This window comes from uncultured Algoriphagus sp., from assembly GCF_963974835.1.
In the GTDB taxonomy this organism is placed as follows: domain Bacteria; phylum Bacteroidota; class Bacteroidia; order Cytophagales; family Cyclobacteriaceae; genus Algoriphagus.
Map to the genome: position 1 here is coordinate 1 of NZ_CAXBET010000004.1, position 57,671 is coordinate 57,671.

The window sequence follows — 57,671 nt, forward strand, 5'->3', positions numbered from 1 at the left end:
TATGACTTATCAGGAAGCAATAGAATACAGGGAAAAGAACCTTCATCTTATTGGAGAATATTATAAAGGGTCTCCTATTAAGGGTATTTTTATCTATCCGAAGGATGAGGCACTTTTGCCTTCATTCATGGAAACCTTATATCTAAGGAATGTTGAGCCGATCATTACAGCTGCTTTGTTTCCCACAAAAAAGTATGGGTTAAAAATATATTTAGATATGAATGATGCATCTGTATTGATGCATTTAGATATATCTATGCTTCCAGAAGAGATGAATTTTTTTCTTCCTGAAGATTATTGATTTGCTAAATTTCAAAGGACGTTTGGATTTGAAGTTAAGGACGTTTTGTTTTGGCGATTATACTTGAAAAAGGAAATAATTGAAGAAAAATAAAAAACAGAGATAAGCCTGCAATGGGCATTAAGAATATGGTAAACAATACTTTAAGAAAGCACACATTGCGGACAAGTACAAGGTTAATAAATTCCATACTCCAATAATAGAAACCTTTAACTTTGATTGAATTATACTATGGCAATACTAAGAAAACTTGACATCAGACCTGAATCTGTTGAATCAATCTACAGCTATTACAGAAAAAAAATGCTTCTTGTAAATAGAAAGTACCAGAGAAAACTCGTGTGGGGAATCGAAGAAAAGGAGAAATTTATTGATAGTATATTTAATGGTCTTCCAATTCCATTAATTTTAGTTGCCATAACTAAATACAAAGACACCACGGTTTACGAAATTATTGATGGTATGCAAAGGTTGAACGCTATTGTATCTTTCATCCAAAACGAAATTCACCTAGCAAATAAATATTTTAATCTTGACACTCTAGCCCTTACAAAAGCACTTAAGGATACTGGTAAAATAGAACAGAAAGAACCAAAACTAACAATTGAGGAATGTCTTGAGATAACATCATATCAACTACCATTTTCAATTTCTTCATATGACAAGGAAGCCGATATTGAAGAAATATTTCGAAGAATTAATTCGTATGGTAAGACCTTATCTAGCCATGAATTAAGGCAAGCTGGATCGACAGGAACATTCACACAAATTGTTAGGGCTATTGCTGAAAATATTAGAAAGGATGTATCTCCTTCCGACAAAATTCTTCTTGGAAATATGCGAAGAATAAGCCTTAGTAATAGAGGTTTAAGTTATGGTATTGACCTTAGAGAAGTATTCTGGCACAAGCAAAATATATTAACCGAAAATAATATTCGAGCTTCTAGGGATGAAGAAATCATTGCTCATCTAGTAATTGCCATGCTTTTGGATTATGACATAAATATTAGTTCTACGTCCTTGGATAGAGCGTATGGACTCAGTGACGACAATGAAGAAAATATCGAAACTGAAGAATTGATAAAAAGATATGGGGGATCAGAATTTGTTAAATTACAGTTTGAGTCAATTTATCAAGAAATTCAAAATACTTTAGACGCATTTAAGTTCAATTTTAGGACTTTGCTTTTTCGCCAACCAAGCAAGTATATGAATAATGCTTTTCAAGTAGTTTTCTTGGCATTCCATAATCTTTTGGTAAAAGAACAATTGAAAATTGATAATTACCGAGAATTAAACAAAGAATTAAATGGTATTGGTGACAAATACATTACACCTCATATCGAAGAAATTCGACATAGGGCTGCAAGAAAAAGAGTTATTGACTCTATTTCAGGAGTTATTAGAAAGCGTTTTTCTAAAAGAGGAGAAACAGACCCAGTTTTATCAAATGGAGTGGTCAAACTTGAAAGTTTATTATCAGCTTCAAAGACAGAAAATTCATCATATGATTTTAAGCAAGGCTTTTACCAGATGGATAAGGAAAGTAAAAACATCAAGGAAAAAGTAATCAGAACACTCTGTTCGTTCGTAAATCTTGGTAGAAATGCTGTTGGATATGTTGTGATTGGTGTAGGTGAAACAGAACAAATGGCTAAGAAATTTGAAGAGTACTATAGCTCAAAACCACTAAAATTTAATGATTTTTTCATCAATGGTGTTGACGCTGAATGTCAGAAAAGATATAATAGCCTAGATGAGTACAGAACTAAATTTGAGCAACTTATAAAATCAAGTGATATTCAACCAGAGTACTACAAAACTCAAATTTTAAAGAATATTGATTTATTTAATTATCGCGAAAAATCAATCATGATATTAAAAATTGAATCAAAAGAAGATCCTTTAAAGTTAAATGGAAAATTCTATCATAGACAAGGAACTAGTACAGAGGAAGTACCTTCATCGTCAGAAAAGGAACTTTGGTCTTTATTTTTAAAGTAACTAAAATTCATTAAAATTTACAGTTGAAAACTAAAATTCCCCGTCTAGGAGTAGTCAGATCGTTCTGACGACCTGTTAAAATCCCTACAGAAGTCGGATGTAACTACACCCTCCTATTCTATCCAATTTGTAATTGGAAAAACACTTAGAGATCCCTTCGATTTTGAGACTCTCGTCTCTCAAGTGCTCAAGGTGACATTTCAAAGGCTTAATCAAGCACTTCTTCAGCTTTATGACTTGAGATTGCCACGACTCGTATCTCGCCTCGCAATGACGCTACCCCACTGGGAGTAGAATCTTTGACTAAGCGTAGATTGCATCTACGCTTTACTATCAATAAGAATTTCCAATTCCCCCGTCTTGGTGTAGTCAAATTATTAATTGGACCTGGGTGGGATTTGTAATTCCACCCTCCTATTCTAACCAACTTATAGTTGGTAAAAACCTCCCCGAAGTTTTCTGAACCTTTTTTCACCAGTCCAAGTAAAAACTACTATGAAACTTTTAGCCGTGCTTTTTTTCGCGATGTTGAGTTCTGGATTGTATGCTCAATCGATAATTGTAAATCCAGATGGAACTCACTCAGTGGTTCATGAACATGGTGATAACCAAGTGATCGTTAATCCCAACGGAACGCACGCTGTAATTATGGGTTCGGGTACAAGTAAAATCATGGTTAACCCAGACGGTACTCACTCTCTGATTATTGGGGATGGAAACTCGAAAATCATTGTAAATCCAAGCGGAACCCACTCCATCCTTGCTAAACAAGGAGATTTTCAACAGATGACGGTTCGCTCAAATTCAGCCAACCAACCGATTATCATTAAAAAGCGCGGGGGCAAAATGGTGATCCTGCCAGATGGCTCTGTAATTCATTTTGAGAAGGTGAAAAGAAAGAGGAAGGACAAAATTTAATGTGTAATAGAATTGGGTTTATGAAAATCGGCCATGCCTACGGCATTTTGAGATTTCCTCACTCATTTTTACCAGCTATTGAAATGGCTGGCTATAGTATGAAGCATGCCTACGGCATTACATACTCCCAATGCAACTTCTTACGAGTCCCGAGGGGACGATAGATTTTATTGCCAGAGGTTTTAACCTCTGGATAAATTATGGAAATATGAGCTAGCAAAGTCCCAGAGGGACGGGCGATTTTTATATTGACTCATCAAAAAAGACATTTTGTGGAGCAAATGACCTTTCACTTTCAAACTTGATACTTATGTCTTCATACTTTCTACTCTGATAACCAGCTGCCTCTTTAGTCCATTTTAAGACTTCCTGACATAGCTTGTCCCTGTTTTAAGCAAAAGGAATAAATTATCCCTGCCAAATGCCTATTTTACCTAAGAAATAGCCTTGTATGTTCTGCGCCAAATGCGGAAAAGGCTTAAATTTGATCTACTACAGAATTAAGTCTTATACCACTGCCCCGGTTTGTGCCTGTCCGCTATGGCGGGTCTTCACAAACCGGAAAACTATCTTTAATCATGAACGACTCTCCATCCAAACAAATTCATCAGGGCAAAAACGTCAAACGCTTCAGGGAAATGCTAGGTATCAAGCAGGAAGCCTTGGCCTATGAATTGGGAGAGGACTGGACGCAGAAGAAGATTTCCTTGCTGGAGCAGAAAGAAGAAATCGAAGCTCACCTATTAAGTCAGATCGCAGAGGCACTCAAGCTACCTGTTGAAGCCTTCCAGAATTTTGATGAAGAACAGGCAGTGAATATTATTTCGAATACTTTTAATAAGGAGGCATTTATTGCCAATTCTGGTGCAAATTTTCATTTTGACCCAGTTGATAAGATTCTCAAGCTTCACGAAGAGAAAATCGCCCTATATGAGCGCATGCTGAAGGAAAAGGATGAGATGATGGCAAGGCTGGAGAAGTTGATTGGGAAAGTGTAACAAATACTAAAATTAAATGAAAGCGACAGTAAAGATTAAAAAACCAGGAGATCGATTTGATCAAGAATTCACACTAATACCAGATCAGCCAGTTAATTTATTTTAATCAAAGACCAAATGGACAACCTTTTAATTGGGTAGGAATAATTCTCGGAATCAAAGTAAAAATATCAAATGACGAAAGATATGCCTCCCAATTAGAAATTGACTCCCAACTTGATCCATATCGATCAAATATTGCTGAAGCTATAAGCGTTGCTTTAAAAGAATGGGATTAGACTTAAAAACTATATGTACTTAAATAGCTCATCAGTTAATTGATGAGCTATTTTTGATTTATGCCTTTAATGAATCAATACCCAAATTCAAGGGACCTTCTATCTTCGAAACACAAACAAAATCACGGAACCCTAAATACTTATTTCTACTAGTTAACAACCACTTATCAAAAATAGAATTGTCACAATTTTACAATTTGTTACTTTTTATATTAATTTTGTGACACTTTTTAAATCAAACAAACACTATGGAACTCCAAAACATTATCGGCTCTAATCTTCTTGGATTCAGATCCAGGCTTGGCCTTACACAGGATCAAATTGCAGAATTCCTTGAAGTAGATAGAAGTCTGATAGCTCATTATGAAAAGGGCACAAGAGAAGTGTCCTACGTACAATTAAAAAAGCTTTCTAATCTATTCAATATAGATGTTGAAGATCTTTTAGAGGAAAATTCAGCCTTAAGGGAATTGAATTTTGCTTTTGCTTTTCGTGCGGATGGACTGGAGGCAACTGATTTGAAATCAATATCTGAATTTCAGAGAGTGGTTAGAAACTACATAGAAATGAGCAAAATGAAGCATGAATAGAAACAACCTACTTCGGCTTGAATGCAAAGAAAAAGCTGCCCACTTTCGAAATCGGTTTGGCTATGGTCCTGACGATCCCATTCATTTAAGAAGTTTTCTTCTCATGCAGAATGTTGTCACATTATTCAAACCATTGAGCGGCGGTTTTGCGGGAATGGCAATGATTGTGGATCAGAAGCCATTTATGATGGTCAATCAAAACCATACATTAGGAAAGCAGCATTTCACAATTGCCCATGAACTTTATCACTTATTTGTCCAAGAAAATTTTGTCTCACAAAAATGTAAAACAGGGCTTTTTACAAAGCAAGAGGATCCAGAGGAGTTAAAGGCAGATCTATTTGCTGCCAATCTATTACTACCGGAAATAGGGGTTTCGTCTCTTATCCCACAAGAAGAAAGAAAGGGGGCTATTTCAGCACAGACTATTTTCAAAATCCAGCAGGTCTATTCAGTATCTGTTAAAGCAACTATATTTCGTTTGGTGGAATTAGGATTTGCTGACAAAAGTTACTTCCAAACCTATGAATCAGGTTCCACAGAAAAGATGCGGAACTTGGGATTTGACACTAGGTTAATGTATTCAGGAAATCAAGACCTAACTCTCGGCGATTATGCCGTGATGGCTGGTTCCCTTTTCCAGCAAGAGAAAATTTCCGAGTCTGTTTACCTCTCCTATCTCAATGCAGTGCATATTGACCCATTACAAAAAATAGAAAATGGGGAAGAGTAGTGCTCCTCTGGTCAAAATCCTGGTCGATGCAGATGTATTGATCCACCTGTTCAAGGCGGATAAAATTTCATTATTGAATGAACTCTACCCCAAAAGAGTATTCATGCTTGATATAGTTCTAAGCGAACTGAAGGAGAACAGAACCATCCGCAATAACATCGACATCATTTTACTTTTCTCTGGAATCCAGGAACTTCAATATCCTACTTCCTCAAACCCAAGCCTATTTCGCCAATTTTTAGCCCTAAAAAACAAATCAAAGGAGAAGGAGAATCAGCCTGCTTAGTTTACTGCAAGCATTATTCAGATATCATCGCCAGCAGCAACACAAAGGATATCAAACCCTATTGCGAAGAACATGGAATGGCTTACTTGACTACTTTGGACATCCTCTGTGTGGCCATTCACAAAGGGCTTCTAGCTGAAGAAGAGACCAATTTACTGATCCAAAAAATCACCCATAACAATGAAAGCCACCTTTGTTGCAAATCCATTGAGGAGCATAAGAAGCTTCATTTTGATTTGATGAAGGTCAGTTACTAAAAAAGAAAAAAGCTATCATTTCAATCTCTAATTCTTCCCCCGCCTGAGCGTAGTCAGATCGTCCTTTGGACTGGGTCTAGTTTGCCCGCACTGCAAGCTGGCCAAAGGCTAAAATCATTCACAGAATGATTTTTTCACGCCTGGTCCTACCCAAATATTAAAACCAATTTGCAATTGGTATAAACGATCCATTTACCAAAAATCAACTTCGATCAATCCTTTCAAACCGAAGATATTCCTGCGCTAGAATACAAATAGCCCTCTGGATTTTCTACAATTCCAGCCCTGACAGGATTATCGTGAATATGCTTCATCCTACTTTCAATTAGTTCTGAACAAAAGAGTTAAACTCTTCTGAAAATCGTACTAAATTCTTCATTATACCAATGTAAAGGTTTACAATTTTTAATTAAATTGTATTGACCATTTTAGTAAACGACCGTTGAAAGTACCCTCTATAAAAGCAGTGATTACCCTGACCTTGCTGTTTAGTGGGGCGCTCTCTCTACTTGCGCAGAATAATTTCCCCTCCCAAATGTGGTACAAAGGCAATATTTATGGCACAGATGGGAAGACTTATTCAGGCTTGGTAAAATATGATTTGGAAAATAATTTGGTTCAATTACAAACTGAGACCATCTCTACCTTTACATCCTCCATTGTCAGTCATTTTGAAATCCATAACAAATCAAATGACGGGATAAGAAGTTTTTATAGTCTTCCGTATAGTCGTAATGGCGATAATGAAACGCTGGTTTTCTTTGAAGTCCTCACAGAAGGTAATGACGTTGTGCTTTTATCCAGGGAAAATATTTTTACTTATTACAAAGATTTGGGAACTAAGGGCGTGATTGGAATGAATCCTAGAAATGGACCAAAGACATTTACTGGATATCGCTTGGCTTTCGATTATTACTTTTTCAGAAATGGTAAAATTGAGTCTTACAGCCTCAATCCTAAAGATTTATATGCCATGCTCCCGGGACATGATGAAGAAATCAAACTTTTCATGAGAAAAAACGGGTTGGAGCACGACAAGCGGAGGGATTTGATGAAAATCACCGCCTATTACAACGATTTGCAGAATTAATTATTTAGCCAAAACCGCTAATTCTCTTTCCCCAGCCCAAGCGTAGTCACATCGTTCTATAAACTGGGAGTTTACAACCCCCTCTAGGTGTAGTCAGAAAGCTCTAGCACTGGGTGTAGTTTGTAACTACACCCAAATATCCATACCATATTGAACCACTGCCTTTATTAAATTATTCCTAATGAACTTCTCACCAATAATCCACCTCAATCAATCCCTTCAATCCTGAGTAATTTCTTGCGCTAGAATTCAAGTAATCTTCTGGTTTTTCAGCGATTCCAGCTCGAACAGGATTATCGTGAATATACTTCATCCGACTTTCAATCATCTCTGAACGATAGAGTTCTATTGCATGATTTTCATGTGTCCAAAACTGTAAGTCACTAGCTCTTTTATTAAATTTCGCATGATATTCAAAGATCATTTGAAGCCATTCTCTCCTACTTTCTTGCGGGTTTTCAAGAATCATTTTCAATAATTTCTTACTTGTAAATTTCTTGAAATCTCTTACCCATTCTGACAATTTCCCGTCTTTTTGCTGGACTACTAAGTGGATATGGTTACTCATGATTACATAGCCATATAGATACAAACCCTTTTCTTTTCGAGAGTAAGTCAGATTCTCCAAAATAAAATCACGGTAAACTTTTCTTGAAAATACATCAGCCCAACCCACTACCTGAAAAGTCAAAAAGTATGTTAATTCTTGGTCCCGAATCTGATATGCTTCACCCATGAAATGAAAATAAACCTAAACACCCGAATTACAAATTCTTTGAAATATTAAGGTGTAGTTGCAAACTACACCTAGTTCCGAGATAATTCAAACTTTTTAGTTAAATGAAAATTCCTTTCTGATACAGTTTGAAACTTGTAGAACGAGCTGTATTTCTCATCAAACTTCCAAAAATTCTAATTTTCCAGCCTTTTCAATATTACCTTTCTTAGACGCTCTTCATGCTCGTCTCCCCAACCACCGATGGCTGCAATGATTGGAATTAGCGTTTTTCCAAAATCCGTCAGGCTATACTCTACTTTTGGCGGCACAACTGGGTAAATTACTTTTGTAACAAGTTCATGCTCTTCTAATTCTTTCAGCTGAATATTCAGAACCCTACGCGATGCATCCGGTATTTTGCGCTGCAATTCGCTAGGTCTTTGGAACCCTTCATTAATAAACCAAAGCAAACGTATTTTCCATTTGCCATAGAGCACCTCCCCTATCAAATCAAGCCCACAATTTAAGTTCGGTAACGTCTTTCTCTCATACATCTTACAAAAGTAGACCTATATACCAAATCGTACAATAGGGGAAAAATTTATCTCTATCTGATTCGTAACTCCTTACTTGTAAGAAACTTACATACTTCTCAATTTTGACCAACAATTTTAAAGAAGTATACGATGAATTATCAAAACGAATTATCAGGTAAAATTGCCTTGGTATCAGGGGGCACAAAAGGAGCCGGAAAAGCTATTGCAGAAAGACTTTTACAAGCTGGTGCCACAGTTATAATCACTGCCAGAAACGCACCGGAAAATAAAAACAGCAACCTGCACTTCATTCCTTCCGACTTGAGCAAAGCAAAAGGAACACAAAAAGTAATCAACGAAGTAATGTCTACTTACGGAAGGTTGGATATTTTGGTGAATAACCTGGGCTCTTCCACAACACCTGCCGGGGGCTTTTCTGCATTATCCGATGAAGATTGGGAAACCACCTTACAGGCAAATTTGCTGGCTCCGGTCCGCCTTGACAGGGGATTTTTACCTCAAATGATTGATCGGAAAAGCGGAGTTATCATTCATATAGCCTCTATCCAAGGAAAACTACCACTGTACGACTCTACTTTGCCTTATGCAGCTGCAAAGGCAGGATTGAGAAACTACAGTAAAAGTTTATCGAATGAAGTTTCGCCTAAAGGTGTCCGGGTGCTCACTGTTTCCCCAGGATGGATCAATACAGGGGCATCGAAAGATTGGTTGGCTGAGATTGCAAGAAATGCCAATAGCACGGTGGAAGAAGCACAGCAAGGTGTAATGGATGCGCTGGGTGGAATACCCTACGGAAGACCTGCCGAGCCGGAAGAAGTAGCTGAATTGGTTGGTTTCCTTGTTTCTCCAAGAGCCGGTTATTTATCAGGAACTGAATATGTAATCGATGGCGGAACAGTACCAACAATTTAATAACCATAAAAATAATAGAAATGAACTTACCAAAAGTAGTATCAGACTTGATTAAAGCACAGAACGAATTTGATGCCGTGGCTTTTGCCCAATTGTTTTCAGAATCTGCCGTCGTATTTGACGAAGGTAAAACACATCAGGGACGGCTTGAAATAGAGCGTTGGATCGATCACTCAAACAAAAACTACCAATCAGTGATGAAGCCACTTGAACATACCGAAGTGGGTACAACAAGCATCTTGACAGCAGAATGTTCGGGAACATTTCCCGGAAGCCCTATCACGCTAAAATTCCACATTGATATTGTTGATGGGCAAATCCAGCAATTAAAAGTAACAGAATAAAAATTAGTGGGGAGTGACTATCTTGTCACTCTCCAGTTTAAAAATCCAAATAATGAGTTATTGCGTCGCAATCGAAAGTATGCAGTCAGATGAAAGGAAAGCATTGCATAAAAATTACCATGACAAGTATTACGGCTTTCCTCTCCACTATGACAATGAGTTGTTTTGTCGTTTGGTTCTGGAAATCAATCAGGCTGGGTTAAGCTGGGAAACGATACTGAAAAAAGAAGCTTCCTTCAGGAAAGCCTACAGCAACTTCGATATTCAAAAAGTGGCGAACTACACCGAAGAGGATCGTGAGCGACTTTTAGCCGATGCCGGAATCATCCGTAACCGGTTAAAAGTGAATGCGGCTATTGAAAATGCAAAAACAATCTTGGGCCTACAGGAAGAATTTGGTTCATTTGAAAAATGGCTGGAGCATCATCACCCAAAAACAAAAGAAGAGTGGGTGAAATTGTTTAAAAAGACTTTTCGCTTCACAGGGGGTGAGATTGTAAATGAATTTTTAATGAGCATTGGCTATTTACATGGATCTCATGATGAAAACTGTCCTGTCTATAAGCAAATACTCAAAGAAAAACCTATGTGGACAAAGCAATAAGTGAATTACAGTCGCAAACTCCATTAAAACGTCATTACCAAAGTGGGAAACAGAGGTAAGGAACAATGTTGTTAAGAACTGATTTCAAGTTTGTACCCTTTGCCTCGGATAACCACAATACTAATGTTCGGATCCATTTAGCTCTATTCTCCTCCCTAGTTATCTGCTACCTTCCCGGCATTTCCCCTATTTATGTTCTATAAATCCAATCAGTTAAAGTATGGAATTATTTATACTAAAATCATATCATGACCAATATTAAACCAATATATTAATAATATAAGATCATTATATTATTGCTTTTATATAGTTCTTAATATGTTAAAAATTAAATTTTTATACGTTTTTTATAGGTAAAAAACCCAAAAAACCCTATACTCACCTGTAAATCAAACATTAAGCATATGGCAAGGATCACTAAGTCAATACTAGAGGGACTATCAGGTAGTGTGGGAGATCTGATTTTTTACAAAGTGGGCGGAGTAACTTATGCCCGCAGAAAGCCTGGCAAGCAAAGTAAAAGTACCAAAGCCAGAACTTCTGAAAGAAAGCGCAACTCCCAATCGGTGAGTACCCAGACGCAAAAATTCCTGAAGAATATCACGCATATATTACGTTTTGGCTATCAGAATTTTGAAAATGGAGCTAGCAGGCCGTATCATGCGGCAGTATCCTATACCATGAAAAATTCCTTCAAATTTGTAGGAACCTCAGCTTCAAAAGTACTGGATATCAGTTTGGTGAAAGTGAGTAGAGGAAGTTTGCTTGGCCCTCAAGACCCAAAGGTGGAGAGGGTTCCTGAGGGAATAAAATTCGCCTGGACAGACAATTCCTTGCAAGCAGCTGCCAAGTCCACAGACAATGTTTTCGTTTTCCTCCTTTCTGCTGAAGAAAATGGCTCTGGTTCAGATTGGGAATTCCTAGGCAACACAAGAGATAAGGAAGCTCATACCCTCCTACCCCCAAATAATTCCTCTCAATGGCATGCCTGGATAGCTTTCAGTCAGGAAAACCCTTGGACAAAAAAACGGGATTTATCGGATTCTGTGTACTTAGGAATTGTGTAGCGCTAGTGCAATCCTGCAGATTGATTAATTTTATCGTAAACTTTCAACAGACATTATGTGTAAGAAATAAGTTGCAAACCCCACCTAGTTCACTGCATGTTCATGGGAGATTTGTAAAGCGGTTTGATGCAATTCTATTCCAGTTGAGCTGTCTAACCTATCTACAGAAGGGACGTCAAAAGCAAAAACCATCAGCCACCTATAGAAATGAGCAAAAAAAGCATCAACCTCTTGATCCTAGTCTCAGCCATGGTTATTCTGAGCAATATCTTTTCAGTATATATAAATGCGTTTACTGAAGGAATCATGAAATCGTATTTATTTCAAACCGAAAAAGCGGAATTTGAATTTCGGACGATGCCTTCAAAAGGCAGAGATGCTGAAATAATGGAAGCACATTTTGCAAGCTTCAAAGATGCTCACCCGGCATATTCAGACCTTAAACTGTATCGGACTTTTAAAAGAAATCCATTAAAGTTTTGGAATTGGTATGACTACCTGACCAATGAGCAATACGACTACGAATACAAAGAAGAAATAAGGATATGACTGTAGTGTAGCTTTGTGGTGGGTTCTCTTCTAGGCATAGTCAGATCATTCTTGGTACTGGATAGGATCCCCACAACGGTCGGATTTAGCTCCACCTCCTTTCAGCTTTTCCAGTTTAGCCTTCTGACTTTTCTTCTCACTATCTGCCTAAAATCACATCTAGGATCGCAGGTCCCCAATATTCTTTTGTAAAAAAATAGGTAGCCACGATTAAAAATAGATTTGCTCCACTGAGAAAGACAATTGCAAGGAATTTTGCAAAGCCGGATTTTAGCACTTCGTACCTTCCGATAAAGATTTCTGCTACCAGTAAGTTGGGCAAATAGAAAAAGAAGTCCATAAAATAATCAAAGGCTCCGGTGAAATCTGAGTTGTGTCCCAATCGATCTGTCACCATAAACCAAAACCCATAATCCATTCTATATAGCCAGGACCCGATTGCCAAAGCAAATAACCGGATAGCCCAGGCTCTATGTTGCTCAAAATTTTTAGCACGTGCAAAATGGATCGTTGCAATTGCTGCCGCAAAAGTCAATATGCCATAGCCTGCAAATCCGATATCCATGATCAACCCACCGATTGTCCCTTTGCTGAAAATAAAAACCAGACCACCTATCGCTGCTGCAATCGAGGCAATGACATAGATTCGACCTATAATTCTATGGAGTAATGGGTATTTTATCCGGACTGAGTTGATTAACTGAATACAGCCTAGTATCAGAATAATGCCCCCGGCTGCAAAGTGAAGGCCAATTCCCAAAGTGGCTGATCTAGTTTGTTCATCAAAAATATCGGGAAGCACTTCATTCCATTGGGTTGTATTCCCTTGAAGCAACGCGATAAAGTAAAAAGCTAAAATATAACCTCCAAATAAAATGGCACTTCCCCATACTATTATCACGAGTAAGAGGGCGGCTATATGCATGGTCTTATCCAGCCAAGTTTCCCGGACTGGAATAGAAAAATCTTCCATAAAACATTTAAAAAGACAATAGATTAAGGTGTTAATTTTCTGATATCCAACACTCTTTGGTATTAGCTTAAATATTGAGTTATTCTTGGAGCTTAAATCAAATGACCCAGAAATCAACACTAACTAATTTAGGATTTTAAAAATAGAAAGTAATTCAACCGAATTACGAAATTATTTGATTTTTCCCAGCTTCAATATTACTAGTTATATTGAGACACTTTTTACACCCATCTTAGCATTGTCAGATAGCAATAGCATTAGGTGTAGTTTTCCCACCCTCCAGACTACATCAAGGAGTTAATATCCTTACCATCCCGTAAAAGCTGTCGGGATACAATTACACAAAAAAGGCTATCACGATTGCCATCGCGGATGCTCAGGGTAACATCCCAGCCTTCCTTCTCCCCACCTGAAAGGATCTGGAAACATTAAATCCAAAATGGATATCTCCGTCGAAAAAATCTCCAGTAGTGGAAGGGATAAATCCGGAAGGAGTCATTTCATTGCTGTTGGTAAACTGCAGTTGGAATACATGACCTCCGGTTTCTATTTCAATCCCAAGACCTAAGGAGTTATATCCGGGAAGATCCTCGCCGAATCTATAATAATATTCCCCTGTCAGCGCCACTCGCTTGGATAGAGAAACTTTTCCTGCCATGCCCATCGCAAATAGATCGTTGGGCTCACTTTCTGTTGGGACCAAATTCCTATGCACATAGCTCGGCATCAATTGCAGTGAAATCGCGGAATTGATTTTCCGCGCGATCAATACCTGATTCACAAAGCGAAGCCTCCTCTCAAAAGTCATTTCCAACTCAGGTCTTTTCAGGGAATAAAGTGAAGCATCGCTGACCCAGGTAATTGTCACAGGACTTCTATTTGATTTTTGCTGGATCAACTTTCCTTTTACATACCCATCATAAATCTTATTGAATGAGTTTCTGCCAAATCCCAGCGTAAGGTTGTCGGTTACGGAACACTCCAGTCCCAGCCTGACATTTGAGTCATCCAATCCAAATAGATTGTAAGCGCCGGAATTGATCCTACCAAACCTATGGGAAATAATCATCTCCAAATTCCCCTTCCCTCTAGTCTCCACCGACTGTCCATTGATGATTCGCGTTCCCTTGAAAGTGCTCATGACCAGCTTAGGTTCTACCTCAGATTCATCACGGAGCTGATCCAAGAGGTCCTGAGCCATAGAAAATTGACTAATTCTCAGGGAAATAATCATCAGAAAGAACACTACTTTTTTCATGGATATTGGAATTCAAATTTGGTTGTTACCTCCACTTGCTCTGCAATTTTTTGGAACATGAGTTTTGGGATTTCCACTTTATAATCCGCCACAGCCACTTCGAAGACCGCCTCCATTCGAAGGGAATTTCCTGAGCGGAAAATTTTTCCCGGCACCCGAATAGTTCTGGTGATTCCGTGGATCGTCATTTCCCCTACCGCAACGACCGAGCTCTCCGCCTGACTTGGACTGAAACCGGTTATTTTCCCTTTAAAATAGGCTTCAGGAAATTTGTCGGATTCCATGTAGTTCTCATTAAAATGCTCCTGCATCAGGGATTTCTCAAACACAAAACCTGTAATGGGAATCAGGAAAACTGCTTCTCCAGAAGTAGGATTGAAAATGGCGCTAGCCTGCCGATTCTCTGCGGTGATGTCCTCGATCAAAGCACTACTGAAAAATTTCACATAGCCAGTTTCGGACTTGATAGTTTGCCCATTTGCATCACAGGCATAAAACCAGATGAAACAAAGTACCAGTAACTTTTTCATGATTAGTTGTCTTTTGCGCCATTGCTTACCCAACAGGAAATAAGCTCTTTTTCAGCGGCTGTGAGAGACTTTCCGGAAGTTGCTGGAGGCATCACACCGCTCTGGGTGTTGGTACGGATCTGATTTGCAAATTGGATTACCGTGGCTTTAACTGTGAAATTTTGCCTTCCTGTTCCGGACACATGGCATCCTGACACGGCACAGTTCTGCTGAAGAATAGGCATGATATCATTGGCTAGAGAAGCAGTGCTTCCTTCACAGGCATCGGGTGCCGGGGGCGTAGGTATCTGGTCTTCAGAATCTGAAGAACAGGAGATCGAAATCATCAAGGTAGCGACTAGCGTGCTAAGCATCACTAAGGCTGTTTTCTGGGAGAAAATATTGGTTTTCATAGTATTTGTGGGTTAGAAGTTTAGACAAAGAGGTTCCTGCACTGCTGATTTGAGCAGTGTATTTAAATTGATTAGTAAGTAGTGGTCAGTGATTTATCTCTTTCCGGGATAGTATTTTATTCCGACAAAAATTCCGGTACTTTTCAAGGAAACATCTCCTTCTCCTACCCCTGAAAAGGGAACTTTGAAGTAAGGTTCCACCTGAATTCCCAGTTGCCTTCCGAGTTTTCTTTCGTAGCCAACACTGAAATTGGCTATTCCGAAATAATGCTGATTGGCACCTTGGACCGTTATCTCCCTGACATAGGGTTCGCCAGTAGTCTGATTGTAATATTCCAGCTCGTATTTCTCTTTTAGCATCAGGTAGGTAGAAACTCCCGTACTGATGAAAAACCGTTGAACTTTTCCTTCCAAAGCGTAAAACCTCAAGTTCAATGGCAGATCCAAAATATCACAGGCTCCGATAATATAGGTAGGGTCGTTCCCATAGTTGAGATGATAGCCACTATCCCCGCTGTAAGGTTTATAAGAATAAAATATCCCCGAAGAAAGACTGAGTTTTGGTAGCACAAAGTATTCTGCACCTACCCCTATCATATTACCGGCTTTCCCAAATTGATCTATCTGAATGGCGCTTAAATCCGGGGCAAACTGAAATGAAATATTAAATCTTCCTTGAAAGTATGATTTGGGCTGTTTCTCCTTTTCCAATAACTCATTTGAAATTGGAGAAGAAAGTGCAATTGAATCGCCCGCTGATGCAACTGCTGGCAAGACAGGTTCCTCACCGTTTCTGTTATTTTCCGGAGTAGTCTCCGAATTCAGTAAGGCATCCTTGGAAGCTTCGTTTGATTGGATAACAGATGGTACTTCAGGAAAGGCAGAATTATTGGCAGCTGAGGTTGGGTCATTCGTAACCTTCTTTATTGTCTGATCCAAGCCTGAAACAGGAGCTGGGTTCCCGGCATTATTTTGTTTAGAATTTAAGGGGCTAAGTATATCTCCACCTTTGCTAGTGGTAATTCCCTCTTCACGATTAGTTGGATTTTCCTTAATTAAATCCTCCTTTAGCGATGAGGTTGGAATTTCTGTAATAGCAGGATTCGAGTTTTCCGAAGGTGAAACTACCTGCTGATTCCAGACAAAATAGCCGACCATACCAGCCAGAGACAAGATCAAAGCAGCAAGAAGGATATTCCCCTTCCAGAATACAGGTACTGGCTTCACAGATTCATCAAGCCTGGACTCCATAGCTTTCCAATCCTCCTCTGAGAAGGGAATCTCTGCGTCATCTGAAATCTTTTTCAAGAATTCATCCAGCTCCTTATCACCCTTGTCTAAGAAGTTTTCGCTCATAGCTAGTTGAATTTAACATCTCTTTTAACTTTTGTCTGGCTCTGGAAAGATTGGACTTTGAAGTCCCTACACTGATTTCCAGAAGGCTGGCAATTTCCACATGGCTAAAACCATCCAGCACATATAAATTGAATACTGCTCTATAGGCAGCCGGAAGTTTTAGAATCAATGCCAGCAACTCTTCAAACTGCATATTTTCCAAAGCGGTAGGTTGCGAGCTTTCTATTTCACTTACCTGATCCAAACTGCTACCTTCCAGATTTCCCTGATTTTTCCTGAAATGATTGATGCATAGATTAACCAAAACCCTTCGAAACCAGGGTTTAAAAGGCAAACTTGGATTGTACTTTTTCGGATCATTGAACAGAATCATAAATCCATCATGCAGGAGTTGTTTTGCCTCTTCTCTCGTATCTGAATACCGCAGACACACACTCATTCCGTAACTGTAATAGCATCTATACAGTGCCTCCTGGTCTTTTCGGTTTTTATTCACCAGGCCTTGCCAGCTATTTTTGTCTAATTTTTCAGATTTCACTTCCCCGGGGTTGCATCAGCCCATACAAGGGAATTTACGAAATGGTTGCGTGGGGTTATAAAAAAATATTTACCCCTCTGGAAGTAGTCAATTCATTAATGGGATGATATACATATTAGGGTAAAAAATTCATTAGGTTAGCTCAGTGTAAACTTGAATATTTATCACTTTCCTTAGCCTAACTTGCCCATTAATAACCGTCAGAGGTAATTGTCACACGAAGTAAATTCAATGAAATCCAAAGATCTTTCGGAAATAGAAAAATCCCTTTCTAAAATCCATCCCTTTTCAAAAGAACAGCTAGACCTCTTCATGGGGCAGCTCGACTTCATATCGCTAAAAAGGAAGGATTTTCTTCTAAAAAAAAGTCAAGTTTCAGACGGTATCGCATTTATCCTAAATGGCAGCTTTCGGTTCTTTGAAAATCTAGATCATGGAGAACTGACCATTAAGTTTTTTGTGGAAAACAATTGGGTTGCGGACCTTGAAAGTTTGCTCTCCCAACAACCTTCCACCATTTATATTGAAGCTTTGGAGGATTCAGAAATTGCCTCTATTTCATTGGTGAATATTCACAGACTTATGGATGTGCATCCTGATTTTCAAAAGTTAAATGCATTAATAGCTGACTTGATAATTCCTCCTTCTTATATCGCTACCATCAACGCAAAAAGTCCAGACGAAAGATATCAGGAGCTATTATTGAAACACCCCCAATGGATAAATCGCTTCCCACAAATGCTGATAGCTTCCTACCTAGGAATGACACCCGAAACTTTGAGTAGAGTGAGAGCCAGAATGAGGTGATTTCTTGATTCTGATCAAGAGCTAAGGCTGGAAATAAAAGTATCTTTGAAGGAAATAATTTTTTAGAAATTAACCCTACACAAAATCAATTATGGATTTCATCAGATTAGTTCCTAATGTCTATTACAAGGACATTAATGACGGATTAAAGCTATTTATTGATTGCCTGGAATTTCGCGTTGGGCATGAAGAATTGAAGTCAGAAGACCCATTTTGTGTGATCGAGAAAAATGGCTTGCAGATGTACCTTTTTCAGCATGATAAACTCGCAAAGGAACATAATCCGGAGTTCAGAATTCAGACTACTGACATTGAAAAAGTATATGAAAAAATAAGTGCATCACATCCTGAATATCTACATCCCAATCTTAACAAAGTCACACTTCGCCCTTGGGGAGCAAAGGAATTCGCATTAAGGGATGCACAAGTTTGCATTATAATCCAACAATGGTAAATCCCAGTGCTACACCATCATTCTCGGTGTAGTTAGGCATTACGCTAAGTGTATTTTTCACTGCCCTTTATTTTCCTTATCAAGTTTTATTGTTGGAAAAAAGACTCAAAAATCGGATCAGTCCGAGCACCCCGAAGTCGGAAGGCACGAGGACCTTACAATTACGAAACTCGCATTTCCCAGGTCCTCAAGTTGACCACTAGTGGGATTTCAAAACAGATTCCCCCAATTCCATTATCTATGTTCACAGAATATTTAAGGCCCAAAGTGATACCCCAACTGTTGGTTTAAGCACCTTTTAAGACTTGTGAATTTAGCTTTCTGACTTGCCTCTTGTGTCTTCAATCTTATGTCTTGCTACTTGCTACTCTAATAACTACTCGCTCTTCAATGAATTCACTGGATTCGCTGTTGCAGCTTTGATCGACTGATAGCTGGTGGTAAGTAGGGCGATAACAATCGCAAAAACCCCCGCTCCCAGAAATACCTGCCAGCTTAGCTCCTGCTTAAACTCATAATCTTCCAGCCACTTTTGCATAACCCACCAAGCGATAGGTGAAGCAATTAGAAATGCGATTACTACCAGCTTTGCAAATTCCTTGGAAAGCAATACCACGATGCTTCCTATACCTGAGCCCAATACTTTTCGGATGCCTATTTCCTTGGTGCGTTGCTCCGCAGTAAAGGCTGTCAAGGCAAATAAGCCTAAGCAAGCAATCACTATTGCAAAGCCTGCAAAGATGCCAAATACTTTACCTAGACGGGTTTCGGAAGCATACATCTGACCAAATCTATCATCCAAAAAAGAATAGGTAAATGGTTGCCCCGGAGCCATTTCATTCCATTTTGCTTCTATGAAACTCACTACTTCATCGGTATTTTCTGAGTTGAACCTGAACGAAGCAATTCCCTCAGGCCTTTCGCTTAAGAAAATCATAACCGATCCTATATTCTCTTTCAGGGATTCAAAATTCAAGTTTTTCACCACTCCTACTACCGTCTTACTCCTTAGATGATCCAAGTTTGCAGTCTCATTATCGCCAGCCATGCTATTGATTTTTTGACCTATTGGATCGCCTATAAAGTTGAATTGCTTTGCCGCCGTTTCATTAATGATCACCGCAGAAGAATCAGAAGGAAAATCCATCGAGAAATCCCTTCCTTCAGCGATTTCCATACCCATAGTCTTCACATAATTGTAGTCCACCTCCCAGTTTTGAATGCTGACCATATTCTCGGTTTGCTTGGGATCCTTCCCTTCCACCCACCAAGGCGTATCAGATCTCCACGTTCCCGACACAGGCAGATACCCAGTAATGGTTCCGGACTCCATAATGGAATTTGACAAAATCTCCCGCTTGAAAGTCTCCGCCTGATCACCCAATGCATAGACGTCTTCCACCGTAATAATCTGCTCCTTATTGAAACCGATCTTCTTATTCTGAATGTAATTCAGTTGATTGAAAACAGCGATCGTGGCAATAACCAAAATGATTGATATCGCAAATTGGAAAACCACCAAAGAACTTCGAATCATGCCAGATTTCATTCCCATAGACACACTTCCTTTCAGAATGCTGATTGGCTTAAAGCCTGAAAGAAAAAATGCTGGGTAAACTCCTGCCAAAAGACCTGTTCCGATCGCTCCAATCAGGAGTATTCCATAGAAATTGAAATAGGAGAATGGCATCACAAGTTCTCTTCCTGCCAGATCATTGAAAAATGGTAGTAACAGAGCAACCAGTGGCACTGCGATCACAAAAGAAATAAAGCTGAGCAAAATGGACTCTATGAGAAACTGGCGAATCAAATGCGCACGAAATGAACCCATCACCTTTCTGATGCCTACTTCCTTGGCACGATTGGCAGATCTGGCCGTGGATAGATTCATGAAATTGATACAGGCAATCACCAGAATGAAGAGTGCCACTGCGACGAATAAATAGACGTAAGTGATATTGAAATTAGGCTCAAATTCCCCCATCAGGTCACTCTTCAGGTGAATGTCCAGCAGCGGCTGAAGATCGTATTCCATCTTGGCTCCATCAGCCATCATGGCATCCAAAGTCGCTCCCTCACCAAATAATCGCCCCAATTCCGGCTCAACATTCTTTTCGATAAGGGACATCAATTTTTGATTTAATGCCTCAGGATCCGCATCCTCCCGGATTTTCAAATAGGTCTGGAAATTATTGCTAAGCCAGGAAGTTGATTTTGCCTCCGGCAAGCCTTCCATTGAAAGTAAAAAATCAAAGTGGAAATGGCTGTTTTGGGGAATATCGTCGTAGACCCCAGTGATCCTAAAATTCATTTTATTATCCAAAATGAGAGTTTTGCCTATGGCACTTTCTCCTGGAAAATACTTCTCTGCAATACTCTTGCTTACCGCCATAGTGTTGGGCTCAGCCAAAACTCCATCCTTATTCCCTTCTAAAATCGGTGTTCCAAAAACATGAAAGAAGTCATTGCTAGCCCAGACTACACCATCTTCCTTGATGTTTTCATCTATTTCTTTTACCAGGTAAGATCCGCGTGTTCTAAAGTTGACAGCATATTCTACTTCCGGAAATTCCGCAGGAAGTGCCTCAGCCATTGGGGCCGGAGATTGAATCATATCCCAGTGGTTTCCTCCAAAAATGATATCGGCATGGATTCTATAGATCTGATCGGCATCTTTAAAATGCTTGTCGTAGGAGATCTCATTGATAACAAAAAGTGAGATAATCATGCAAACCGCCACTCCTACAGATAATCCCAGGATGTTGATGAAGGTGTAGAACTTATGCTTCTTTAGGTTTCTGATGGCGATTTTGAGGTAATTCTTAAGCATAGCAAATAGAATTTAGGGTTGACTATCCAGATATAGTAGTGTACCTATTCAGGATTTATGCCATTATAAAAAAGCTCACTTAGAGGCAGGAAAGCTGAGTTTTATATTTTTATCCATTCAAGTGCGTACAGTAACGTTCGCCTGCGGGCAAAGCTTTTAGATATTAAAGTCGACTAAAAAATGGAAGCTAAACAGATGTCAATCCTAGCGGAGTCGAGGACCGTTCTCTGCCCTGGCCCTTTAAGACAGATTAAGTCGTTTACCTTATATCGTGTCAGTCCGAGCGGAGTCGAGGATAATAATTTCACCTAAATTTAGAATAGCCTTCGATTTCGAGGCTCTCGTCTCTCAAGTGCTCAGCCTAACAACGACTTCCCACTTCCCTACTTCCTACTTCCAACCTCCCTTCTCACTCCGATCTCAAAGATTCCACAGGATTTGCCGATGCTGCCTTATAAGCCTGATAGCCCACTGTAATCAATGAAATCACAATTAAAAGCACACCCGATCCGGCAAATATCCACCAGCTCAAATCTGTTTGGAATGCGTAGGATTGCAGCCAGCTATTTGCGAAATACCAGGCTACCGGAACTGCGATAAGAATAGACACCAAAATCAAAGCGATGAAATCTTTGGAAACCAAGGTTAGAATACTGACCAAAGATGCCCCCATTACTTTTCTCACTCCTATTTCTTTCTTACGCTTCTCGGCAGTGAATGCCGCCAATCCAAATAACCCGAGACAGGAAAGGAATATGGCGGTGGTACCAAAGTATTTAGCCAAATCAGATACTCTTTGCTCGGAAGCATAAAGCGATTGATAGTCCTCATCCATAAAGGAGTAGCTCAACGGCTGTCCAGTAAATTTTTCATACACTTCAGTAATTCCTGCAATACTGGCATTTTGGTCATTTGATTCAATTCGCACCATTACCTTTTGGGCAAAACCTGGATCATATTTCAAAAAGGCAGGCTTAACTTCTTCCTTCAGGGATTCAAAATGAAAATCTTTTACCACCCCGATCACTTCCCTGTCCTCGCCCCACAGGTTGACGATTTGACCCACGGGATCTTGGAAACCTATGGTTTGTACTGCGGCTTCATTTAAAATAATCTTTTTCTCTTCTTCCCCAAATTCCGGAGAAAAAGCACGACCTGCAGCCATTTCAAAACCCATGGTTTCGATCAAGCCCATGTTGACCGTAATGTTTTCAAACTTCACCTGCTCCTCTTCGCTTTTTCCTTCCCAAGTCAAGCCAATTGTAGAACTCGCCAATCCTACCAGTGGGTGGGACAAGCTAGAAGCGTTACTCACGCCAGGTATTTTTTTGGCTTCCTCAAGATAGCTATCTAATTGGCTTGGAGCGATTCCAGAAGCATTCAGCTCCAATAAGTGAGCTTGATTATATCCCAAATTTTGGTTTTGGATATAATTCATCTGCTTACTCAAAACGGTAATTCCGATTATCAGTAAAAGTGAGATAGAAAACTGAAATACTACCAGACCTTTTCTCGCCAACAGCTCTCCGAAACTCCCTTTTAGATTGGATTTCATGACTTCTACTGGCTTAAACTTGGACAGGTAAATTGCTGGGTAAATTCCTGCCAATAACCCTGTAAAAAACCAGATACCTAATAAAATCAAAACGATATCGGGCTTTAAGCTAAGCGATAAAGTCTTGGTCGTAACCTGATTGAAAAATGATTGCAGCAGAAATGTAACCAATATTGCCAGCAGCATCGCAAAAAATGTAAGTACTAAGGACTCGGTGATAAACTGTGTAAAAAGCCCACCACGGCTTGCTCCCATGGTTTTCTTCACACCAATTTCTTTCAGCCTACTCATGGATTTAGCTGTAGTCAAATTCATAAAATTGATGCAGGCAATGATCAGGATAAAGACTGCAATGGCAGAAAATATTTTCACATAGCTGATTCTTCCCCCGGCTACTTTTCCGTCTTCATAAGTACCGTATAAATAGGTATCACCAAAAGGCTGTACAAAAACCGAAACATTGGAAGACTCACTTTTTTGCTTAATAAAATCTGAGATCTGTGCATTTAAATCCGCTACGTCAGTTCCTTCTTTGAGTAAAACAGCTGCGGAAGCATTAAAATTATCCCAATGTGCTCCATCCCCAAGCATTTGTCTGAAAAAAGGGAATGCAAGCAGGAAATCAGGTTTCACCACATCGAGATTCCCAAAATCCTTATAAATGCCTGCAATTTCCACTTCATTTTTAAAATCAAAAACCTGCCATTTCAGAGATTTGCCTATTGCCAGTTGCGGACTTCCAAAAAGTTTATTGGCCAGCGTTTCTGAGATGGTGATTGCATTGATATCAGTGAGTGCTTTTTCCGGATTTCCAGCTACAAAATTTACATCGAAAATCTGAAAATATTCCTGGTCTACAAAGTACCCATCCCCATTCATTTTGGTATCTCCCTGCTCAAAAGAAACTCCTTCAATAAAAGGCGAAATAGCAGTGGCTGCTTCCACCTGAGAAAGTTCGGCACCCATAGCCTCTGCCATTTCAGCTGGTGTATACGGAATGGTGACGATTCCAGTGGAATTATCATGATTCGTCATCACCTGATAAATCTGATCAATCTTAGTATGATAACGATTCGTGCTCAGTTCATCCTTCACCCAAAGCATAATCAGTATCACGGTACACAGTCCTATGGTCAACCCAAATAGATTGATCGCAAAAATATTCTTGGACTTCATGAAACTTCGGAAGGCAAGTAGGATCTGGTGGCGGAGCATGGGAAGTTGGGGGGGTTAATTTAAGTTAAACGTGCTGAATTTGCTTGATGTCCGATGTCCGGTGCCCGATGTAAACACCCGACACCAGACATCTAACATCGGGCAATATCAAACATGAAACTGCTCCCTGATATTCTCAGTTACCACTTTACCATCAAATAGGTTGATAGTTCTGTGAGCGTAGTTAGCATCATGCGGAGAGTGGGTTACCATTACTATGGTCGTTCCTTCATTATTCAGTTCTTCTAATAGACGCATTACTTCTTCACCGTTGGTGGAATCCAAATTACCTGTAGGTTCATCGGCAAGGATCACAGACGGCTTGGCTACAATTGCTCTGGCAATAGCCACACGCTGCTGCTGACCACCGGAAAGCTGCTGAGGGAAGTGGTTTCTTCTGTGCATGATGTTCATACGGGTAAGCACCTCTTCAACTCTTGTTTTACGCTCGTCTGAAGGAATTTTCAGATATAGCAATGGAAGCTCAACATTTTCAAATACAGTCAGTTCGTCGATCAGGTTAAAGCTTTGGAATACAAAGCCGATATTTCCTTTTCTGAGTGATGAGCGCTGTCTTTCAGAGAATTTAGCCACTTCATGTTCAAGAAAGTGATACTCTCCATCATCCGGATTATCCAGCAATCCTAGGATATTCAGCAATGTGGACTTACCACAACCTGAAGGGCCCATGATAGCGACAAACTCGCCTTTTTTGATTTCGATCTGGATGCTATCCAAAGCAGTTGTCTCTACCTCTTCGGTAGCGTACATTTTTCTGAGATTAACGGTTTTGATTACGTTCATATTTGTTATTGTTAGATGTCTGATGTCCGGTGACCGGTGTGGTTTGGACCTCCGTTGATGATTAGATTACTATTTTTTGTTTGATGTCGGATGACCGATGTCGGGTGCCAGATGTTGGTTGAACCTCCATTATTATTTATAAATTTGCTATTATTTAATATCAAATCACCTCTGCGTTTCAAAGCAATTCATTTCTATCTAATTAATCTTTGATTTGAAAGATTGCATCATGTTCATTAGATGAAAAGCCTCAGCATATAGTTTAGTAAACTGTTCTTTATCTATATATTTTCTTCTTTCTGCTTTATGTAAGCAAGTCACTACTTCAGCCAATGAGCGTATCGCATAACCCAAGAATTTCTTGTATTCTGGGTTACTTTGTGAGATCGATCCTTCAGCAATATTTAAAGCAATGGAATCCGCCGCACGCCTTATCTGTGAAATCAAGTTATATATCTCGTCCTTATGGAAATCCTTTGATACACTGAAAATATCTTCTCCATAATCCATGGCCTTTTGCCATATTTGAAGCTTTTCGAATTTAAAGTGCGGCACATATTCTTCCATGGCTCTATATTTTAAGACAAGAAATCATAATTTAGACTTCTGACTTCCAGCATCAATCACCAAACATCTGACACCGATCACCTTACTTCAGCCCCCAACATCGGACATCCGGCATCGAACACCCAACATCACTTCAAATCCAAAATCTCATTCTTCCCAAAATTCTCGTACCCAGAGATGATGACTTTTTCACCTTCTACCAAGCCTTCCAACACTTCATAATATTCAGGGTTTTTATTCCCTAGGCGGATATTTCGCTTTTCTGCATTTCCGTCTGAATTGATCACGAATACCCAGTTTCCTCCAGTATCCTTGAAGAATCCACCTGTTGGGAGGAGTAAGCTCTGCTCACTGTCACTCAACTGCAATCTGATTCTTACACTTTGTCCTCTTCTGATTCCCTGTGGACTTTCTCCGGTAAACCTCATATCCACTTCAAATCGACCGTTGGTAATCGTTGGGTAGATCTTCGTGATTTCAAGTTCATGATCCTTGCCACTCAAAGTAAACTTTCCTCTTAGGCCACGGCCGATTCTTGGTAAGTACAATTCATCGATTGGCACTCTCACTTTAAATTCATCCTGCACATCGATCTGACCATATCGCTCACCTGAGTTGATCGCCTGACCTACTTCGATTTGTTCCATTGCCAGCTGACCTGCTATAGGAGCTTTGATCACCAAACCATCCAAGATCTGCCCAACACCATTCAGAGAAGCATTCATTCTGCTTTCCGACTGGCGAAGTTGCGCCAACTGATAGGATCTGGCTATGGAGTCACTCTTATATGATTTATAAGTCAGTTCCTTCCTTTTCAAATTGTATTCATATTGTTCTGCCACTTCTTCGTATTCACGGTCCGAAACCAATTTCTTCTCATGAAGCTCCTTGAATCTTTTGTACTGTGGCTCCAGCAAGCTGATCTGATAATCTATCTCTGCCAATTGTCCTTGCTGACTCAAATCATTTTGATCCAGAAAAAGTCTCGTCTGACGTAGGTTGTTGATTTGCTCATAAAGCATGGTTTCGCGCTGCATCACGTCCAATTGCAAGTTGGAATTGGCCATAATCAAAATCGTATCTCCTACTTCCACTACCGCTCCTGATTCACGTACAATCTCAGCTACCATACCGCCTTCGACTGCATCGAGAAAGAAGGTCTGCGCAGGTTCGATCTGTCCAGATACTAATATATAATCGGTAAACTCCCCTTTTGAAACTGTCGCGATACTCAACCGGTCTTTCTCCACATTCATAGTGGAGCGATGATCTGCGTATCCGATTTGATAAACAATTCCGGCGACTAAAATGACACCGCCTACAATCCAGGCGATTCTTTTAGGGGTCCAGGTTTTCTTAGCTATTTTTCTATCCATTGTGTGTAAATGCCATTTTCGGGCTATTGCCATTATGCCAAATGGTATGCCATGCAAAAAATCGCCCATACAAGCCTGTTTCGTTGATTTATCAAAAATCAGAAGCAAGGCTCGCGAACATTTTCGTCCGCAAGCGAACAAAATAATTCAAAGTCGACTATTTTTTTCCTAACTTATAATCCTGCCCAGTTTCATTAAAACATGCTCAGATTGTCCGAAATCAAACGTTTTGAGTCAAATTTATTTGCTCTGCTTTTTCGGTATGCTTTTGGAACAAGGGGCAATAACACGAAGGATGTTTTTCCGCATCCGAACAAATTATTTTACTTATGAGTGAGCAACGTACAGGCAAGATTCTAATTGTAGATGACAACGAGGACCTATTAAAGGCAGCAAAGATTTTTCTAAAGCGGCATTTTTCCCAAGTGGATACGGAGACCAATCCAGACTTACTTCCTATCCTCACGCATAATGAATCTTACGATGTGATCCTTCTCGACATGAACTTCACCAAAGATGTGAGTTCGGGACAGGAAGGATTCTATTGGCTGGATAGGATTTTGGAACTTGATCCTTCGGCAGTTGTGGTTTTGATCACTGCCTATGGAGATGTGAATCTCGCGGTAAAGGCTATCAAGGAAGGAGCCACTGACTTTGTGCTGAAACCTTGGGAGAATGAGAGATTGCTTGCTACGCTAAATTCTGCCTTGCAGCTTCGCAAAAAGAAAATGGAAGTTGATCTGCTTAGGGATCAGAAGCAAACTATGCAGGAGGACATCGATAATAAGTTTAAGGACATTATCGGACAAAGTGATTCCATGCAGAAGGTGTTTGAGACGATCGAGCGTGTGGCGGTCACCGATGCGAATGTGTTGATTTTGGGAGAAAATGGCACCGGCAAAGAATTGATAGCAAGAGCTATCCATAGACATTCGAGAAGAAATAGAGAAGCTTTTGTGGGAGTGGATTTAGGTTCGATTACCCAGACGCTTTTTGAATCAGAGCTTTTCGGGCATAAAAAAGGATCATTTACCGATGCAAAAGAAGACCGCGCAGGAAGATTTGAGCAGGCTCACAAGGGCACGCTTTTCCTGGATGAGATAGGAAATCTTCCGCTAGCGCTTCAGTCCAAGCTTTTGGCAGCGCTTCAAAATCGTCAGGTAACCCGGGTAGGAGCAAATAGACCAGTGGATGTAAATATTCGCTTGATTTCCGCTACCAATATGCCGATCCATAATATGGTGTATGAAAATGGCTTCCGTCAGGATTTACTTTATAGAATCAATACCATAGAAATCCAGCTTCCGCCTCTTCGTGAGCGTGTGGAAGACATTCCTCTTTTGGCAGACCACTTCATTACTTTTTACTCTAAAAAGTATAATAAAGACATCCGGAAAGCTTCCGAGCCACTTGTGAAGCGCATGACCAAGTACCACTGGCCAGGCAATATCCGTGAATTACAACATAGCATAGAACGGGCAGTGATCATGTCCAATCATAATGTGCTGCAACCCGAAGATCTGTTTTTGCAGAAAATGGCTCAGCCTGAGCGTCAGGATGAATCAGTAAGTTTGGAGCATTTGAATATCGAGGATGTAGAGCGTATTTTGATTAGAAAGGCGCTGCAAAAGCATAACGGGCATATCACCAGAGCAGCGGAAGAACTTGGACTAACCCGCTCATCACTCTATCGCAGACTGGAGAAATATGGTTTATAAGCGGTTTTCTTTTGGAGTAGGCCTTAGAATTTTCGGAATAATCCTCAATCTCTACCTCGCCCTTTGGCTTTATTACAGCCAGAACCTTTGGCTTGCGCCTGGGATCTTGGCACTGATTGCATTGCTCCAGATTGGAGAGATGATCTATTATGTGAACTCCATCAATCACAAGCTTGCAAGATTTCTGGATTCAATCCGATATGCGGACTTTTCCAGTTCCTTCACATCTGATAGCAAAATGGGCAACTCCTTCCGTGAGGTAAACACTTCTTTCAATGAGGTGATGGACGTATTTAAGCAAACAAGGGCTGAAAAGGAAGAGCAGATGCTGTTCCTTCAGGTAATCATTCAGCATATCAATACAGGTATTATTTCATTCAATGATGCCGGGAAAATCGGTGTAATCAATAACGCTGCAAAGCATTTACTACAAATCCCGCAGTTTCGGGATATCACAGATTTGGGTAAGCTTTCTCCCAAACTTTTGGAAGAGGTGATGGAGATGAAGCCCGGCCAGCGTATTTCCAAAAAGGTAAATCTCTCACTGCATTTGATCATACAATCCACTTCATTGAAGATGGGTGGACAAAGCTGGACCTTGCTTTCTCTGCATAATATCAATGCAGAACTTCAGTCCAACGAACTGGAGGCTTGGCAGAACCTGACCAAGGTACTTCGTCATGAAATCATGAATTCCATCACTCCGATCTCCAGTTTGGTGGAATCCCTTCGTACCATTTTGGATGAGGATAGCTACGTGCAGCAAGAAGGTTTTCTTATCAAAAGGGATGGATTTATGGACATGCAGGAAGGTCTAGACACCATCGCCAATCGAAGTAAAGGTTTGGTAAATTTCGTAAATGCTTATCGGGACTACACCAATATTCCAGCTCCGAAAAAAGTGATCATGCCTGTAAGCCAGCTCTTTGAGAATGTGCTTAATTTGATGAAAGAGGATTTGAAAGCAGCTCGGGTGAAGATCGAGACTAAGATCTATCCAGTCGATCTGGAAATACACTGTGACCCGGATCAGATCACCATGATCTTGATCAACTTGGTGAAAAATGCTTCTGAATCCCTGCAAAATCAAGCTGATCGTACCATTTGGCTATCATCGATTGGACAAGGGGATTTAGGCTTGATGATTCAAGTTGAAGATTCAGGACCAGGAATTATTCCTGAAGCACTGGAGCGGATTTTCGTTCCTTTTTATTCTACCAAAAAGACAGGAAGCGGTATTGGACTGGCAATATCCAGACAGATTATGAACCTCCACAAGGGTAGTCTGGAAGTAACCTCAATTCCTAATGAGCGGACGATTTTCACGATGAATTTCAGGTAAACTCTATCTCTGTTTCTATTTTCGAAAGGAAGATATATAAGCTAAATTGTCATTCTATAAGATTATATAGTTAGATTTTTAAACACGAAAAAGCCTCTGAGATCGAATGATTTCAGAGGCTTTTATTTCTAGTCAAGCTTCTGGAAAAGCATGACACCTATAATCTCAAACTACTCAAAACTTATACATAGCTGTCATTCCAAACGTAGCCGGATTACCCAAATGTGATGGGCCGAAATTGTAAGCGTAATCTATGTAAGTTTTGTCAAAGATATTTTTAGCCCAAACTGTCAGTTTTATTGTGTCTGAAACCACCCCAAACTTGGCATTTACAATTTGAAAAGCATCTTGGCTAATTGTATTTTCAAGATTGAAATACTGCTCTCCAAAATACAACCACTCCCCTCTTACCATCCAATCCAACGTACTGGAATTGAAAAACTGAGGAGTCCACTGTGCTGCTACCATGGAAGTAAACTCAGGGGTAAAAATCTGTCTGTTGCCTGAGTAATCGACTTCTCCGGATTCTCCAGGAAGCATCAGCTTATCAAAAGTCGCATGGGTATATCCAAAACTCCAGTCTATGCTCAGATTATTGGTAGGAATGGCATTGATTTCCCACTCAATTCCGGTACTTGTCAAATCACCGGCATTCTGCGTTACCACTATGGCATCTGGCAGGATCAAGCCCGGCACTTGCACATCTGAAATGGTTGTGATGAATGCGGATACATTCACTCTCATCCTACGGTTAAAAAAGTAGTTTTTACTCCCAATCTCAAAGTTGTTGGAGAATTCAGGTTCGTAAGCAAATAAAGGCGGATTGCTTGGATCAGAACCTATCTGTGTCAATCCCCCTGGCCTAAAACCGCGGCTATAACTTCCGTATATTTCATTGGTATTCGCCAGCTGATAGGCCAGTGCGAGCTTTGGTGAAATGGCATTGTAATCTACATTTCCAGTGGTATCAGGCTGAGTCACCATAGGATCTCCCTGTCCAAAATCCAGTTCCTGAGAAACGGTCAATTCTTTTTTCTCATAATCAGATCTTAAGCCTGCAGTAACTTTCAACTTATCAGTTAGGCTATAAGTGGCCTGACCGAAAAAGGCGAAACCATAGCCAGTTGCGATATTTGTATTGATAGTGGTGAAATTGGAAATCGGCGATCCCACCAAAGCAGCATCATCACCAAAATATACCCCTTGACGAGTCGGAGCATCAGAGGTGAACCCGAAGAAGCCCACTTGCCAATTCAGCTTCTGACCCATATTTGTAGAAGCCAATCTGAATTCCTGAGTCCAAACAGACACCGTATTCCAATCTTTTCCATAGTCATTTACGATTGACACTCCATCAATTGGTGAAAAATCCCCATCAATAGGTGTTTTATAGTAACGGTAATTATTTTGGTAGGCTGTCTGGGAAGAGAAATTGAATCTTGGGCCAGAGTTCTTGATGACCAAAGAGATATTTTGGCTATTATCCACCATTTCAGTAGTAGCATTTTGATTGACTTCAAAAGGATTCTCTATAGCAGAATCGGGGTCTGGAGCTAAAGAGAATGGGCCTCTGTTTCTACCAGAATTACTTTTAAAATTGACTATTGCCTCCCAGTTATTTGCAAAAAGGTAATTCACGTTACCAGCAAACAGAAAGTTCTTTTGCTTATCGAAATCACTGTCATCGAATAGATTGGTATAATATCCATCCAGTTTGTCAGTCAGAATTGAAAATCCAGCATACAGCTTTTGAGGAAGCACCATCGTCTTCACTCCTGCTGCAAACCTGCTAAATCCGTAATTCCCATTATCAGTCCGGATGAAACCGGATAACTCATCAGACTTTGGTTTGGTGATAATGTTCATCACTCCGCCCATGGCATTCCTACCATAGAGCGTACCTTGTGGACCTCTGAGTACTTCTATTCTTTCCACATCATTCAGCAGGAAGAAATAGGTGTCCAGCCCAAACTGATTTACTCCATCCACATAAGTTGCCACTGCCGGCTCGTAGGAAGTAGTGGTGATGCCACGCACGGAAATCACGTTTCTGTTATCTCCGGGATTGGAAGAATACAGATTAGGGATATATCCCCGAAGGTCTTTGGTCTGCCAAAGGTTCATCTCCTCCACCTTGCGGTCGTCGATTGCGGATACACTAAAAGGGACTTTTTGAAGGTTTTCAGTTTCTTTTTGAGCCGTCACCATTACCTCTCCCAGTTGGGTTTCAGGAATGGTATCGCTGGATTGGGCAAAAGAAATTTGTGAAGTAAAACTAAGTCCGGCTAGCAGAAATAGCTTCACCAGGTTTTGGGTATTAATTTGAAGCATAAAAGTATTGGTACAGTTTCAGCGGCAAATTTAAGGCTTAGATGCTAATGATCACCGCAATCAAAAACTAATTCTTACTCATTATACTCATCTTGGATAGCAATCTTATATTTTCTCAAAAGTCATTTTTACTATCCCTCTAACCTGCATCTCAAAACTAAAATGTATTACCAGTCGATTTGAGGTTAATTCGCGAATCTCATAATATTCCATCCGGTCGTCGGCATTTTTAAGTTGAAGTATGTTTCCTCTTCCCTTAAGTTTCCAATTCAATATACTTGTTTGATCCAAAGCATGCATCTTTAACGATTCTCTGTCATCGAATTCCAATATCTCAGCATTATGGAAAATGATGGTTTCAGAAAGCTGCTGGTTAAAATTCGCTGTAGTTCTATAGTCTAAATCAGAATTTACAAAACTGTCGACTTTCTCATACTCACAAGACACTTCTTTCCAACCGCCAAGTATTTTTGATTCAGGGCTTTCCTGAAATGAAATCAGAGTCAAATATAGGGTGATCACTAGAGTAAAAATTTTTGGATTAGTGATCTTGACCTTCATACTAATGACTGAACTTAATGCGCTGATTGCGCACGGATAAAAAATAAGGAAGAGAGCTCATCTTTCCGCTCTGAGCTTTCTGATGGGAAAAGTTTGTTCCAGTCGATTTTCTGGACACGCAACTTACTTTTTAGAAAAAATCTGCTGAGATCGAAACTATTCCTATTCTTAAACTGATTTGTCCGATTCACCGGCAAATATGCCTCGTCGATTTGATTGCCATCCAGATAATTCTCAAATGCAGCCTGGCTGGTGCCATTGAATAAATCAATGTCCATAGACTCCAGAATGCTCTCAAACTTGCTTCTCAAAATCCTACAGCTTGCTTGAAATTCAGGGGTCTCGAGCTGACTTAGGACTTTATGCTTGGAATAAAACAACAATTCAGTAATGGAGGTGGAATTGAAGATTCCATGGATCAAGATCAATTTAACTCTGCCTTGCTCATCTTGATTTGCCTCTAACGCTATCTTCGCGGTGATCAGGGATTTTACGGAAAAATCAGTGGGGATTAGAATCGTCTTAGCCATTTTCCTGCAATTAATTTTACAAGAATAAAAGTATGGGCTAGGTATTAGAATGATTTAAGGATGAGATTAAGATCACATTAGATAATCACTCCTCAGATTAAAATAAGATTAAAGTTCAAAGTTGCCTAAGGGCAAATGAATCTCCACAGATGTTCCTTTGCCCAATTGCGATGTAATTATCAGTTTCCCCCCGTGAAGTCTGACAATGTTTCTTGCGAGAGGAAGACCAATGCCATAGCCTTCATGGTTGCCCGTATTTGATGCTCGGAAATATGGATCAAAAATGTATTCCATCTCATCAGGTGGTATACCTATTCCATTATCCTTGACTATGATGATAATGTCTCGTTCTACCACTCCCAACCCAATATTTACAGGAGTACCATTGGAATACTTACACGCATTTAAAAGTATGTTAGAAACTGCCAAATGCAATAATTGCTCATTACCTAAAACTTTCAAAAGCAGTGGATTTTCAGGTAACAAACTAAAATCAAGTTGAATTTTCGAATTGGTTTGAATACCCCCTACCGTTTCTTTTACATCCAACACCAGCTGATCAATTCTAACCTTACCAAATTTTTGCCGCTTACCGTCGAAACCCGTCTGAGCCAGTAGAAGTAATGCCTGGGTTTTCTTGTGAAGTTTCTCTGCCTCCTCCAGGATTGCCTTCATGGACTCTATGTATTCTAAGGGCTCTCTGATCCGGGAAAGAGTCACGTCGGCCTCTCCTATAATGGAAGTAAGAGGAGTATTCAGTTCGTGTGATGCATTACTGATGAAATTTTTCTGTGTTTCAAAAGATGTCTCCAATCGATTAAGCATATCATTGAAGGTCTGGGTAAGTTCCCGGATGGAATCATTGCTATCTGGCACCTCCAATCTCATGTGCAGGTTTTCCAGACCGATTTTTTTCGTCTTTTTAATTATGTTTTGAATCGGCTCAATAATCTTTCTGGAAAACATGATCGAGAAGACTACGATCAGTAAAAAAGCTATCGCCAAAGAGGTAAGGATTAGATTCCTTAGATAAGATAAATGGTGCGTAGAAAAGTAGTTTTCTGCCGAGAAGATTATCAAGTGCTCCCGCCCGTCAGCCGTTTTGTAAATCGTCCCATAGTAAAAAGTATTTTGGGAGTTATAAGTAGAAATACCTTTGTCGAGAATTTGAGTGAGGAAGTTTTTAGAATACTCATTTATCCGAAGATCATCCAATACATCCTTTCGGGATATATCCTCTAAAATGACATGCTTTTCATTTGGAAGAGTTTCCAGATAATCCTGGCGGAGTTGCTGAACTTCGGTATTATCACTTTGGGATTCAAGTTCAATTTTTGCCGTGGCAATTGCCCTGATTTCAAGTCTCTTGTAAAAATCAGTAAAAGAAAATCGAGAGATCGAATAATAGATAAAGCCACTAAAAAGAAGTGTATAACCTAGAAAAGCTGTAAGTAAAATATAGACAATTTTATTTTGAAGCTTCATTATTCTTCTTTTAGTACATAGCCCATTCCGATTACTGTATGAATCAATTTTTGCTCCCCGTATTTATCCAATTTCTTCCGAAGGTAATTCACATAAACATCGACGACATTTGTACCCATATCAAAGTTCACTCCCCATACTTGGTCAAGAATTTCTATTCGGGAAAGAACTTTTCGAGGAGACTTAATAAACATCAGTAGCAAACGAAACTCAGTGGATGTTAAGGATAATTCATGGCTATTCCGAAAAACTGTTTTTTCCGTATCGTCTATTACTAGATCAGCAAAAGTGTAGACTTCGTTTTCCACTTTGGATCTCACGCCATCTTGGCCGGTTCGTCTCATTAGTGTCTTGATCCGGGCTAAGAGTTCTATGAACTTGAACGGCTTGACTAAATAATCATCCCCTCCAGAGTCAAGTCCCAAAACGACATTTTCAGTACTTCCCATGGCGGTAAGAAAAAGTATCGGAATATTTTTATTGGCTGAACGGATCTGTCGGCAGACCTCCAAACCATTCATGCCAGGAAGCATGATATCCAATATTATTAAGTCGATTGTATGATGTAAGGCAAATTCAAGCCCAAGATTCCCATCAGTTGCCAATTCCACCTCAAACCCATTTTCATTGAGCCCCTTGGAAATAAAGCTACAGACACGGGCATCATCTTCAACTAATAGAATCCTTTTCAATATTTGATTAAGTTAAATTAAATTGAAAATGCAGTAAAAATCCTTATGATTCAACTTTAAGAGCTAATTGCCTTAAAATAAAATACTTACAATTCGGAATATTATTAAATATGTGTATTCGTTTTTCTACCAGAACAATGAACATCTAAAGAATTAAACCTCTTATTTAATGTATATCAGAAAAGCAGATCTGGAAAAGGACTACGAACGGGTTTGGGAGATATTCCGCCAAGTTATTTCAACCGGTGACACGTACGTTTTTGATCCAAAAACTCCCAAAGATTCCTTGCAAATGAATTGGTTTGCAGACTATATGGAAACATTTGTGGCAGTGAACGAACAGGGTGAATTACTGGGAACTTACATTATAAAACCTAACCAGATTGACTTAGGTAACCACATAGCCAACTGCAGCTACATGGTAAATCCACACCATCAAGGAAAAGGAATAGGCAGAATGCTATGTGAACATTCCATACAGTTTGCCAGGGACAAAGGATTTCTGGGAATCCAGTTTAATATTGTCGTGAGCACCAATACCCGGGCGGTTTCACTTTGGAAGAAATATGGATTTGAGATTATCGGTACCACACCCAAAGGTTTTAGACATCAGACTCTTGGACTGGTGGACACTTATATTATGTATAAGAATCTGCTGTAGACATAGAAAGTCCTCAACTTAATTTTCCCTCCAAAAAATTTCTCAATCCCTCAAGCGGCAAAACTTCGGAAGGTTTACCATCATTGACGACTTTCCCTTGCTTCAAAAGAAGCACTCTTTCTGACATTTTGATTACCTCGATCAGGTCATGGCTGATCATTAGAGTAGTCAGTCCATACTCTTGGTGAACTTTTAATATGTAATCCTGTAATTTGGATTGCATTTCCGGATCCAAGGCTGAAAGTGGCTCATCCAGCAAAAGTATTTTTGGCCTTCTGACGAGCGCACGCGCCAATGCAACTCGCTGCTTTTGTCCTCCTGAAAGTTGCGCAGGTCGCTGAGTAGTCAAATTATTTAGCTCTATTAATTCCAGAAGCTCTTCTATTATTGTTCGGGATTGGCCCTTTTCCAATGCAAATTCTAAATTTTGCCTAACTGACATGTTGGGAAAAAGCGAATAGTCCTGAAAGACCATTCCAATATTTCTCTCCTGAGGTTTCAAATTAATCTTTAGCTCAGAATCAAACCATACCTTATCGCCAACTCTAATACAGCCTGATTCTGGGAGAAGTAAGCCTGCTAGAATCCTGAATAAGCTGGTTTTCCCAGCTCCGGAAGGTCCATAAAGCGTCACAAATTCACCTTCCTGGATCATCGTATTTACGTCCAAACCCATTTTTCCTTCCGGCCCCAAAAGTTTTTTTTCAATCCTGAATTCAATCATATCGGATAGGAAGTTTGAAAACTGCGGTTGTTCAATAGATAAACACCCAAAAGCACCAAAAATGAGAAGATCAGCAAGATTGCTGAATACATATTAGCTCCGGAATAATTCATAGCTTCTACCTGATCATAAATAGCGATAGATATCACCCGAGTCTCCTGCGGAATATTTCCACCAATCATCAAAACAACTCCAAATTCCCCGATGGTATGTGCAAATGTCAGAATGCAACCTGTCAAAATGGAATTTTTCATATTGGGAAGAATAACTTTTCGAAGCGTAATAAATTTACTTTTTCCCAGAAGATAAGCTGCCTCTGACAGATTTTTAGGCACCGAGCGAAACCCACTCTGAAGAGGCTGAACCATGAAAGGCAAACTATAGATCATAGAGGCGATGACCAATCCGGGAAATGAAAATACCAGTCGGATATCAAAGTACTCTTCGAAAAATCTACCTAACCAATTTTCAGGGCTGAAGAAAATCAGCAGATAAAAGCCTAATACCGTGGGTGGTAATACTAAAGGTAGCCCTACCAATGCTTCGACGAAAACTTTTCCCCGCCCAGGATGATAGGCAAGCCAATAAGCAAGTGGCCCTCCAATCAAAAATAACAAAGCTGTTGTGGTGATTGCGAGCTTTAGGCTGAGATAGAACGGTTCGAAATCCAACATCAATTCAGGGTTTGGTAAACCCAAAATAAGACAAAATATCGACAGCCTTTTTCCCCTTCATAAAATTGAAAAAAGATTCAGCCAGCTCATTTCCTTTAGCTCTTAGCGTAATGATTGCTCCCTGAAGCAACGGGTCATGGCTGGACTCAGGAATTAAATAGTACTTTCCTCCCAATTGCTTCATAGTAGGTGAAAGTGCCAATGATAAGGCTATGATCCCAATGTCTGCTGCTCCGGTGGTCACAAACTGGGCCGTCTGAGAGATATTTTCACCAAGTACCAATTTGTCTTTGATCTGGTCATGCAGCTTGTAAAATGTCATGGATTCCATCGCCCGCTTACCATACGGGGCATGCTCGGGATTTGCAATTGCGACTTTTCGAATTGATGAAGCAAGGAGAGCATTCATCCCATCCTTGGTTGGGTCCAATCTTTTACTCCAAATCACAATTCTTCCAATTCCATAAGGATATACTTCAGAGGCTGCAAATCCTTTCTCTTTTAATAAGTCCGCATAACTGATATCCGCCGAAAAATATAGATCGAACGGAGCGCCATTTGAAATCTGCTCATATAGCTTTCCTGAAGAACCATAGGTAACATTGACCGCTCTGCTGTCTTCCTTATTGAAAACCTGGATAATGGAATCCAAGGCAAATTTTAAGTAGGAAGCAGCTCCAATCAGAATTCTATTGGAATTTTGGGCAAATGAATGACTGGCAAAAAATGTAAGCAGTACGATTACAGCGATTTTCTTAATCATAAGTTAAACTATAAATCTCACGGGAAAAGTACCCAGATTGTAGTCAATTCTCTAATTCAAAGGGTTGAGTTTTTAACTTTTGATGCTACTATGCTGGTTTCATATATAGTAATAATGTTCCAAATGCTCCGTAGGATCACTAACCTGAATTAAATAATTAATATTAGTTACCATGAATTCTTACTGAGCCGGTGCTACCGCACCATTATCAATCCAGGTCAACCATGCTTCTTTGAATTCCTTATAACTAAGGGGAGGTAATTCTCTGTCTCCGCCCATTGTCCAGCCTTCTTTGACCAACCCGTCATTGACGTGCTCTTTGAGTTCTTCCATATCCTTATGTCCATTTGTCTCCGGATCAACTAACTGAAGTGCGAGTTCTCTGGGGGATTTTCCTTCAAAGACCATTTTCATATCTGCAGGAGGTAGATGCCAATCGGGGTTTCCAGGAGGCGTGTGATCACCTGACACTCCTTCCGGTGCATGGCAATTGGAACATTTGAGTGTCAAAATCCCTTTGCCATCAACACCTCTCATTGGTGACATAGTATGCAGTTTTTGTTCGTCACCCTGTAACGGAATATCACCTGCAGGATGGCAATTCATACAGCGGGGACTCATCAGCACTTTATAGACATTTTCAAAAGCCTCAAGAGACTTAACTTCCTCGGCTTTCAACTCGGTTGCTGAGTTTCCTTGTCTATTTTTAAAAGAATATCCAGAGAAAATCAACAATCCGACGAGGACCAAATTTGTAAGTAAGAGTAGTCTGTTTCTGACTAGTGTTGGCGGAATTTTTTTGGAAGGTTTCATAAAAATTAGTGGTTGAATTCAGGAATTATTAACAATAGTCATTCCATTAGAATATTCAGTCATTCAGGTCTTTACGTCATAAAAACTCAAGAGTGAATGGTATTATCAAGAATAAACAACCGCTAAGAACGAATATATTTCCCCACTTCACTTTAAATCAAACGAACCGATAAAGTTGCCAAAGCAATCGGGTAGCTTACAGCAACTTAACTGGATAGAGCTTATTTCCTATCAAAACCTTATTGGACTGTACTTCATCGATATGCTTCAAAATGATAATAAACGTTTGGTGAATCCTTACAAATTTTCTCGGCAACGCATTGGCTATGCTGGTTAGGGAAACCTGTGACATTGCCTTTCTGGTTCAGTTGAAAGGATAAGTGAATTTAGAAGCCTTTTAAATAACTCAATTCGGTGGCAGAAAATGCCTTTCATTTGAATTTCGTAAGCAAGATTCCTTGTAAATAATTAATTTAGAGACAAATACAATACTTATGGCACAGTACACCTTAAATATCAATGGCAAATCCCTTCAGGTTGATGTAGATCCAAATACCCCTCTATTATGGGTTTTAAGAGATCATCTAGACTTGGTGGGCACCAAATTCGGCTGCGGAATCGCGCAATGTGGCGCTTGCACGGTACACATAGATGGAGATGCAGTACGCTCATGTTCTTATCCTGTAAGCGTAATTGAAGATAAAAAGGTAGTCACGATAGAAGGATTGTCCGAAAAGGGCGATCATCCGGTGCAAAAAGCCTGGCTTGAGCATGATGTCCCTCAGTGTGGCTATTGTCAGTCAGGACAAATAATGACCGCAGCATCCTTATTGGCTCAAAATCCCAATCCCACTGATGAGGAAATCTCTTACGCGATGAACGGAAACATTTGCCGCTGTGGCACCTACACCAGAATCAAGGCAGCCGTGAAAACTGCCTCAAAATCACTTTAATCCTCTGAAATATGACATTAATTGATAAAAAATTAAACAGAAGATCATTCCTGAAAGTCTCCACATTGGCTGGAGGAGGAATGATGCTGAGCTTCAGTTGGCTGGCAGGTTGTAAACCAACCCCTGAAGAGGTGTTGACTATGCCGGAAGAGTGGTTTAAAATCAATAGCTACATTAAAATTGGTGAAAATGGAGTGGTTACTTTATTCAACCCTAATCCTGAATTTGGTTCAAACGTAAAAACCTCTCTTCCTATGCTTCTGGCTGAAGAGTTGGATGTAGACTGGAAAAATGTATTGATAGAGCAAGCCGATTTTTATCCTGAGCGTTTTGACCGTCAATTCACCGGAGGAAGCCAGGGAATCCGCTCAGGTTGGAAACCATTAAGAACTGCTGGCGCCACTGCAAGACATATGATCGTCAATGCTGCTGCCAAGACCTGGAATGTACCTGCGGGAGAGATCACCACCAGTGCCGGAATAGTTGAACATAAAGGTTCGGGTAAAAAGGCTGGCTATGGAGAAATGGCTTCCTTGGCAGGAACAATGGAAGCTCCTGATCCAGAAACAGTTCAACTCAAGGACATTAATGAGTTCAAGATAATAGGCAACTCTAAAAAGAATGTGGACGGTGCCAAAATCGTCACCGGAAAACCGATGTACGCTTTGGACCATAAAGTAGAGGGCATGAAATATGCCGCTATAGTTCATCCACCAGCTTTTGGAATGAAGTTAAAATCATTTGACAAGAGCTCTGTGACTTCCTTACCTGGAATTCAGGATGCCTTTGAAATCAATATTTTTAAAGAGGACTATAATAGAAACTTCTTTGATACTACCACCTTTCCAGAGATCATCGCCATTGTAGGCAATAGCACATGGGAAGTGATGCAGGCCAAAAAAGCGTTAAAAGCTGAATGGGAAAAAGCTCCCGTGAGTAATTTTAAAATGTCCGGATGGGGTGGGGATGTATCAGATGTGACTGTTCCATCTGGATTAGAAAGCTCCACTACGCACAAGGAGAAGATGGCTGAGTACATCACCAAACCTGGAAATGTACTTCGAAAAGACGGAGATCCGGAAGGTGCTTTCAAATCCGCTGCCCGTGTCCTTGAACGAACCTACTCTGCGCCGTTTTTGGCCCATAATACCATGGAGCCGATGAATTGCTTTGCTGATGTAAAAGGTGACAAGGCAACCATCTTTGGGCCAACACAAGCGCCGGAATTAATTATGGGAACGCTTTCTAGCAGTCTTGGGATAGCTCCTGAAAATATCCAGATTAACCTCGCTAGAATGGGTGGTGGATTTGGCAGAAGAGCCTATAGTCACCATTTTGTAGAAGCTGCTTTGATTTCCCAGAAGATCCAGACTCCGGTGAAAATGGTGTATACCCGAGAAGATGATATGAGTGCAGGTGTTTATAGACCTACCTATTCGGCTACTTACAGAGCTGCTTTGGACGAAAATAACAACTTACTTGCGCTTCATGTAAAAGCAGGTGGAATTCCTGAATCCCCTATTCACGCGAATAGATTCCCTGCTGGAGCGATTGACAATTACCTGGCCGAAGGATGGCAGATCGAATCCAATATTACTATCGGGGCATTCCGGGCCCCAGGATCCAACTTTATTGCCGGTGCAGAACAAAGCTTCTTGGATGAATTAGCAGAGGAAATGGGAAAAGATCCCATTGAATTCCGTCTCGAATTGCTGAAAAGAGCTGAGACAAATCCTGTAGGAAAAGATAATGACTACGATCCTAAGAGATATGCGGGAGTGTTGGAATTAGTAAGAGAAAAGTCCAATTGGTCAACGGTTCCAAATGGCATTTCAAGAGGTGTTTCTGCCTACTTCTGCCATAATTCCTATGTAGCTGAAGTCATAGATGTGAGCATCAAAGACAATCAGCCAGTAGTGGAAAATGTATTTGCAGCAGTAGACTGTGGCATTGTAGTCAATCCTGATGCAGCGGCAAATATGGGTGAAGGAGCGATTGTAGATGGAATCGGAAATGCTTTCTATGGAGAAATGGCCTTAAAAGAGGGAGTTCCAACAAAGACTAATTTCGATAAATACCGCATGATTCGACACAGTGAGGCACCGAAGAATATAGAGGTTCATTTCGTAGAGAATAATGAAGATCCTACCGGATTGGGCGAGCCACTCTTCCCCCCTGTGTTTGCCGCATTGGGCAATTCACTTTATAAAGCAACTGGCAAGCGGCTATATGACCAGCCATTCCAGCCTCAGATCATGCAGATGGAAAATCTAAGAATGTAATAGTGAATTTATAAATCCATTATAAGGCTCAATACTTTGAAAGCAAAAAGGCTAAGAATTAATTTTCTTAGCCTTTTTTGAATTTTGGTCAAACCTACTTTCTATTACTTTCTTTTCCCTATTGAAATCGATTAGAGACTTTGGGTTCCAACCAAATAAGAGTTAAAATGGCTAAAAACATCCCGTACCATACCCAATCTGAAATCTTTGTTTTTGGAGGGGAACCTATTGAAATTTTATCAATTTTATCATGTGCAGCCAGAAAGTCTGCCCTCAACTTAGCGGACTGAATACTTTTCCACTCATCCTTTTGGTAACTATAAAACTCCAAACTATCACTGATGGTCACCCAACCGGAGTCAAGATTAGTAAAGCTCGCAGTTTTAGTAAATGGATTTACGAGAGACTGTTGCAAGAATACTGAATCAGAGTCAATTTTAATGAACTCCTGATCAAATGTGGCCTGATTAGCCTGAATCTCAGTCTTCATTCCCTTAAAAGTCGGTTGGGAAATATTCAGTGAGCCGGATTCCTGAGGTATCATTGCTCCTAGTAGTTGCTCCCAAATAGCATTATATCGTATACTATCCCCTGCCAGTTTGATAGGATAAGTTTTCCCGAGCAGACTTACTCCTACTTTGGCATTCCCAACTTGCTGAACGGCAAATGCATTTTCAAAAAGAAGTTTTTGCGCTGTGGCTTCTTCGAATTCAAAAGGCTGAGCATCCAAATCATCGTTTATTACCCTTTGTTCATTGCTTGTCGATCTCTTAGTGGAAAAACTTGTTTCCAAGGTTTTGTTAATTGACTGAATGTCGCTGTTCACATCACTAATATTGATTAAGAGTATCGATGCTCCCTTAGCTATTGCATCTTGGGTTGATTTCTTTCCAAGTTGCTCGGGATCGATGATCAAAAACTGTAGTGAATCCGCATCTGAATTACCGGATTGGATCGTAGAATTTCTTGACACGTCAATCTCTTCATTTACCTGCTCCCCAGCATTAATTAAATATTGACTCAACATCCTGATTTCAGCATCCGGGAAAGAGAATTTTAGGCTGTATTGTATAGGTTTAGCTGCTTGGGTAAAGAAATTTACATAGCCGAGCAATGAATCATTAGCCAAGAGTTCAAGGTGATTTCTCCCCAAAACACTAACTGGAAATTCCAGTTTGAAGGTACCCAAATTTGGATTTGCGTTTGTTTCAGCCAAGATTTCCCCTTCCTGAACTATGGAAATACGAACCGTATCTTTCGTTATTATTTTGCCCTTTACCTCCTGCATTTCGCCTGATCTCAGTAGTCCTTTCCATTCGAGATAAGAAATAGAACCAGCTTCAGCATCTGAAATCCAGTGGATATCCTTACCATTCATTTTCAAAAGCTCTGCTTCCGAAAACTCAGATCCCAGCAGATAAACAGGATTGCCTTCTCTTTTGTAATTTCGGATTTCCAGAGATTTTCTGATATCCAGGCTGTCTTTCCAAAAGCGTATTTTATCTCTGGAAACTGACTTAGAATAAACCAAAACAGCTTCTTTAGAACTATCTGTGCTCCAAACTGGCTGAAATATATAGCCTATCAGTATTATTCCAAATAGAGTGTTTAGGCTTATTCTAATCGCTTTGTTAGAGCTTTTAAGCTCATGGGTCAATATCCAATAGATTTGGATAGCAAGTATGATACAAACTGCCAAAGCAAATAGCCAAGCCCAAGTCAAGGACATCAAAGGTTCGAATTGGATCATTGTAACTTCTGCCAATAGGCTTTTTCTAATTCTTTTTGTTTGAGCCAAGCTGTATTGACACCTTCAGTTTTGGCCGTCAAGGGATAAAGTTTTTCAAACAATTCCCTTTTACCTTTCTCTTCAATTTTCCCGGAATTCAGCTCCTGAAGCAGCAATAGCACCGACCAGTCCTGCATTCCTGTATAATTCATCCTCGAAGTCCAAAGCTCACCTAATTTCTGTACAGCGGCTTTATCTACAGCGGATAACTGATTTTTCCTTAGTAAACCTAGTACTTGAGCGGCAAGTGGGGATATGGTGTTTGTTAGAGCAATTTGCTCGATTTCAATTTGCTTCTTTAGATCTTCTAGATCTCCTGCTAAACGCTTTTCCTCCTGTTTGATCGGCGGTGGGTCAAAACCCGAACGCTTCACATAGGCGCGGGACTTTTGCTGTACCGATTTAAGATATTCGAGTGCCTTGTATTGGAATGGCAGTGCCTTCTCCGGCTCAAAAAGGCGAAGATGCAATTCAGATTCCCACATTTGATCCAAAGAAAGCTTGAGCAAATGCATTGAGGAGATCTCATCTGATTCAGCTTGTACAGTTTGCTGGGTATTATTTAGGAAAGCATTCATTAAGCCTCCTAACCCATCCTCTCCGGTATTTTTTAAGCTATCAGCCACATGATTTTCTACTTTTTTCTTTTTTGGTTTTTCAATTCCGCCCATCATTTCAGCTCCATGGTCATGATCATGGTCGTGCCCTGCTAGAAAATCCACAGGTTCGGACCCATCCTGAGGTTCGGAATTTTCCTCACCCAAGTACTGACCATATCTCATTCTCAGCAATTTTTGATCGCTTCCTATCACATTCGAAGCCGAGTTAAACTCCTTCTCTGATTTACTTTTTTTACTGGCAATAAGGTTTTCGGTATCAATAATAATTTGACGTTGACTACGAAAATACTCCGGCATTACATGAATTGCCATGCCGATTATATCCTGCTCTTCCACACCAGTTGAATCTACGTAGTTGATAAAGTAGGTATCGGACCTGCTAAAATTAGGAGTTGGTGTTCTGTTGTCCATTGCTGCCCAATAGTAGTAAAGCTCGTCACCAGGCTTGAAATCCAGCGCCTCCAAATCAAGCTTGGCAAATAACTTTTCAGATTTGAAATTAGATTTACCTAGTGGAATTCTGTTCTCTCGGAACTTGACATTTTCCCCCGATCCCCTAGCCAAAGTGGCCACCAAGTATGCTTCTGCCACCTTGAAATCATCAGAGATCTGAGCTCCCACATTCATGATTTTAGCATCTTTGGAAAAGTGATAGGTGTAGAGTTCTTTACTGTTGGGAAGAATCACAGGTGATAAATCTTCAATTCCCTCCAAAGGATAGAAATCGGACTCATAAACTGTCTCCCCATCTTTACTTGCACGAAAAGCATAAATTCCAGAACTCTTAACTCGATCCCGAAGAATAAATTCATCGTTTTCCTTGGTTAGTTCCAAACCATCACCATTGGTGTTAATTAGTTCTACTCTAATATCTTGATCATTCTCAAAAGAAATAACCCACTCTATTTCAGAGCCAATGATTGCTTTTACATCTAGTTCAGATTGAGAAGTTTGTGGAATACCCGTATAAGCTGGAGGAGTAATAATCACCTTAGTATCGTTCATCCTTACAGGTAATTCAGCCTTTTCAATCTCAAAAGTTTTACCATCTTTTTGAGTGATAGCCTCTGTTCGATTATCATCTGTAACAGTGAAAACCGTCAGCCCATATACACCTCCTGAAAGAAGTACGCCGATAAAAAAAGGCCATATTTTTTTATACCAAAGTTGAATATCACCTCCTTGAAACTTTGCATTGACACGCTCCCATTGGAGTTGTTCGGCTATGTTTTTGGAGGGTTTACCTAGAAGCTGAAGGCTAAATTCGAGATCTGAAAATCTCTCATGAAGAAGCTGTATGGCTCGTGTCCTTTTCTCTTCAAACAAACCGATGAAGTACCCCGAAACAAAAAAACCTAGAATCGCTTTGGCAATGGATATGAAGGGAGATGAAAAGAAAATCAGGGAAAACACACCTACGGATATACCTACCAGGAGGGATTTTAGTGCTGCCTGCACATAAAGCTCGCGCTCAATTTTGGCGATATAGTGTTCGATTTTGCTCATATTTCTTGCTGATTAGCGAAGTATCTCTCCAGACCAAAACAAATCAAGATAAGGCATAGGATAAGTGTAGTGAGATTGGCTTTCTTATCCTGGCTTTTGTGGGAATCAATCACAAATCTGTTTTCAACTTGAGCTTGACTCAGCTTTACATTTTGCTTTTCCACTCCTGAAAATTCAAGAAATCTTTCCAGGATCACCTCCGGTAACCTTCCTAGTTGGACCAATTCTGAATGTTCAAAATCCAGGGAATCAGAAAAGGAAACTAAATTGGATTGCTCCGAAAAGTTGAAATTATTTGAGATGAAATAAAGTTTTTCGGACGATTTCTCAGAAGGAATTTTTGTATCAAATACCAGTTTGGCTTCTTCAATTTCCTCGGTCTCGTGAAAATCAAATCCGTAAACATCGAATATTGCATTGAGAGAAGCCTGAATGAATTTCTTCTCAGAAGGCGCTATTTCCCCAAAGAAATAAGCGAAATCGTCCCTTTCCAGATTCCTTGAAATCTGTACCTCCTCACTATCTGATATAGAGTCCAATAAACCAGAATCACCAACTTTATATGTTTTAGCTCCCGATACGGCTATAGATTGAGAAGAAGACTTTATAAAATCTGTCTTGCTGAGAAATACATTTGGTTTGATTTTGCTTAAGTAATTGCCAGAGCCCAAGGTATTTTGGGAGTTGTTAAGGTAAAGATTAAGCTTAGAAATATCATCTGGAGTATGGTCAAGTGAAACTTGAAGCGAAAATTCTTTATTAGTTGATTTCAAATTATTTAAATCATGAATTTCTTCTAATTCTCCAGTTGCCCAATAGACCTCTTCTCCATTTTCCAAAGCCTGCTGAATTTCAAATCTATACTCCTCCACAAGTTGCTGGCTAGGTTCTACCAAGTGCACCACCCACTCTTCGGAAGCCTTGCTTAGGCTAGAGATAAAAACCTGACTGAGTAAAAGAACCAATAAGACTATCAGTAAAATCCTTAGTAAAAGAACCAGAATATTCTCAAACCTAAATCCCTTTGCCACTGAACTTTCCTTTGTTGAAAGCCATTCCATAGCAGCCCATGAAATTACCTGTCCCTTTTTGCCACGCCATAGGTGAATCAAGATCGGTATGCTAATTCCCAGCAAACCCCAAAGCATTATGGGCTGTAAAAACTGCATCAGGATAAAGATCTTTCGGACAAAAACTTACTGATCACACCCGCCATAGAGTCGGATAAAGAGACTCTAAACAAATGAACTTGTGGTAGAAGTAATGATTCTTTAAATTCTGATAAATAGACTTTTATAGAATCGTTATAGTTTTTTTCTATCGACGCTCCATCCAAAATAATCGAACGGTCAGACTCCAAATCGTGGAAGTTAAAATTGCCTTTCAGTTCAAATTTCTCTTCCTGTTTTCCAAGAATTTGAAAGAGTACGATCTCCTTTTTGGGATGACGCATCTGCTCCACTATATCAAGCCATTCATTATCCTTTTGCAAAAAATCAGATACGAGAATAATCATTTCTTTTTGCTTGCCTTTCAAGGCTGGAAAATCCTTCTTTTCCACAGGCCAGGTACCTGCAGCACTTTCCTCTTCCAGAAAATATAACATACGCTGAAATGCTTTTGGCGAGGCGGCGACTTTCTGCTCCACCCTTCCATCCTGGCAAGTGAAGTAACTCAAAGAATCCCCTTGCTGATTTGCTAGGTAGGAAAGCGAAGCAATAAGGTTTTTAGCGTAGTCCAAGCGTTTAATTCCATTTTCCTCATAGTTCATCGATCCTGACAGATCGAGCATCATACGGACGTGTAAATGGCTTTCTGTCTGTGATTCCTTGATCATGTATTTGCCGGACCTTGAAAAATATTTCCAATCGATGCGCTTGGGATCATCTCCCGGCTCATAATACCTGTACTGCTCAAACTCTGATCCCACTCCTACACGCTTGCCTAGGTGCACGCCGTTCTTAAGTTGCTCACTGATGATCTTGGCAGCCAACTTCAGATTATTAAGTTTGATGATTTCCAGGTTACTTGCTTGCATGTATTGGTAATGCTTCCAGTATTTTTGTGATCACTGCATCAGCTTGTATGCCTTCTGCTTCTGCACGGAAATGTAATGAAAGCCGATGCCTCAATACCGGGAAAGCCAGCGTTTTGATATCATCCGGTGTTACCGCAAAGCGACCTTTTACGAGAGCTCTAGCTTTGGAACAAAGTATCAAAGCCTGTCCAGCTCTAGTACCCGCTCCCCACTCCACATAATCTATAACCGATTGAATTTCTGAATTATCAGGTCGAGTTGCTCTAATTAACTTATTGATGTAAACCAGCAAGTTTGAATCAATATGGACTTCTCTGGTAAGTTTTTGAAGCACTTTCACATCAGATCCGGAAAAGACTACATCGGGTTTTCCCTTGTAGGTCCCTGTTGTTTTTTCCAAAACATCCAACTCCTCCTGCTCCGAAGGATAGCCAAGTTTGATGTACAAAAGGAAACGATCCAACTGTGCTTCAGGAAGAGGATAAGTACCTGACTGCTCTATTGGATTTTGCGTAGCTATGATTAAAAAAGGATCCGGTAGCGGATGATGTTGCCCACCATAGGTTACTACCTTTTCCTGCATTGCTTCTAGCAACGCTGCCTGCGTTTTCGAGGGTGTTCTATTGATCTCATCTGCCAAGACCATATTTGCGAAAATAGGCCCACGGTTGAACTGAAAAAATTTCTTTCCCGTGACATGATCTTCCTCGAGGATCTCTGTTCCTAGAATATCCCCAGGCATCAAATCAGGGGTGAATTGAATTCTCTTGAAGTTCATGTCCATTCCCTGAGAAAGGGAATTAACCATCAACGTCTTTGCAAGCCCCGGAACACCTTCAAGTAGGCAATGTCCTCCAGCCAGCAAAGTAATTATGATCTCCTCAATCACTGATTCCTGACCAACGATAACTTTTGCAATTTCTTTTTTGAGCAAAGGGATTTTACCCACCAGCTCCTTATATGCTGTTAAATCTGTTTTTTCCAATATCATTGCGTTAATGCATAAACCACTATGTTGACACCAAACTTGGTATTATCGATTTTTAAAAACCGCTTATTTCTGAAGTCATAATCCCACTCGCAGCCATAATCCTTGTTGCTATAAAGAACTCCTATTCTTCCATTTACAACTATCGCTTTCAAGTAATCATGAATCAGATCGTCTCCCCAACCGTTGAGTTCAAAAGAAGTCGCAGGAGGACCGTCCTCGAATTCAAAGAAGGAGGAATAAATTGGGTGGTTATTGGGTATTTTTTGGAGTGCATCTTCTCCAAAAGTTTTAGCCATTTCGGCTTCAAATGATTTTGCGAAAAGCCCGTCAATGTCATGATTGCAATCATCGGCAAAGACGAAACCTCCGTTTTCCACATAAGTTTTGAAGTTCTTTCGCTCTTCTGACGAAAACTCCACCAACTTATGTCCACTTAGGTAGCAAAAAGGACTTTTAAAAATCTCCTTGCTGCTCAACTCAACTATTTTTTCCTTTTCATCAACCGGTATTGTTGTGTATTCTACCAATGAATTGAGCAAGTTGATAGGCATACGCTGATCTGTATCCCAATTGCCGGAATTGTATTTTATTCTGGTGAAGAAAAAGGGATTCATCTAATGAAATTTAATCTAGAAAACCTATGTGTTCACAGACAACAGTCCACTGTCCACAGCAGTTCAAGGAATAGTAACTGAAGAAGTCCACAGACCTAGTGTTTTGCAAAAGCTTATGAAATATAGAAGCCTGCTGTTGACTGTAGTCTGTGGAATGTTAACTGATTTAAACTGCGTCTGACAAACTAGTGAATGTAAAGTCCCTGATCTTCATCGGAGGGATCAAGTTTCCTCCTACTCGTTGAGGCTTACCCATTGCTTCAATATTGTTCAGCATGATAATCGGACTCTCATTGAAGCGGAAGTTTTTCACAGGGAATTTGATCTGGCCATTCTCTATATAGAAAGTACCGTCCCGAGTAAGGCCTGTAAAGAGTAGTGTTTGAGGATCCACTGATCTGATATACCAGAATCTAGTCACCAAAATACCTCTTTCAGTACTTTTGATCATATCGGCAATCGACTGATCACCTCCTGAGAAAATGTACCCTCCTCCTCCAAAACCTCTTCCACCAGCACTGGCAAGCGGAGCTACGCCTTGTTTTTCAGCCCAATAACGGGAATATGCCAAGTTTTTGACTACTCCATTTTCCACCCAGGTGGTCTTCACTCTAGGCAATCCATCACCATCCCATGGAGACAATGGAATTTCTGTATTGGTGGGATCAGAAGTGATCGTCACGCGCTCGTCAAATAGTTTTTCTCCCAGACGCGTCCCTCCACCCTTTTTACTCATAAAGCTTCTTCCTTCGTCTGCACTGCGGGCATCAAACCCTCTAGTGAGAAGACCTAATAAATCCCCTGCTGCAGTAGGCTCCAAAATCACGGTGTACTTTCCTGGTTCTATTGCCTGCGCCGAAGCTGATGCCTGGGCTTTTTGCATGGCGATGCTCGTCACATCCTTAGCGTTAAGAAGGTTTACATCGTTAAAGTCTCTGATGCCGTAGCCAGAGCCTTTACCGTCATTGGTCCTTACTGTAACTGAAAAATCAACAGATGTGCTGGTGTTGTAGCCAAATTGTCCTTTGCTGTTTCCCATCGCAACGAATCCTGAGAAATCCTCCAAGTAACCAGCAGCAGTAAGATCTCCTGTACTGGTAATCTCTATACTGTCAGCGGCTAATTGCGCTCTAAATTCCGGATCGATCTTATCCGTAGCAGGGCTAAATGTAGCTGCTTCAGGATAGGTCTGAGGTCCGAGCATTGGCATATATTCAGGATTCTCCGGAGCAAGCATGGCGATTTCCTCAGCACGTGCCACCACCTTTTTCAAAGAGGCATCATCCAACTCATTGGTAGAGGATGATCCTACTTTTTTACCATACACAGAACTCACGCTTAGGCGAATTTCATTCGTTTCCCCACTGGTGTTTACCGTATTTCTGGCATATCTGATATTCCCTGTACGCCCTCCGAAAATGGAGACCTCCATCTCGTCCGATTTGGAATAGGAAAGTACTTTATCTATAATTTTCTTTGCTTCTTCTTTTGTTAGAAAGGCCATAATTCTCTGTGTTGAGGTTAAATATTTCTTCCTGTGTTAATGACATTCACCCCGTCAAAACGTGTGGTGGAGCTACCATGGGAGACTGCGGAGGATTGTGAAGGTTGTCCTTTACCATCATTGAATGTACCCATGAATCGATAGTCATCCTGATCACAAATCTGGGAGCAGGAATTCCAAAACTCCTGGGTATTTGACTGATAGGCTACATCTTCCAGCATGCCTACAATTTCTCCATCCTTGATTTCATAGAACACAGTACCACCGAATTGGAAGTTGTATCGTTGCTGATCGATAGAGAATGAACCTCTTCCCAAGATATAAATCCCTTTTTCCACATCTTTAATCATATCTGCAGGACCTAACTTTTCTTTACCTGGACGCAAAGATACATTGGCCATTCTCTGGAATTGAACTGAGCTCCAGCTATCTGCGAATGCGCAACCATTAGACTCATTTCCTCCCAAAATACCTACTTGATCTCTGATGGCTTGATAATTAACCAAAACTCCATCTTTGATTAGATCCCACTCTTTACATTTTACCCCTTCGTCATCATACCCCGTTTTTCCAAGAGAATAATCCTGAGTTTTATCTGCGAAAATGTTAACTATATCTGAACCATATTTAAAATCACCGGATTTCCACTTGTCCAAAGTAGCAAAGCTAGTACCTGCATAATTTGCCTCATAGCCCAGTACACGATCAAGCTCAAGCGGATGGCCTACAGATTCGTGAATAGTCAATCCCAAGTGATCAGGATCAAGAACCAAGTCATATTTCCCAGGAACTACTGTCTTAGCTGTGATTTTTTCTTTGGCTTGCTTAGCTGCTGCTATCGCATCTTCAACTATATCGTAGGAATTATTATAGCTAATAAATCCTGCAGGGTTCATGATTCTGTCTTTATCCTTGCAATCCAAGTATTCATAGCCCATGCCCATAGGAGTACTTAGTGCCTGTCTTGATCTGAATCCTCCTGACTCTTTATTTACAGCGGTAACGGAGAAAGTTGGATAGATTCTGTGAATGTCCTGATCTATGTAAGATCCATCTGTGGAAGCAAAATACTTCTGCTCGTTGATCATGAACATAGCGGAATTAACAAATGCAGCCCCATTTACCATTGCAGCATCATTTGCTTTCAACAGCAAATCTATCTTGTCCTTGACAGGAACTTCCATAGGATTTGTGACGATAGGAGTATTCCAAGTGACTTCACCATGGCCTGGCTCAGGAGCCAATACTACTGGTTCAGTTTGCAATCTTGAATTTGCTTTTGCTATGGCTACTGCATTCTCTGCACATGCCTTGATGCCATCTGGAGTCACATCGGAAGTGGCGGAGAATCCCCAAGTGCCATTTGCAATTACTCTGATTCCCACACCGAAGGTTTCGGCGTTGGAAATTCCCTGAACATTCTTTTCTCGGGTAAATAAACTTTGGGAAAGGTATCTGCCGATTCGCACATCGGTATATGTAGCACCTTTTGAGCGGGCTGCATTCAATGCGATATCTGCGAGTACTTTCTTAGCTGCCGGATCCATTCCTGGTTCAAGCAACTGCTCAGCCGAGACAGGGCTTCCCATCATGACTAATCCCGAAGTAGCTAAGGCGCCAAGCCCAAGTCCGGAAAGGTGGATAAAATCTCTTCTTTTCATGTGTTTACAATTTCATTAGTATAGGTCACACGTAATCTGGCACATATAATTCGTTTCTGCACGGAGAAGCTTCTATACATGCCCGATTTCAATTGATCTCCTGGTTAATGTTTATGATTTTTGACTGCTGGTGATTAAAGTGGGTTCAATAACACTTTCAAAGTACTGCTATCATTGGATTATGCAAAATAAAAATACAGACTCGGTAATTTTTCAGGGTATGAATCCAAAAATCCCTGTTGAGAATTAAAAAATCATGAATTTTTGACCCCAGCATCACAGATAAAACTATTTTAAAAATTCAAAAAAAAACCATATCCACCAGTAGCTTGGTAGCAGATTTAGCTTTTCAGCTGGAGGAATATATACTCACAATCCGCGTAAAAAATGTCAAGTCATCTAACAATTGTACGGAATGTCAAATTTACTCTTGGTTTTGAAACCAGTTTGGTCGGAGGAAGTCTATGCATCCAATGCGTCTGTGTAGTTCCTTTCATCACGAGCAGGCTTCCGTTTTCCAAAATCTGTGAAACGGTCTCTTTTGAAACCTTATGTTTGAAGGCAAATTTCCGTTCAGCTCCAAAACTCACAGAAGCAATAGCCCCATTTTTTTTCAGGTCAGTCTCCCCATCGCTATGCCATGCCATACCTTCACTCCCATTGTGGTATAAATTCAGCAGGCAGGAATTAAATGTTTCACCCGTCTTCTTTTCAACCAACTCTTTTAACTCCAGCAGTTCACTAGTCCAAGGCAAAGCCGTTTTGGTATGGTTGGAATAGGTGTATTCAAAAGGATTTTCCGCATACCAAGCAACTTTCCGCTTCGTTTCTATACGCTTACCAAAAATAACAGCCACATCATTTTTCCATTGAATCTCATTCAACAAGTATTCTAGATAGCTCAATGACTTTGCATTAGGCATTATCTTCCCGTAGTAATTCACTGTCCCATCTTTAGGTAGCAAGTTTACCTTCTCGACCGATTCCTGATTGAATAAATCCATTTTTCTCTCCTATCCCTCTTTAATTAGCTGGGAAGCTTCCCAACCTATAATTGCTGATTTTCTGGTATTCCCCCACATATAGCCACCAATTTTACCACTAGACTGAATAACCCGATGACAGGGAATCAGGAAAGCAACAGGATTACTACCAATGGCAGTTCCAATGGCGCGTGAAGCTTGGGGTTTCTCTATTTCGCTTGCAATGCAACCGTAGGTAGTGAGGTTTCCCATTGGAATCTTCAGCAGGGCATCCCAGACCTTCAACTGAAACTGCGTTCCTTGCAAATGCAATTTGATTTGATTGAGTTTGCTCCAATCGTGTTTGAAAATAAACAACGCCTCCTGTTGAATACTGTCCACCAACTGATGATAAGCTGCATTTGGAAATCGGGCTTTCAGGATTGACTCCCCTTCTTTTTGATCTGAGAAAAACGCCAAATGACAAATGCCTTTTGACGTGGATGCAACTATGATTTCCCCAAAAGGACTTTCTGCGAAACTGTAATTGATCTGGAGGTTTTCTCCCCCATTTTTATACTCACCAGGAGTCATCCCTTCTATCTTCACAAATAAATCATGAAGCCTTCCTGTGCCGGAAAGCCCTGTTTCCTGTGCCGCTTCAAAGAGTGTCGCTTCCTTGCCTTTCAAAAGCTGCTTGGCATATTCAACACTTATAAACTGCATAAACTTCTTTGGGCTCACTCCTGCCCACTCGCTAAACATACGCTGAAAATGAAATGGGCTCAGGTGAATCTGCTCCGCAATTTCCTCCAAGGATGGCTGTCTTTTGAAATTAGCCTGTATGAAAGTAATTGCTTCGGCTATGCGTTGATAATTTATTGACTGACTCTCGTTCATATTTTGGATGCTAAGTTGTCCAAAAGTACCCTGATCGATAGATTGCTAAAACCCGAATCTTGCGAAGTTTGAAAAATGCGGATCATCAGTTTCTACTTTCCATAGATCACATTCAGAAATGAATAGCTTACTGGTTCAGGACTTTGCCCGACAACAATTAATCCTGCTCTTGGAGAAAAACCCCATTGAGCAATAAAGGAAGCGTCAAATTCAGCATTGCTCGCCACTTTTATCTCCTTCCAATCAGTTGGGTCCACAGACCAGAAAAACTTATAGTAGCGACCATCACGGGCTTCGTACTTTAGAAAAACAGAGTCATTTCCCGACATGCTTTCTTTGGCCAAGACTTCCTTTTCACCGCCTTCGATTTTATATATCTGTATTTCAGAATTGCTAGCAGTAATTCCCAAGGAATTTTGCTGATTACTGTAAACTCCTAATCCACTTTGTGACTGTGAAGGTCTGACTTCCGTGATCATAGAGTAGTCTCCCATTTTTGGGCGAAGTCCCATGAAATTAACCGCTTCATGGGTACTCGAAATCAGCAGTTCTCCATTTTGGATTTTTGCATCAGGCTTTGGCAATTTTACATCCCATTCCCAAAAAGAGAGATTCTTGTCGCTAGAAAAGTCATCCTCCCAATCCGTAATTTCTTGTTGTTGGGTATTCTGAAATGGCATTAACGCTTCTACAGAAGGAGTGTTTCCATTTTTGAAATATGGCCACTTTGTCTCTTCATCCCAGACAATTTCATCCAGCATTCCCTGTCTTCCTATATACTCAAAATCAGTTGCATTATAAGAATGATACATGTAGAAATCTCTATTGTCCGCCGTCTGCACTAAGGTCCCATGACCTGGACAACGCCATTCCTTACCACCTTGTAAAATCGGGTCTGGGAACTGCTCCCAAGTATCACGGAGATCTTTCGAACGGGAAACCATCACCCGATAGTCACACTTATTGTCACAGCATCCACCTATCGAATAAAACATATAATAGTAATCGCCACGCTTCACAATCGACTGCCCTTCATCACCGTCCCCGGTCCAGCCTTGACTGAAATCAGTAAGTGTCCAATGCTCTCCAACCAAAGCCAATCCATCTTCACTTAATTCTGAAGATAAAATCTCAATATCTCGACCTTCGGTCAAACCATATGCCTTCCAGGAAATATACAGCTTATCATCCTCTTCTTGGAAAACATAGGCATCAATCGCCTCCTCGCCCCATTCGATAATAATTCCATGATCCGTAAATCCTTCGGTAATATCCTCTGCCGTAGCCACTCCGATACAAGCAACGCCAGTATCCTTTCGCTTTGTGGTATAGTACACATAAAAAGTCCCGTCTTTATAGAATAATTCCGGTGCCCAGAAGTCTTCACTTGCCCAAGCGGGAGGCTCGCTGAAAACAGAAGCAATCCGTGTCCAGTTAACTAAATCGCTTGATTCATAGATTGGGTAATTAGGCGCAAAATCATTAGTGGTACCTACAGCATAAAATTTATCCTCCAATCGTATAATGGATGGATCGGGGAAATCCCCCTTGATTATTGGATTGGAATAAGTCTTTTGCTGCTCTTGTTTAACAGTCTCTGGAGAACATGAAGCTGACGCTACTAAGGTGGTAATTAATAATAGTGACTGTAGGTAAAAGCTGAATGGTCTCGAAAATATTTGTTGCTTCAATTTATATCTCGGTTAGTTAAACCGATAAAGATAAGTATTGAAGCGTCAATTAATAACTTGCTGAGACCAAATTCAGCTTATGGTAATACACATAGGACACCATTAAAATTGCCAAAATAATCAGTGGAAAGATCGTCTGAAATCCAAAACCATCCACCGCAAAATGGCTAATGCAAGCAAAAATAAAATCGAAAGTAAATCCTGCATAAGCCCATTCTTTTACCCGCTTGGGAAATTTGGGAATCATCAGAATCAATGCCCCTCCCACTTTGAATACCACTAATGCTACACCGAAGTATTCAGGATATCCCAAGTGACGAATCCCCTCCTTGGCAAGTTCTGTCTGGGAAGTAAGGGCCGGCATTACTCCTTCAAAAAGAAATATTATCGTAGTTGCTGTCCAGAAAATGATTTTGTCTCTTTTAGTCGCATTCATAATTTTATTATTTAAATGATAGTCAAATATCATTAGGCTTCTGCTAATCCAAGTGGTATTATGATGACAAAGTAGAGGCGATTTGCGAAATGAAATAGACCGAAAATCTGAATCAACATTTCACCTACCTACATACCAAAATAAAAAAAAGCTGTCCGCAAAAAGCGGACAGCTCAAAAATTTTGGAAAGGAAGTCTTAAATTTTTGAAAGGGCATTTGCCAGATCATTCTTAAGATCTTCAGCCTCTTCCACCCCGACGCTTAATCGTATAAGAGAGTCCACTAATCCTACTTTCTCCCGCTCTTCCTTTGGGATACTGGCATGGGTCATGGAAGCGGGATGTCCACACAGAGATTCCACCCCTCCTAGGGATTCTGCAAGTGCAAAAAGCTCAAAATTTTCCATCACTGTTCTAGCATCAGATTCTTTATTTCCGACCAGTGTAAAAGAAATCATTCCTCCGTAGTCACGCATCTGCTTTTCTGCAATGTAATGGTTAGGGTGATCCTCGAAACCAGGCCAGTAGACTTTATCTACCTTAGGATGATTCTTTAAATAAGCAGCGATG

58 protein-coding genes (1 of these 58 running past the window's edge) are annotated in these 57,671 nt (G+C 40.3%); 21 read left to right on the plus strand and 37 right to left on the minus strand.

What is annotated here, in order from left to right; genetic code table 11:
* Both AACZ73_RS09965 and AACZ73_RS09970 read left to right on the plus strand, forming a co-directional pair.
* Positions 1-301 (plus strand): hypothetical protein (locus AACZ73_RS09965; RefSeq protein WP_339877464.1); only part of this gene is annotated, 301 nt, incomplete at its 5' end.
* A gap of 231 nt (positions 302-532) precedes the next feature.
* Positions 533-2,305, plus strand: coding sequence for a DUF262 domain-containing protein (locus AACZ73_RS09970; RefSeq protein ID WP_339877466.1), 1,773 nt, complete (start codon positions 533-535; stop codon positions 2,303-2,305).
* A gap of 208 nt (positions 2,306-2,513) precedes the next feature.
* Here the strand turns inward: AACZ73_RS09970 and AACZ73_RS09975 are convergent, their stop codons facing one another.
* On the minus strand, positions 2,514-2,780 hold the full coding sequence (locus AACZ73_RS09975) for a hypothetical protein (protein WP_339877467.1): 267 nt from the start codon (positions 2,778-2,780) through the stop codon (positions 2,514-2,516).
* A gap of 20 nt (positions 2,781-2,800) precedes the next feature.
* On the opposite strand from AACZ73_RS09975, the gene AACZ73_RS09980 reads away from it, so the two are divergent.
* The 7 genes from AACZ73_RS09980 to AACZ73_RS10010 all read left to right on the plus strand — a co-directional run bounded on the left by AACZ73_RS09980 (position 2,801) and on the right by AACZ73_RS10010 (position 7,455).
* Positions 2,801-3,223, plus strand: coding sequence for a hypothetical protein (locus tag AACZ73_RS09980; protein WP_339877468.1), 423 nt, complete (start codon positions 2,801-2,803; stop codon positions 3,221-3,223).
* Between the two features lie 578 nt (positions 3,224-3,801).
* Complete coding sequence (locus AACZ73_RS09985) at positions 3,802-4,221, plus strand: helix-turn-helix transcriptional regulator (RefSeq protein WP_339877470.1); 420 nt, start codon at positions 3,802-3,804, stop codon at positions 4,219-4,221.
* A gap of 526 nt (positions 4,222-4,747) precedes the next feature.
* Complete coding sequence (locus AACZ73_RS09990; RefSeq protein ID WP_339877471.1) at positions 4,748-5,089, plus strand: helix-turn-helix transcriptional regulator; 342 nt, start codon at positions 4,748-4,750, stop codon at positions 5,087-5,089.
* Positions 5,082-5,822 (plus strand): ImmA/IrrE family metallo-endopeptidase, encoded by a 741-nt coding sequence (locus tag AACZ73_RS09995; protein WP_339877473.1) that lies wholly within the window; start codon positions 5,082-5,084, stop codon positions 5,820-5,822. Before AACZ73_RS09990 ends, AACZ73_RS09995 begins: the two co-directional genes overlap by 8 nt.
* A complete protein-coding gene (locus AACZ73_RS10000) occupies positions 5,809-6,108 on the plus strand; it encodes a hypothetical protein (protein WP_339877474.1) in 300 nt (99 codons plus the stop codon). The genes AACZ73_RS09995 and AACZ73_RS10000 overlap by 14 nt, the downstream gene beginning before the upstream one ends.
* A gap of 77 nt (positions 6,109-6,185) precedes the next feature.
* Positions 6,186-6,365, plus strand: a complete 180-nt coding sequence (locus AACZ73_RS10005) for a hypothetical protein (protein WP_339877475.1) — start codon at positions 6,186-6,188, stop codon at positions 6,363-6,365.
* Between the two features lie 442 nt (positions 6,366-6,807).
* Positions 6,808-7,455 (plus strand): hypothetical protein, encoded by a 648-nt coding sequence (locus AACZ73_RS10010; RefSeq protein ID WP_339877476.1) that lies wholly within the window; start codon positions 6,808-6,810, stop codon positions 7,453-7,455.
* A 190-nt stretch (positions 7,456-7,645) separates the two neighbouring features.
* On the opposite strand, the gene AACZ73_RS10015 is transcribed toward AACZ73_RS10010, so the two are convergent.
* Complete coding sequence (locus tag AACZ73_RS10015; protein WP_339877478.1) at positions 7,646-8,191, minus strand: transposase; 546 nt, start codon at positions 8,189-8,191, stop codon at positions 7,646-7,648.
* A gap of 176 nt (positions 8,192-8,367) precedes the next feature.
* Positions 8,368-8,727: a helix-turn-helix domain-containing protein gene (locus AACZ73_RS10020; protein WP_339877480.1), complete on the minus strand. Its 360-nt coding sequence runs from the start codon at positions 8,725-8,727 to the stop codon at positions 8,368-8,370.
* A 132-nt stretch (positions 8,728-8,859) separates the two neighbouring features.
* Here AACZ73_RS10020 and AACZ73_RS10025 point away from each other — a divergent pair, with 132 nt between their 5' ends.
* The 5 genes from AACZ73_RS10025 to AACZ73_RS10045 all read left to right on the plus strand — a co-directional run bounded on the left by AACZ73_RS10025 (position 8,860) and on the right by AACZ73_RS10045 (position 12,206).
* On the plus strand, positions 8,860-9,642 hold the full coding sequence (locus tag AACZ73_RS10025; protein WP_339877481.1) for an SDR family oxidoreductase: 783 nt from the start codon (positions 8,860-8,862) through the stop codon (positions 9,640-9,642).
* Positions 9,643-9,662: 20 nt separating this feature from the next.
* Positions 9,663-9,986 (plus strand): nuclear transport factor 2 family protein, encoded by a 324-nt coding sequence (locus tag AACZ73_RS10030; protein ID WP_339877483.1) that lies wholly within the window; start codon positions 9,663-9,665, stop codon positions 9,984-9,986.
* Positions 9,987-10,038: 52 nt separating this feature from the next.
* On the plus strand, positions 10,039-10,590 hold the full coding sequence (locus AACZ73_RS10035) for a DNA-3-methyladenine glycosylase I (RefSeq protein WP_339877485.1): 552 nt from the start codon (positions 10,039-10,041) through the stop codon (positions 10,588-10,590).
* A gap of 404 nt (positions 10,591-10,994) precedes the next feature.
* The gene (locus tag AACZ73_RS10040; RefSeq protein WP_339877487.1) at positions 10,995-11,657 is read left to right on the plus strand and encodes a DUF6266 family protein; all 663 of its coding nucleotides are present in this window, start codon (positions 10,995-10,997) and stop codon (positions 11,655-11,657) included.
* Positions 11,658-11,864: 207 nt separating this feature from the next.
* Complete coding sequence (locus AACZ73_RS10045) at positions 11,865-12,206, plus strand: hypothetical protein (RefSeq protein ID WP_339877488.1); 342 nt, start codon at positions 11,865-11,867, stop codon at positions 12,204-12,206.
* 139 nt (positions 12,207-12,345) lie between these two features.
* Here the strand turns inward: AACZ73_RS10045 and AACZ73_RS10050 are convergent, their stop codons facing one another.
* The 6 genes from AACZ73_RS10050 to AACZ73_RS10075 form a co-directional block, all read right to left on the minus strand.
* A complete protein-coding gene (locus tag AACZ73_RS10050; RefSeq protein ID WP_339877490.1) occupies positions 12,346-13,179 on the minus strand; it encodes a DUF2306 domain-containing protein in 834 nt (277 codons plus the stop codon).
* 376 nt (positions 13,180-13,555) lie between these two features.
* Positions 13,556-14,437: a DUF5777 family beta-barrel protein gene (locus AACZ73_RS10055; RefSeq protein WP_339877492.1), complete on the minus strand. Its 882-nt coding sequence runs from the start codon at positions 14,435-14,437 to the stop codon at positions 13,556-13,558.
* Entirely contained in the window at positions 14,434-14,967 is a 534-nt protein-coding gene (locus AACZ73_RS10060) for a YceI family protein (RefSeq protein ID WP_339877494.1), read from the minus strand. The genes AACZ73_RS10055 and AACZ73_RS10060 overlap by 4 nt, the downstream gene beginning before the upstream one ends.
* A gap of 2 nt (positions 14,968-14,969) precedes the next feature.
* Positions 14,970-15,359 carry a 2-polyprenyl-6-methoxyphenol hydroxylase gene (locus AACZ73_RS10065; RefSeq protein WP_339877495.1) on the minus strand — a complete coding sequence of 130 codons (390 nt, stop codon included), beginning with the start codon at positions 15,357-15,359 and terminating at the stop codon, positions 14,970-14,972.
* A gap of 93 nt (positions 15,360-15,452) precedes the next feature.
* Entirely contained in the window at positions 15,453-16,715 is a 1,263-nt protein-coding gene (locus AACZ73_RS10070) for a hypothetical protein (protein WP_339877497.1), read from the minus strand.
* Positions 16,687-17,253 carry a sigma-70 family RNA polymerase sigma factor gene (locus AACZ73_RS10075; protein WP_339877499.1) on the minus strand — a complete coding sequence of 189 codons (567 nt, stop codon included), beginning with the start codon at positions 17,251-17,253 and terminating at the stop codon, positions 16,687-16,689. The genes AACZ73_RS10070 and AACZ73_RS10075 overlap by 29 nt, the downstream gene beginning before the upstream one ends.
* 231 nt (positions 17,254-17,484) lie before the next feature.
* Here AACZ73_RS10075 and AACZ73_RS10080 point away from each other — a divergent pair, with 231 nt between their 5' ends.
* Both AACZ73_RS10080 and AACZ73_RS10085 read left to right on the plus strand, forming a co-directional pair.
* The gene (locus tag AACZ73_RS10080) at positions 17,485-18,060 is read left to right on the plus strand and encodes a Crp/Fnr family transcriptional regulator (RefSeq protein ID WP_339877501.1); all 576 of its coding nucleotides are present in this window, start codon (positions 17,485-17,487) and stop codon (positions 18,058-18,060) included.
* A gap of 91 nt (positions 18,061-18,151) precedes the next feature.
* A complete protein-coding gene (locus AACZ73_RS10085; RefSeq protein WP_339877503.1) occupies positions 18,152-18,514 on the plus strand; it encodes a hypothetical protein in 363 nt (120 codons plus the stop codon).
* A gap of 376 nt (positions 18,515-18,890) precedes the next feature.
* On the opposite strand, the gene AACZ73_RS10090 is transcribed toward AACZ73_RS10085, so the two are convergent.
* From AACZ73_RS10090 to AACZ73_RS10110, 5 genes are all read right to left on the minus strand, one after another.
* The gene (locus AACZ73_RS10090) at positions 18,891-21,344 is read right to left on the minus strand and encodes an ABC transporter permease (protein WP_339877505.1); all 2,454 of its coding nucleotides are present in this window, start codon (positions 21,342-21,344) and stop codon (positions 18,891-18,893) included.
* Positions 21,345-21,753: 409 nt separating this feature from the next.
* On the minus strand, positions 21,754-24,114 hold the full coding sequence (locus tag AACZ73_RS10095) for an ABC transporter permease (RefSeq protein ID WP_339877507.1): 2,361 nt from the start codon (positions 24,112-24,114) through the stop codon (positions 21,754-21,756).
* A 108-nt stretch (positions 24,115-24,222) separates the two neighbouring features.
* Positions 24,223-24,918 carry an ABC transporter ATP-binding protein gene (locus AACZ73_RS10100; protein ID WP_339877509.1) on the minus strand — a complete coding sequence of 232 codons (696 nt, stop codon included), beginning with the start codon at positions 24,916-24,918 and terminating at the stop codon, positions 24,223-24,225.
* A 198-nt stretch (positions 24,919-25,116) separates the two neighbouring features.
* Positions 25,117-25,485, minus strand: coding sequence for a four helix bundle protein (locus AACZ73_RS10105; protein WP_339877511.1), 369 nt, complete (start codon positions 25,483-25,485; stop codon positions 25,117-25,119).
* A gap of 128 nt (positions 25,486-25,613) precedes the next feature.
* A complete protein-coding gene (locus tag AACZ73_RS10110; protein ID WP_339877512.1) occupies positions 25,614-26,930 on the minus strand; it encodes an efflux RND transporter periplasmic adaptor subunit in 1,317 nt (438 codons plus the stop codon).
* A gap of 260 nt (positions 26,931-27,190) precedes the next feature.
* On the opposite strand from AACZ73_RS10110, the gene AACZ73_RS10115 reads away from it, so the two are divergent.
* Both AACZ73_RS10115 and AACZ73_RS10120 read left to right on the plus strand, forming a co-directional pair.
* Positions 27,191-28,579, plus strand: a complete 1,389-nt coding sequence (locus tag AACZ73_RS10115) for a sigma-54 dependent transcriptional regulator (protein WP_339877514.1) — start codon at positions 27,191-27,193, stop codon at positions 28,577-28,579.
* Positions 28,569-29,921: an ATP-binding protein gene (locus AACZ73_RS10120; protein WP_339877516.1), complete on the plus strand. Its 1,353-nt coding sequence runs from the start codon at positions 28,569-28,571 to the stop codon at positions 29,919-29,921. Before AACZ73_RS10115 ends, AACZ73_RS10120 begins: the two co-directional genes overlap by 11 nt.
* Before the next feature lie 174 nt (positions 29,922-30,095).
* On the opposite strand, the gene AACZ73_RS10125 is transcribed toward AACZ73_RS10120, so the two are convergent.
* The 5 genes from AACZ73_RS10125 to AACZ73_RS10145 form a co-directional block, all read right to left on the minus strand.
* Positions 30,096-32,252: a TonB-dependent receptor gene (locus tag AACZ73_RS10125; RefSeq protein ID WP_339877518.1), complete on the minus strand. Its 2,157-nt coding sequence runs from the start codon at positions 32,250-32,252 to the stop codon at positions 30,096-30,098.
* Between the two features lie 105 nt (positions 32,253-32,357).
* On the minus strand, positions 32,358-32,813 hold the full coding sequence (locus AACZ73_RS10130; RefSeq protein ID WP_339877520.1) for a hypothetical protein: 456 nt from the start codon (positions 32,811-32,813) through the stop codon (positions 32,358-32,360).
* A 14-nt stretch (positions 32,814-32,827) separates the two neighbouring features.
* Positions 32,828-33,343 carry a hypothetical protein gene (locus tag AACZ73_RS10135; protein WP_339877522.1) on the minus strand — a complete coding sequence of 172 codons (516 nt, stop codon included), beginning with the start codon at positions 33,341-33,343 and terminating at the stop codon, positions 32,828-32,830.
* Positions 33,344-33,451: 108 nt separating this feature from the next.
* Positions 33,452-34,828, minus strand: a complete 1,377-nt coding sequence (locus AACZ73_RS10140; RefSeq protein WP_339877524.1) for a HAMP domain-containing sensor histidine kinase — start codon at positions 34,826-34,828, stop codon at positions 33,452-33,454.
* Positions 34,828-35,520, minus strand: coding sequence for a response regulator transcription factor (locus AACZ73_RS10145; protein WP_339877526.1), 693 nt, complete (start codon positions 35,518-35,520; stop codon positions 34,828-34,830). Before AACZ73_RS10145 ends, AACZ73_RS10140 begins: the two co-directional genes overlap by 1 nt.
* A gap of 169 nt (positions 35,521-35,689) precedes the next feature.
* Here AACZ73_RS10145 and AACZ73_RS10150 point away from each other — a divergent pair, with 169 nt between their 5' ends.
* Positions 35,690-36,181, plus strand: a complete 492-nt coding sequence (locus tag AACZ73_RS10150; RefSeq protein ID WP_339877528.1) for a GNAT family N-acetyltransferase — start codon at positions 35,690-35,692, stop codon at positions 36,179-36,181.
* 13 nt (positions 36,182-36,194) lie between these two features.
* Here the strand turns inward: AACZ73_RS10150 and AACZ73_RS10155 are convergent, their stop codons facing one another.
* The 5 genes from AACZ73_RS10155 to AACZ73_RS10175 form a co-directional block, all read right to left on the minus strand.
* The gene (locus tag AACZ73_RS10155; RefSeq protein WP_339877530.1) at positions 36,195-36,905 is read right to left on the minus strand and encodes an ATP-binding cassette domain-containing protein; all 711 of its coding nucleotides are present in this window, start codon (positions 36,903-36,905) and stop codon (positions 36,195-36,197) included.
* Positions 36,902-37,579, minus strand: coding sequence for a molybdate ABC transporter permease subunit (gene modB / locus AACZ73_RS10160; RefSeq protein WP_339877532.1), 678 nt, complete (start codon positions 37,577-37,579; stop codon positions 36,902-36,904). Before modB ends, AACZ73_RS10155 begins: the two co-directional genes overlap by 4 nt.
* A 4-nt stretch (positions 37,580-37,583) precedes the next feature.
* A complete protein-coding gene (modA, locus tag AACZ73_RS10165; RefSeq protein WP_339877534.1) occupies positions 37,584-38,342 on the minus strand; it encodes a molybdate ABC transporter substrate-binding protein in 759 nt (252 codons plus the stop codon).
* A gap of 180 nt (positions 38,343-38,522) precedes the next feature.
* Complete coding sequence (locus tag AACZ73_RS10170) at positions 38,523-39,155, minus strand: hypothetical protein (RefSeq protein WP_339877536.1); 633 nt, start codon at positions 39,153-39,155, stop codon at positions 38,523-38,525.
* Positions 39,156-39,351: 196 nt separating this feature from the next.
* Positions 39,352-39,507 (minus strand): LytTR family transcriptional regulator DNA-binding domain-containing protein, encoded by a 156-nt coding sequence (locus AACZ73_RS10175; protein ID WP_339877538.1) that lies wholly within the window; start codon positions 39,505-39,507, stop codon positions 39,352-39,354.
* 142 nt (positions 39,508-39,649) lie between these two features.
* Between AACZ73_RS10175 and AACZ73_RS10180 the strand changes: the two genes are divergently transcribed.
* Positions 39,650-40,108, plus strand: coding sequence for a (2Fe-2S)-binding protein (locus tag AACZ73_RS10180; protein ID WP_339877540.1), 459 nt, complete (start codon positions 39,650-39,652; stop codon positions 40,106-40,108).
* A gap of 11 nt (positions 40,109-40,119) precedes the next feature.
* Positions 40,120-42,390: a molybdopterin cofactor-binding domain-containing protein gene (locus tag AACZ73_RS10185; RefSeq protein ID WP_339877542.1), complete on the plus strand. Its 2,271-nt coding sequence runs from the start codon at positions 40,120-40,122 to the stop codon at positions 42,388-42,390.
* 118 nt (positions 42,391-42,508) lie between these two features.
* Here the strand turns inward: AACZ73_RS10185 and AACZ73_RS10190 are convergent, their stop codons facing one another.
* The 13 genes from AACZ73_RS10190 to AACZ73_RS10250 all read right to left on the minus strand — a co-directional run.
* Positions 42,509-44,140, minus strand: coding sequence for a hypothetical protein (locus AACZ73_RS10190; protein ID WP_339877544.1), 1,632 nt, complete (start codon positions 44,138-44,140; stop codon positions 42,509-42,511).
* Positions 44,137-46,305 carry a hypothetical protein gene (locus AACZ73_RS10195; RefSeq protein ID WP_339877546.1) on the minus strand — a complete coding sequence of 723 codons (2,169 nt, stop codon included), beginning with the start codon at positions 46,303-46,305 and terminating at the stop codon, positions 44,137-44,139. Before AACZ73_RS10195 ends, AACZ73_RS10190 begins: the two co-directional genes overlap by 4 nt.
* Positions 46,302-47,474, minus strand: a complete 1,173-nt coding sequence (locus AACZ73_RS10200) for a BatA domain-containing protein (protein WP_339877547.1) — start codon at positions 47,472-47,474, stop codon at positions 46,302-46,304. Before AACZ73_RS10200 ends, AACZ73_RS10195 begins: the two co-directional genes overlap by 4 nt.
* On the minus strand, positions 47,474-48,343 hold the full coding sequence (locus AACZ73_RS10205; RefSeq protein ID WP_339877548.1) for a DUF58 domain-containing protein: 870 nt from the start codon (positions 48,341-48,343) through the stop codon (positions 47,474-47,476). Before AACZ73_RS10205 ends, AACZ73_RS10200 begins: the two co-directional genes overlap by 1 nt.
* On the minus strand, positions 48,330-49,328 hold the full coding sequence (locus AACZ73_RS10210; RefSeq protein WP_339877550.1) for a MoxR family ATPase: 999 nt from the start codon (positions 49,326-49,328) through the stop codon (positions 48,330-48,332). The genes AACZ73_RS10205 and AACZ73_RS10210 overlap by 14 nt, the downstream gene beginning before the upstream one ends.
* A gap of 2 nt (positions 49,329-49,330) precedes the next feature.
* Positions 49,331-49,948 carry a DUF4159 domain-containing protein gene (locus AACZ73_RS10215; RefSeq protein ID WP_339877551.1) on the minus strand — a complete coding sequence of 206 codons (618 nt, stop codon included), beginning with the start codon at positions 49,946-49,948 and terminating at the stop codon, positions 49,331-49,333.
* Positions 49,949-50,114: 166 nt separating this feature from the next.
* Positions 50,115-51,452 (minus strand): TldD/PmbA family protein, encoded by a 1,338-nt coding sequence (locus AACZ73_RS10220; RefSeq protein ID WP_339877552.1) that lies wholly within the window; start codon positions 51,450-51,452, stop codon positions 50,115-50,117.
* A 17-nt stretch (positions 51,453-51,469) separates the two neighbouring features.
* Positions 51,470-53,113 (minus strand): TldD/PmbA family protein, encoded by a 1,644-nt coding sequence (locus AACZ73_RS10225; protein ID WP_339877553.1) that lies wholly within the window; start codon positions 53,111-53,113, stop codon positions 51,470-51,472.
* Positions 53,114-53,508: 395 nt separating this feature from the next.
* Positions 53,509-54,117: an alpha-ketoglutarate-dependent dioxygenase AlkB gene (locus tag AACZ73_RS10230; protein ID WP_339877554.1), complete on the minus strand. Its 609-nt coding sequence runs from the start codon at positions 54,115-54,117 to the stop codon at positions 53,509-53,511.
* A gap of 9 nt (positions 54,118-54,126) precedes the next feature.
* Entirely contained in the window at positions 54,127-54,975 is an 849-nt protein-coding gene (locus AACZ73_RS10235) for a methylated-DNA--[protein]-cysteine S-methyltransferase (protein ID WP_339877555.1), read from the minus strand.
* A gap of 92 nt (positions 54,976-55,067) precedes the next feature.
* Entirely contained in the window at positions 55,068-56,666 is a 1,599-nt protein-coding gene (locus AACZ73_RS10240) for a family 43 glycosylhydrolase (RefSeq protein ID WP_339877557.1), read from the minus strand.
* Positions 56,667-56,715: 49 nt separating this feature from the next.
* The gene (locus AACZ73_RS10245) at positions 56,716-57,102 is read right to left on the minus strand and encodes a DoxX family protein (RefSeq protein WP_339877559.1); all 387 of its coding nucleotides are present in this window, start codon (positions 57,100-57,102) and stop codon (positions 56,716-56,718) included.
* Between the two features lie 196 nt (positions 57,103-57,298).
* Positions 57,299-57,671, minus strand: the final stretch of a protein-coding gene (locus AACZ73_RS10250; RefSeq protein ID WP_339877561.1) for a cystathionine gamma-synthase. 773 nt of this gene lie beyond the right edge of the window; 373 of the gene's 1,146 nt are visible here — the last part of the coding sequence; the start codon falls outside the window, past its right edge; its stop codon occupies positions 57,299-57,301.

What these genes read in the sequence shown, in the direction of transcription:
- AACZ73_RS09970 (WP_339877466.1), top strand. Translation starts at nt 533, where the DNA reads ATGGCAATACTAAGAAAACTTGACATCAGACCTGAATCTGTTGAATCA.
- AACZ73_RS09980 (WP_339877468.1), top strand. Translation starts at nt 2,801, where the DNA reads ATGAAACTTTTAGCCGTGCTTTTTTTCGCGATGTTGAGTTCTGGATTG.
- AACZ73_RS09985 (WP_339877470.1), top strand. Translation starts at nt 3,802, where the DNA reads ATGAACGACTCTCCATCCAAACAAATTCATCAGGGCAAAAACGTCAAA.
- AACZ73_RS09990 (WP_339877471.1), top strand. Translation starts at nt 4,748, where the DNA reads ATGGAACTCCAAAACATTATCGGCTCTAATCTTCTTGGATTCAGATCC.
- AACZ73_RS09995 (WP_339877473.1), top strand. Translation starts at nt 5,082, where the DNA reads ATGAATAGAAACAACCTACTTCGGCTTGAATGCAAAGAAAAAGCTGCC.
- AACZ73_RS10000 (WP_339877474.1), top strand. Translation starts at nt 5,809, where the DNA reads ATGGGGAAGAGTAGTGCTCCTCTGGTCAAAATCCTGGTCGATGCAGAT.
- AACZ73_RS10005 (WP_339877475.1), top strand. Translation starts at nt 6,186, where the DNA reads ATGGCTTACTTGACTACTTTGGACATCCTCTGTGTGGCCATTCACAAA.
- AACZ73_RS10015 (WP_339877478.1), bottom strand. Translation starts at nt 8,191, where the DNA reads ATGGGTGAAGCATATCAGATTCGGGACCAAGAATTAACATACTTTTTG.
- AACZ73_RS10020 (WP_339877480.1), bottom strand. Translation starts at nt 8,727, where the DNA reads ATGTATGAGAGAAAGACGTTACCGAACTTAAATTGTGGGCTTGATTTG.
- AACZ73_RS10025 (WP_339877481.1), top strand. Translation starts at nt 8,860, where the DNA reads ATGAATTATCAAAACGAATTATCAGGTAAAATTGCCTTGGTATCAGGG.
- AACZ73_RS10030 (WP_339877483.1), top strand. Translation starts at nt 9,663, where the DNA reads ATGAACTTACCAAAAGTAGTATCAGACTTGATTAAAGCACAGAACGAA.
- AACZ73_RS10035 (WP_339877485.1), top strand. Translation starts at nt 10,039, where the DNA reads ATGAGTTATTGCGTCGCAATCGAAAGTATGCAGTCAGATGAAAGGAAA.
- AACZ73_RS10040 (WP_339877487.1), top strand. Translation starts at nt 10,995, where the DNA reads ATGGCAAGGATCACTAAGTCAATACTAGAGGGACTATCAGGTAGTGTG.
- AACZ73_RS10045 (WP_339877488.1), top strand. Translation starts at nt 11,865, where the DNA reads ATGAGCAAAAAAAGCATCAACCTCTTGATCCTAGTCTCAGCCATGGTT.
- AACZ73_RS10050 (WP_339877490.1), bottom strand. Translation starts at nt 13,179, where the DNA reads ATGGAAGATTTTTCTATTCCAGTCCGGGAAACTTGGCTGGATAAGACC.
- AACZ73_RS10055 (WP_339877492.1), bottom strand. Translation starts at nt 14,437, where the DNA reads ATGAAAAAAGTAGTGTTCTTTCTGATGATTATTTCCCTGAGAATTAGT.
- AACZ73_RS10060 (WP_339877494.1), bottom strand. Translation starts at nt 14,967, where the DNA reads ATGAAAAAGTTACTGGTACTTTGTTTCATCTGGTTTTATGCCTGTGAT.
- AACZ73_RS10065 (WP_339877495.1), bottom strand. Translation starts at nt 15,359, where the DNA reads ATGAAAACCAATATTTTCTCCCAGAAAACAGCCTTAGTGATGCTTAGC.
- AACZ73_RS10070 (WP_339877497.1), bottom strand. Translation starts at nt 16,715, where the DNA reads ATGAGCGAAAACTTCTTAGACAAGGGTGATAAGGAGCTGGATGAATTC.
- AACZ73_RS10080 (WP_339877501.1), top strand. Translation starts at nt 17,485, where the DNA reads ATGAAATCCAAAGATCTTTCGGAAATAGAAAAATCCCTTTCTAAAATC.
- AACZ73_RS10085 (WP_339877503.1), top strand. Translation starts at nt 18,152, where the DNA reads ATGGATTTCATCAGATTAGTTCCTAATGTCTATTACAAGGACATTAAT.
- AACZ73_RS10090 (WP_339877505.1), bottom strand. Translation starts at nt 21,344, where the DNA reads ATGCTTAAGAATTACCTCAAAATCGCCATCAGAAACCTAAAGAAGCAT.
- AACZ73_RS10095 (WP_339877507.1), bottom strand. Translation starts at nt 24,114, where the DNA reads ATGCTCCGCCACCAGATCCTACTTGCCTTCCGAAGTTTCATGAAGTCC.
- AACZ73_RS10100 (WP_339877509.1), bottom strand. Translation starts at nt 24,918, where the DNA reads ATGAACGTAATCAAAACCGTTAATCTCAGAAAAATGTACGCTACCGAA.
- AACZ73_RS10105 (WP_339877511.1), bottom strand. Translation starts at nt 25,485, where the DNA reads ATGGAAGAATATGTGCCGCACTTTAAATTCGAAAAGCTTCAAATATGG.
- AACZ73_RS10110 (WP_339877512.1), bottom strand. Translation starts at nt 26,930, where the DNA reads ATGGGCGATTTTTTGCATGGCATACCATTTGGCATAATGGCAATAGCC.
- AACZ73_RS10115 (WP_339877514.1), top strand. Translation starts at nt 27,191, where the DNA reads ATGAGTGAGCAACGTACAGGCAAGATTCTAATTGTAGATGACAACGAG.
- AACZ73_RS10120 (WP_339877516.1), top strand. Translation starts at nt 28,569, where the DNA reads ATGGTTTATAAGCGGTTTTCTTTTGGAGTAGGCCTTAGAATTTTCGGA.
- AACZ73_RS10125 (WP_339877518.1), bottom strand. Translation starts at nt 32,252, where the DNA reads ATGCTTCAAATTAATACCCAAAACCTGGTGAAGCTATTTCTGCTAGCC.
- AACZ73_RS10130 (WP_339877520.1), bottom strand. Translation starts at nt 32,813, where the DNA reads ATGAAGGTCAAGATCACTAATCCAAAAATTTTTACTCTAGTGATCACC.
- AACZ73_RS10135 (WP_339877522.1), bottom strand. Translation starts at nt 33,343, where the DNA reads ATGGCTAAGACGATTCTAATCCCCACTGATTTTTCCGTAAAATCCCTG.
- AACZ73_RS10140 (WP_339877524.1), bottom strand. Translation starts at nt 34,828, where the DNA reads ATGAAGCTTCAAAATAAAATTGTCTATATTTTACTTACAGCTTTTCTA.
- AACZ73_RS10150 (WP_339877528.1), top strand. Translation starts at nt 35,690, where the DNA reads ATGTATATCAGAAAAGCAGATCTGGAAAAGGACTACGAACGGGTTTGG.
- AACZ73_RS10155 (WP_339877530.1), bottom strand. Translation starts at nt 36,905, where the DNA reads ATGATTGAATTCAGGATTGAAAAAAAACTTTTGGGGCCGGAAGGAAAA.
- modB (WP_339877532.1), bottom strand. Translation starts at nt 37,579, where the DNA reads ATGTTGGATTTCGAACCGTTCTATCTCAGCCTAAAGCTCGCAATCACC.
- modA (WP_339877534.1), bottom strand. Translation starts at nt 38,342, where the DNA reads ATGATTAAGAAAATCGCTGTAATCGTACTGCTTACATTTTTTGCCAGT.
- AACZ73_RS10170 (WP_339877536.1), bottom strand. Translation starts at nt 39,155, where the DNA reads ATGAAACCTTCCAAAAAAATTCCGCCAACACTAGTCAGAAACAGACTA.
- AACZ73_RS10175 (WP_339877538.1), bottom strand. Translation starts at nt 39,507, where the DNA reads ATGTCACAGGTTTCCCTAACCAGCATAGCCAATGCGTTGCCGAGAAAA.
- AACZ73_RS10180 (WP_339877540.1), top strand. Translation starts at nt 39,650, where the DNA reads ATGGCACAGTACACCTTAAATATCAATGGCAAATCCCTTCAGGTTGAT.
- AACZ73_RS10185 (WP_339877542.1), top strand. Translation starts at nt 40,120, where the DNA reads ATGACATTAATTGATAAAAAATTAAACAGAAGATCATTCCTGAAAGTC.
- AACZ73_RS10190 (WP_339877544.1), bottom strand. Translation starts at nt 44,140, where the DNA reads ATGATCCAATTCGAACCTTTGATGTCCTTGACTTGGGCTTGGCTATTT.
- AACZ73_RS10195 (WP_339877546.1), bottom strand. Translation starts at nt 46,305, where the DNA reads ATGAGCAAAATCGAACACTATATCGCCAAAATTGAGCGCGAGCTTTAT.
- AACZ73_RS10200 (WP_339877547.1), bottom strand. Translation starts at nt 47,474, where the DNA reads ATGCAGTTTTTACAGCCCATAATGCTTTGGGGTTTGCTGGGAATTAGC.
- AACZ73_RS10205 (WP_339877548.1), bottom strand. Translation starts at nt 48,343, where the DNA reads ATGCAAGCAAGTAACCTGGAAATCATCAAACTTAATAATCTGAAGTTG.
- AACZ73_RS10215 (WP_339877551.1), bottom strand. Translation starts at nt 49,948, where the DNA reads ATGAATCCCTTTTTCTTCACCAGAATAAAATACAATTCCGGCAATTGG.
- AACZ73_RS10220 (WP_339877552.1), bottom strand. Translation starts at nt 51,452, where the DNA reads ATGGCCTTTCTAACAAAAGAAGAAGCAAAGAAAATTATAGATAAAGTA.
- AACZ73_RS10225 (WP_339877553.1), bottom strand. Translation starts at nt 53,113, where the DNA reads ATGAAAAGAAGAGATTTTATCCACCTTTCCGGACTTGGGCTTGGCGCC.
- AACZ73_RS10230 (WP_339877554.1), bottom strand. Translation starts at nt 54,117, where the DNA reads ATGGATTTATTCAATCAGGAATCGGTCGAGAAGGTAAACTTGCTACCT.
- AACZ73_RS10235 (WP_339877555.1), bottom strand. Translation starts at nt 54,975, where the DNA reads ATGAACGAGAGTCAGTCAATAAATTATCAACGCATAGCCGAAGCAATT.
- AACZ73_RS10245 (WP_339877559.1), bottom strand. Translation starts at nt 57,102, where the DNA reads ATGAATGCGACTAAAAGAGACAAAATCATTTTCTGGACAGCAACTACG.